The following is a 46,395-nucleotide window of genomic DNA, read 5'->3' as shown; positions in this document are numbered from 1 at the left end:
AAGACCGAGATTCAGAAGTGTGTGATTCATCAAATCCGAAATTCCATCAAATATGTATCCTACAAAGACTTGAAGAAGGTTACTGCCGCGTTACGTCCCATTTATACCGCTCCAACGGAAGAGGCGGCTCTGCAAGAATTAGAGCAATTTGAAGCGGTTTGGGGCAAGCAGTATCCACTGATTGTACGCTCTTGGCGGAACAATTGGGATGAACTCGCCACTTTCTTTAAATACTCCCCAGAATTGCGAAAATTAATCTATACAACGAATATGATCGAAAGCTACCACCGTCAGCTTCGCAAGGTCACAAAAGGAAAAAGCATTTTCCCGAACGATGAGGCATGGCTTAAGATGCTTTATCTAGCGACAATGGACGTATCCGCAAGTGGACGGGACGCGTTCAAAATTGGGGACAAATCCTGTTGCAGCTCACTGTGCACTTCCCTGAACGTGTACAGGTCCGCTAAAGGACTTTACATGGAGAGGGCGGGCATGATAGGCTGGTTAGCCTCGCGATGCCTACTTTCCAGCATCGCCCAATCGCGAGAGGCCATGCCCGCTAGAGGCTCCATGTCAAGCCCGGCTCCAAACTTTGGGTATAACTGAGTTTACACAAAATTCTTGACAGACTCGCCACTTATAAAAAAGAAAAGTGGCAGCGGAATGCCCAGTTTGAATTAGAAATTTCCCCACTCTTCCCAACAAGAAACCCTTTATCTTTTTACGGATAAAGGGTTAGTGTTATCTCATTTCCCTCCTTGTCTGTACCGATGAGGTCATGAAGCGACACGTCCTTCTTCGTCTTTTTCAGCGACCATAGATGCATCAGGATCTCGGTTCTAATGTCATTAGTGATCATTAGCTTTTTAGCAATTTTCTCAACTATACGCTCTTGAATTAGATCTGATCTAGGTGCTTCTCAACTTTCCTCGCCCACTCAGGCAGCACAGCAGCTCGATAAATAATACGTTTTTGGTCAGCTTCCATGACGATCTTGCCATCTGACTCACTATTGTCGATCAGAACTAAATAATCGATGAGATCAAGATGAGCAAGTAAATTCTCTACGGAGGTATGGTGCCGCCTTATGATATCTTCGGATGGAATATGATGACCCCCGTTTTTCACCCGGGCGGCAACCCTTTCGATATTCAATCGATAATCACCTAATCCAACATAGAACATGACAACCTCAAAGCCTTTACTCTTCGCTTCACGCATTTGACGAATGACGTTACCGCCTGCCAAAGTCGTCTCAATTGAAAAATCCCGTTTGTTACGAATACAATCTCTTACAATCTTAATGGCTTTTTTTCCGGCACTTACTTTGTAACGCTCGGGTTGTTCCGCATCAATCGCGCGAGCCAGTGCATCTGCATCAATATTTACACTAACACCAATGCGATCCACAATAAGATTTCGAATTGTGCTTTTACCACTACCATTGTTTCCAGCGAACACAAACATCGTAGCAATCGGGCTATTCATTGGAGAGCTCCGAATCCTCGATACGTTCTATTTTCCCATTGCTGTACTCTCTAACCATATGACCCTCACTTGTCTTATACACAATGTATGTGCCATTCGCTTTTGCATCCAATTTCGCTCGATCGCCTGTAAGTTTAATGTATTTATTTATGTCCTGCATCCGGTTCATATTAATCACCGCCTGATTTTAATTGTACTATTCAGGAACTAGCCCCAACTATCTATGCCTAAAATTATATCATAATACCTTTACACAAACAGCTTAGCCCATGATCGACCACTTGATGATGCTGAATCGCGGCAGCAATAGCTTCAGTACCATAGAGCAATTTAATAAGTTCATTCCGTGATATCCCATTACTGTGTAACCCCACTTATTAAGAAAAACGACCATAGACATTTATCTGTCAAAGGTCGCATCATTGTCTAAAACCCCAGTTGGGGGTTTTCTTAGACAAGAAGAGCCTGCCATTGCCGGCAGGCTCTTTCAACAACGTTTTTACCGCTTCGCCTTATAAAACTCATGATACAGCTTCATCAGCGCACGCTTTTCAATCCGCGATACGTATGAGCGGCTGATCCCGAGCTCCTTGGCAATCTCCCGCTGGGTTCGTTCCTCCCCGCCATGCTCGAGTCCGAAGCGGCCGACGACGACTTCCTTCTCGCGATCATCCAAAATATCCAAATTTTTATATATTTTGCTTTTTTCGATTTTCAGCTGCACTTTATCTACGACATCGTCGGCTTCCGTACCGAGAATATCGATGAGCGTAATCTCATTTCCCTCCTTGTCCGTTCCGATCGGGTCATGCAGCGAGACGTCTTTGCGCGTTTTCTTCAGGGAACGCAAGTGCATCAAAATTTCATTTTCTATACATCGGGCCGCGAACGTAGCCAGCTTGGTGCCTTTGTCCGGGCTGAACGATTCAATCGCTTTGATCAAACCGATGGTTCCTATGGAGATCAAGTCCTCCAAATCTTCGCCCGTATTATCGAATTTTTTAACGATATGGGCGACGAGCCGCAGGTTATGCTCGATAAGCAGGTTGCGGGAATGCTGATTGCCTTGCGCCATTTGCCGCAAATGTTTATCTTCTTCCGCTTCGGACAGCGGCTGGGGAAAAGCGTTGTTTTTGACGTATGAAACCAGTAGCATTAACTCTTTGATGAACAGGGCTATCGCTGAAAAGAAGCCGGGCATAGCTGCCACCCCCTACAAGTTTTGCGGAGCAAAACTGCTTCGGAAGCCTCCGCTTATGAGATCAGTATCATTTTATGTAGGCGATGGCCTATAAGTGCCTGTACGCAGCAAATAAACGCGCCGCCAACGAATCGGGCGATGCGTCGAGTTAATGGGCCGCGACATAATCTCAGATTCGAGACTGCAGTGCTTTTCTGGATATGGTATTTAAGTTCTTAATCTCAACGAGGAAGCGACGACCCTCGCATCGCCATTAAATGAGGCTTTTCATATACCCTAAAAAGCTGTCATATTGCTCCTTTTCGAGCACGGGCAATTCCCCCTGGTCACACCCAAGCTTGCGTAAAACGGAACGTCTCATACTAACACTGCCTTTCTGCATTTCAGTTGCCGACACAACTATTCCTTGACTTAACTTACCTGCAAGCTCAGCATCTGCAACAACGGTCACATGCTCCTCCGGGATCACCTTGAAATTTGTTGCAACATCCAAAAAAGCGCACTTCCGCTCAAGCTTGTTTATCTCGTCTGGCGATGTCCCCATCATTTTACATTCCAAGTCAAAGGTTTGGGTTACCGCTTCCGTAACCGACGTGGTAGGCAGCGTTCCTGAAGCAATCTGCTTGCGAAAAACGTTCTTCGAAATATCAAATGACGGATTATAACCAAAACGATCCTCTGTTATGGAAAAGGCATGCAGTGAACTATTCTCATATTCGCCATTTCTGCTAACTCTTCCGCTCAATTGAATGTAGCTCGATAGTGAGCGCAGTTCACAGAATCCATACTGGAAGGAAAAATCCATGCCACATTCAATACAGCTTGTTGCAACCAGTGTCCAATTGCGATCATCGCTGATTGGAGAACTTAATCTCCGCTTAATTTCTTCGATCACGGTTTCCCTATCGTTCGGGGTCAATGCTGTTGATAGATGAAGCACATCATGTCCACGATTTCTTAGCGCGCTTGCCAGATAGGCTGCTGAGCGAATGGTGTTGAGGACAACCAGCTTTGATCCGTGATATTGCTCCATAGCATCTATAAGCTCTTCTGCATTTTTGAAATGTGGTACTTGCTGTTGCCACACGTTTAGAGTAATTCTATTGTTCTCAAAGTTATTCAATTTTTCAGTAATGTCTCGGGTCAGTAATGGAATAACCTTAACGGGAGAAATCTTTCTGAACATCGGGAGTTCCCAATATTTGAAGGAAGTCGCAGAACAAAAGCAAACTCTGCAACCCCAACGTGAAGCTAGTTCAGCGATCCATCTCCACGCAGGAAGCATTAATGACGAAGGCAGTAAAGCATGGCTTTCATCAAGAATAATACCGCTGCCCGGTAGTTGATGAAGCTTGCGGATCTTCGAGGGAATATTGCTTGCAAGGGTCTCGAAAAATTGAACCGCCGTTGTAACAATAATCGGCGCCGTCCACGTTGCAGCCAAGTGACGCAATTCATAGGTTTCAAAATCAGCCTGATGATGGTGCTCCGCAATAATAGTCTCCGGTGCTTCTCCGTCAAGCACCAGCGCCTCACGAAGAGTTTTTACCGTCTGGGAGATCAGACTGGTGTACGGCAAAACCACAAAGATATGTCTCAAGTCATTGATTGCAGCAGATTTTAGCATATGGGCCATAATTGCTGTTGTTTTTCCCGTGCCCACAGGACTGTCACAATATTCTAATGTCTCATCAACAGCAGCATGATGACAATGCAGGTATAGTTGTTTGCGCAGCTGGTTTCGTTCTGAATTTGGCTCTTCTGCAAATTCTTCGAGAGATCGAACATATTGGCTAAGCCGATTTAGTCTTTCAGACCAGCGCCTTTCAGGAATTGAGGGTTGTTCTCCTGCTGAATCAGAATAATCTGCATCCACAAGGGAACTTAACAGCATCCTGTACTCCAACGCGGACATCTTATATCCAGAGACAGTCCGCTCATTATTGAAAAGATCTCCTACAGCCTCATTATGCAGCGTTAAATATGTGCCCAAGTGCTTCTCCGTGTTTTCCATTGCAGTTATAAATCGAAAAGGGTGCGGTTTCGTTTTCTCTTCGATCAGGTTAGGCAATCCTGGCCGGTGATGTGCATAAATCAACGTAGCTGACGGACATTCATGATGAGCAGCAGCTAAGTGAGAAACACCAGCATCCCTATGCTCTACGGGCAACCGTTTCGCTTTCTTCTGTCCGCTCAGCACTTCCTGATTCTCCCGGTCCAGCTTGCCTAAATCATGATAGGTAGCCGCATGTCCAACAACAGCTTTATAAAACTCCCTCTTGCCGTTATCAACAAACGGGGAAAATTTTTCAACATTTCTACAAGCGGCAGCTACTACCCCAGTTATATGATCACGATATGTCTGTGACAGTTTGCCGCCGCGAGCGCTATGTGCTATAAGCATCATAGCCTGTCCATCAAATTAATAACCGGAGATGTCTTCCCTTCGAGCTGTGTGTTGAGCGCAGCTATATTCTCCAACAGAGCTGCTTCATTATAATCATTCCATGAAGTTGCTGCACCTGTTGTGTTGTTAATTTTCGCTGGAGTAAGCGCCTCGATAATCTTGAAATCATTGAAGGTTCCACGAGCACGATTGTGCTCCACATAAAATGCATAGCGAATATCTACCTGAGAGCGAATATATGAGGCTGTTTCCTTATAGGCATGGGGAATAAGACGCAGCAGCAGCTCTATATCTTTTTTGGTGCACCGTGTTTTTTGTGCTGCTGTAGCGTTGATAAAAAACGGCATCGCATACACAGCATAGGAGACGATTCGAAAGGCCAGCGGAGCCATCCCCTTGCTCTTGTCATCCTCAACCGGAAGAACTTTTGTCGTTGTCATACGCTCAATTTTAACCGGATCCAGCGAAACCCCCAGACCAAATTGAACAACGCCGGTGGAGATGAATGAACCAGTGTCCCCTGACTTCTCTTCAAGGAAAGTTGTGCCAAATACGCGAACATCCCAATATTTGTCCAACAATTCCTCGGAGGATAAACTGCGTACATCGGCGCGTTTAGTATCCTTGCTCTCTAGAATATCAAACCCTTCAGCAGAAAGCTCCAACTCCTGGGCAAGCTCCACCCAGATTGGGGAATCTTTGGCAGCAACCAAATCGCGCAGCTTGCGCTTAAAGGAGACGGGAGATATTTCACCGCGACCATCATGACGTGTACGCGGGTCACTCTCGCGGTCTGGATCACCATTTGGATTTGAATTTTTAACATCAATTAACAATAGCCCAGTTCCTCTATTAATGAATTCACTCATTCTTCTCATCCTCCACATTATTCTTTTTTTCGTAGGGAATTGCAGCAAGGTAACCCAGTAGCACCTGTGCTTGCTGAACGGGTGTAAATTGCTCCGGCAACTCACTTGCGGCGAGCTTGGCACTAACTTCGCCATAGCGGGCCAGTATCCATTTGGCAAGCCCTGCGCCTTCTCCGGTAGCCGTGTTTGCCCATGCCTGGTACACCTTCATACGCTCGCGCAACCGATTCAAGCCCTCAACAGGAAATTCAGAGGCAATAGCCAGCATTTCATTGCCCATCAATTGTGTAGGCAATGCTTTCTTCTCATCGCCTCCATTGCGAACTTGTACACAATATAATTTGTGCAGCATATCGGACAATTGAAGAAACTGTCCAATATTATAAGATGCTTCATGCATATAATTCTCCTTTCTAACGTTCAGCCGCCATAATACAATCGAAATTAATGAGATTAGCAGCGCTGCACGTTTTGCTTTGATTTGCCATTCTTTCGTTGCCGGCAGTGCATAATCCACCATCATAAGATGTTTAATATCTGCAAGCATTCTGAATGATTTTTCGGTTATTACTTGCAAACACTTACTAAAAAAATCATGATCCTGAGCGGATGCTTCATGCTGGGGCATGTACAAACGATAAATATCTTGCAAAGACAAAGCACTTTGTTTAGTGGGCTTGGCGGATCCTGATCGCGTATAATGAACTTTTAACAACTGACAGATTTCATTGGGGCCAGGACATAGGGGGACATATTGATCAACTATTTTCTTGTTGCGAACTCTTATTTTAATATCCGGATGATTTTTAGCCGCCTCCATCCACGAGAGGAGATTTTTTTGAAACCGTTCGAAGGACCAGACGTTTTCATAGACGATCTGTTTACGTCCCGGGTCAAGCGCTTCCAGAACTACGAGATTAATCCGGGAGTGCGGATTCTTTTGGGATAAGGTTTCTAATTCATCAAGCACCTGCCGACATAATGCGTCAAAAACTTCCTCCGCGCTTTCCCTATACTCCATTTCCGTCTCATAATCGGAAGGATCCCCCAGTATTTGAGCAAGAAGAGCATCATTATGCGGGTTATCAGTGACATAGGCAAGCAATAGATTAGGATTCTCACGATTACTATCGCTTATTACCTTCCACGACTTGTTTTTTCGTTCCTCCGCTGTCAGAAAAGCAATTGCATCATGAATAGCTCTAACTTCATCTTTTCCCGCTTGAAAAGCTTCTGCACCGTTTAATGAATATCTTGTTAAGCATGGAGTATCTGACTTTTTGGAGTATAAATAAGTTTGCCCGATCACCGGGAGATTCGGATTCGGGTATTTATCACCAACGCCTACAGTATGACTTCCTGTAAACGGTGACACACAGTTCTCCGCAGCCTCGGCGATAAATGCGTTGTCTTGATTATTCAGCAAGGCAACCAGTGTCTGCCTCGTCTCGGATGATGCCGTCACACTATCAAAATTTGCTGTCTCATGTACATCGTAATAGGTCATACAACCTGCAGTATACTTTCTGCTTTTGTTATCCCAGCTCCCAACCAATAACTCCTTTATGCAATCCAGTTCCTCTACGCTATCGCATACAGCGATTTTTCCGCGCAAATAACCGGACAATTCAGCAGTAAATACCAATGACTGTTCTGTTCGTGGAAATACTGAAATCAACTGCTTTAAAGCAGCTAGCTTCGCATCTTGGGACTCCAGCACTGGAGCCAGTTCATTCAAGGACCATTCGGATATTTTGATGTCTGATCCATCGGAATTAAGGGAATCAAAGTTCAGCTTCTCCAGCAACTTTACCTTTTCCGTGATCTTCGCTTTTTTCCATGCGACCATATCTATTTTTACACTTTCTTCAATGGCTAGCAGTGGTTTCTGTACCCGAATAGCTGGAAAATTGTTATGATTTCCTTTGCTATGCTTCCACAATTGTGCTGTCTCCTGAGCGTAGAGAAGTCTTGTAGCTTGAGGGTGACCCGTTCTATCCACTTCAATCAGAAGACAAAGCCCTTTTCCAACATTACGTACATTCGGATTGGTAGTCGCTTGAAGTAATCCATGATGCTCCAATGCTTTGCTAAGCTCATATAACTCATTCAGCATAGAACATCACTCCGTGTTCAATTTTTACATCCTGCATAAAGCGTGGGGAAACTGCTCCATCCGTAGGCCGAGAATACATGGTAGCCAGCATAGAGGGGATAACAAGATGGATGCTTTGATCAATCACAGTCGTATCGCGAATCGGACCAAAATAAGTAGGTACAAATTCCTTCCAGCCCAGGAATGGAGTTGAGTGAAACTGCCCCATAGACAGACGACGAAGTAAAACCTCCTGAAGCTGATGCTGCGGATTTCTGAAGCTTTGAGGCGGTGTATACGACAATATCATGCCATGCACTTTATAACAGACATTTTCTAGAATAGTGGCGAAAAGCTGGAAATTCACTGTCCCGCTTTTTCTCAGTGGGCCTCCATAATTGGTCGAATATTTGCGAAATACGATCGGAGAACAAATCTCAACACGCTGTGGTTCAAAATAAGCAGTTTTTGATAAAGCAACGCACTCGGTCATACTTTTCAAAGCAGATTTTGTTGGCGCAGGATAAGAGATTGGTGAAGAACCGGTATCGGGCCTTGCAAACATCGCTGCCGGGCCTGCAATTTCAAAGGATACAGGGTAGAGCTTTTCAATCATGTAACCACCCTTTCTTGTTACTGAAAACATCAATTCCTTTCATTATTTTAGGTAATAGCTCCGGCATTTCCACCCGCTTCCCCATTGTATTTTCTTTCCATAATAATAACACATGGTGACTCTATGTTGTCAGCAAAATATCTTAGATTAAGATCGCAGTGCCTATATTTGTTGGAGCACAAATATTCCCATTATGACTGTATCTGCCACGGCGTACAAGATGTCGTGATCATCGGGACTATTCGGCCATTCCCGTCCATACACAGATGATCGTCAGAAATCGCCACTTGAAAAATCCCGCTTTGATAGAACCGGAACCAAATCCTCTATTAATCTAGGGACACCCGCGATGCGCTAACACGCGGTTTTCGTCCGTGCGCTATTCGGACCGGGAATTGTCTTTTTTCGACTTCATCCAGGTATTCCAAAGCTTTCATTAAGTTATAAACTTCCTGCTCTTCATTATCACTGCTGTTTTTTTTCGCTTCTTTCTTAAGCAAATCCAGAATAGTTGCGGGCATGGCGTCCGTTATTGACGTGCCACTTTATTGGTTACTGTTTTTTTGTCTAAGGATTAAATCGATCCATTCTTTATGTTCACGCCAACCATTCAAAACACGGATGCCTTGGTATGCAAGCTTTTTTACCCATTTGGTTTCTGAACGCAGGGAATCTGCTTTTGTTGGCTGTATTTGGAATTCCGGTTCGAGGCCATCCTTCCGGATACTTGCAATCCACTTTTTATAGGCTCTATGTTTGTAAGAAACACGTAAATGGCTGATTTTCCGATGTTCCATATCCTGGGTTTGTCCAACATAAAAGGGCATCTGTGTTCGAGGATCAATAATTAGATAGGTGTAATAAGGACCTGGTTCTTCCTCTGCCCCGGTAGACTCAAATTCCACGGAAATCTCTAATTGATCAAAATGATAGTTGGGAGACTGTGCTTCTGGAGCAATCTGCCTCCACCAAATTTCTGCCAGTTCTAACGTTGAGAACGATTTATAGACAGCTCCTTTATATCCTTCAACGTTTTGTTTGGCTCCTCCATCCCATTTGTTATATATTCCCGGATTTTTACCCTTTGCTACAACGTAGAATTTATTATTCATGTAGTTTTCTCCCCGCTGCTCGTTGTTCCAGATCTCCCGTTCCCCGTTTCAACAGGTTTTATTTAATAGAGTCATTCGCCCCCCCGGCGTTTGCCGGAGGCCTCCTATGTTCATTTAAACTTTGAACTTCTTGACAAGCTGCTGCAGTTCTTCGGCCATATTCGCCAAGGATGTAGTGGTTGCCGATACTTCCTCCATCGTAGCGAGTTGTTCCTCTGTGGCCGAAGAGACATTCTGTGCGGTTGCCGCCGCTGTATGGGTTGTTTCCTTAATCGTTTGGACGACGCGGATTATTTGCTCGGTGCCGGCCGACATTTGCTGCGCTGCAGCCGATACCTCCTGAATTTGGTTAACGACATCGTCGGTAGACCTTGTGATCGTTTCAAATGAGCTGCCGGCGGTCGTCACAACCTTCAGCCCCGCGGCTACCTCTGTTTTGGCCGTTTTCATGGACCCGGCTATGCTTAACGTTTCTTCTTGAATTTTGGAGATCAGCTCCTCGATTTGCTGCGCCGATTGAGCCGATTGTTCGGCCAGCTTGCGGATTTCACCGGCGACCACGGCGAAGCCGCGCCCGTGTTCTCCCGCTCTCGCCGCCTCGATACCCGCATTGAGCGACAAGAGATTCGTCTGTGTCGCTATGGCCGTCATCACATTAATTATGTGGCCGATTTCATCGGAGCGGCTGCTGAGAACCTGTACCGTATCCGATAATGTGCCGACAATGCGATCGATAGAGCTCATCTGCCGTAAAGCGCCTTGAATGGCTTCGTTGCCCTCGTTAGCCATATGCGATGTCGCAATGGAAGTCTGCGAAGCCGCTTGGGCGCTTTCAGCAATTTGCTGGATGCCGGAAGACATATCGCTGACGGTTGCGTACATCTCTTCCGCGCTGTCCATTTGCTTATCCGCATCGGCTGCCAGCGTCTCGATGTTCCGGGAGATATGCTCGGTTGCTTTTGTCGTTTGCTCGGCGCTGGCGTCCATTTCTTCGGATGCTGCAGCCAGCAGCTCGGAGTTTTCCCTGATTCGGCTAATGACATCCCGCAAGCCGTGCATCATCGAATTGAAGGAATGGCTGAGCTGCCCCATCTCATCTTTGGACATATAGCGGCTGGAGACGGACAAATCGCCGTTCTCGGCCTCCCGCATCAATCGTTGAAGCTCCTTGACCGGCGAGACGATCAAACGGTAAATGAAAAATCCGATACCGGCGCAAATGACGACGCATAATGCAATGGCTCCCGATATAATGATGATTGCCGATCGCAGGTTGCTCGCATTGGCATGATTCAGGTCGCCCGCTTGCTGATCGTTATAGGCGGTGAGCTGATCTACGATTGCGCTCAAATCGGTTCGCATTGGCTTGACGGTATTCGTGAACTGCTCGTAAGCCTGATCATTTTTATTGGCAAGAGCCAGATCGACCGTCTTTTGCAGCTCCGCTGTATATTTCGCATTGAGTTCGCGGTACTTTTTTAACAAATCCTTCACATAATCGCTTCCGCGTTCTTCGTAGTCGCTGATGATCGCCTCATTGCTGCTTTGGTTGGTTTGAATGTTCTCGACCAGCTTTTGAGCACGCAACGGGTCTTCGGTTACCAGCATCTCCATGATTGAAGTATCGTTTTTACGGTTATTGATTTGAATCGTCTGAATCTGTTTGATCGGAATTAATCGGTCGTTGTACATCATATCCGTATTTTCCGCCATTACACATAGCCTGTCGCTCCGACGATAACGATAAATAAAACGGCAACGACATTCAGAATCCGCAGCTTGTTTCCGATACTCATATTTTTAAACATCATACAGCCTGCCCCTCATCACAATTTTACTTCTAAGCCCGGACCGGCGATGCACATCCGGACGTCCTCTTGCTACAATGCTTTATTCCTCCACCCCCAATCTATTTAGAGGCGGAATTTTGCAAACATCGGGAAGCTCAAGCATCATTTCAATTAATTGCCGGATAGGAATCGGCCTGGAAAATAAATATCCCTGCGCCTCGTCGCACTCGTTTTTCGCTAAAAAATGAAAATGCTCGATCGTTTCAATGCCCTCGGCCACCACATTCGTTTCAAGCGACTTTAATAAGGAGACGATGCTTGAGAAAATTTTGGCGTTTCGATCGTTGGCCGTAAGGGTATTCACAAACGTTTTATCCAGCTTTACCGTATCTATGGCGTATTTTTGAATAAAGCTGAGCGACGAGTAGCCGGCCCCGAAATCGTCCAGCGAAACTTGAATCTGCAAATCTTTCAGCTCGTCCAAAAAATATTTCATCTTCTCCTCGGAGTTATACAGCGCCGATTCGGTGATTTCCAGCTCCAGCCTGCGGGGATCGAATTGCTCCGAATCCAATATTTGCTTGATGGTCGCAACGAACTCCTGATTCATAATTTGCACGACGGATACGTTCACCGATAAATTAAAATTCAAAGCGTCGGCGAGCGGCTTGATTTCCCGGCAAGCGGTTTGCAGCGCCCACTTCCCCAGCTCGACGATCAAGCCCGATTCCTCCGCAATGGGGATAAATTCACCTGGCGGAACAATCCCCCAAGAAGGATGCCTCCAGCGCAATAAGGCTTCGACGCAGGTGACTCTTTGGTTTTTGATATCGTACCGCGGCTGATATTCCAAATAAAATTGCCTGCCTGCAATGGCCTGCTGAATATCGCGGACCAGCGTAAAGCGCTTTAATGTTACCTCATCATTCAAATGAGAATAGATGGAAATTTTTCGTTTGCCGGTTGCCTTGGCGTTGTACAAAGCGATGTCCGCATGCTTGAATAACTGCATGGGAGCGGTTTCTTGACCGCTAGAGCTGCATATCCCGATACTGGCTGCAATGTACAGTTCAAACTCATGGACGTGCAGCGGTTTGAGTAGCCGCTCCAGCAGCTCTTCCGCAACCCGGAGAATGCTTGGATATCCGGCGTCGTCAGGAGCTATTACGGCGAACTCGTCGCCCCCTATTCTCGAAACGAATAAATCCGTAGACGAGCAGACCCGCAGCAAAAGACGGGAGAACTCCTTCAGCAGTTCATCGCCGATATCGTGTCCAAGCGTATCGTTAATCGTTTTGAAGCCGTCCAGATCGATCAGCGCTAAGGTTGCCGGCTGCCGCTCATTGTAATATTCGGCGTTCTTTTGCTCGAAATACCGCCTGTTGGGCAATCCGGTCAGGTAGTCGTAGTTCGCCAGCCGCTCAATTTGTTCGATGTAGTTTTTCAATTCGGTAATATCTCGGGCGATTCCGTAGACGCCGGTTATTTGACGGTCGATATAAATAGGGATATTAATGATATGCGTATGTCTGATTTGACCTGATTTATGTATAATTCTTGCCTCATAAGAACGGTGATGTCCGTATGTTTTCGCTTCGTTAAAATTTTGCAAAGTCATTGCCAAATCGTCCGGATGGATAAATTTCTCAAAATTCATATAGATCAATTCGTCAAAGCTGTAGCCGAGCGTTTCCGTAACGGCCGGGTTCATACTGTCGAAATGTCCGTCCAAATCAAAAGAGTAAATTAAGTTGGTATTGTATTCGAAGAGCGAGCGGTATTTTTGTTCGCTCATATAAAGCTCTTGCTGCATGTGGATGGAATCGGATACATCAATCATCGTTCCATAAATGGTCACCTCCTGATCCTGACGGTTCATCTTTGCAAACACTTCGACATAGATCGAATGCCCGTTGCGATGGTAGCACTCGATCACGTATCGGTTGTGAGCTTGTTTCTCGCCGGAACCAACCTGTTTCTTCTGCTGGAATAAGGTAAGATACGATTCCAACGGCATCAAATCCTGTAAAGTCCGGTGATTATCATAAAAATCCTCTACAGAAGCGTAACCGAATATGGAAATGAAGGCATTATTGACAAACGTCAATGCTTCATTATGGATAAAAAACATTCCGGCAATGGAATCTTCCACTAAATGTTTATAATCAACCATCTTTGCTCCTTTAGAAGAAATAGGTTTTTCAGTTAAAAAATAAAACACCACCCGAACGGATGATGTCCAAAGAACATCCATTTCGGCGGCTTGGCGACCATAGAACGGATGCTCCTTAGGCCCATAGCTTTGCGTCCCTTTCTTTCAAAAGGTTTGCCTTTATCGTTAGATAATTATGATAATTTGGGTATATAGAACTATTTCAATAATCAAAAATACCTAATTGCATAGTGTTGTAAAACCATTATATTCACAATATATAAATTTTTCAACAGGTTGTTACATAATAGCCGGAAATTTACTCGGATTTTGTCGAAAAAAAACCTCCCAACCTCTTAAAAGAGGCGGGAGTTTCGATAAAACCGATTCATCTAATCTGCCGCAACGCCGGCGCGCGCAAACGCTTCGGGAGGCGCTTGCAGTTCGGACAAGGCGGAGCGCAGCAGCTCCTTCATACGGTCATGCAGCTCAGTCGAGCTGTCGAGGAGATTATGTTCCTGCCAAGGATCCCGCTCCGTATCATAGAGCTCGGTAGCGTAGCCGGTCTGCCTGAAGCTGGCAAATTCGGGCGGGAGCTTGACCTCGTATTTCCATACGGTAGCGTCGGTATAGGGCAGGAACCGCCCGGCTTCCACCTGCTCCGGCACATAGCCGGGAAGGAAGAATGCCGCCGGATTAATGTACATCGTAGAGTAATTGTATAAGAGCACGTTCTCGTCCGGAGCGACATGATACGTATGCCTGCCGTCGGTGATGTTAAGCGCGCCGCCGAAATAACCGTACAGCGCCCAATCTCTTACCTTATCCGTCTCTCCCCTCAGCAGCGGAAGCAGACTGCGCCCGTGTCCGAGACGCTGCGGCTCTCCGATCGCTTCCATGATCGTCGCGTATATATCGACGGTCGAGGTCAAGGCCGGAATCCGGCTGCCCTGATGCGCCGCCTGCGGATGCCAGATCATCAACGGAATATGGGCCAGCACGTTATAGTTATTGTAAGCCGGCTTGCCGATCAGATTGCGCTCGCCTAGATAGTGGCCGTGATCCGATGTGACGATGACCATCGTCGAATCCCACAGCCCGTGCTCGTCGAGCTTATCCAGCACCTTGCCGAGGTATTTGTCGGTCAGCGACAGCTTAGCCGCATACTGCGACCGGACAAAAGCAAGCTGCCGCTCGCTCAATTGCCCGTGCCCCTTGTCGGTGCGTCCCGAGTGAGCCCATACCGGCAGATCGGGATCATGGATGTCCTCATCCGTATACATCCCGGCAACGCTGTCGGGATTATGGAACGGCTCATGCACATCGAAGCTGTCGATGACGAGCATAAACCGGTCATGCATGTGGTTATCCTCCAGCCACTGCTCGGCGCATGTAAACACTCTCGGAGCGAAGAAATCCTCCTCCCGGCGGAAGCTTCTGACGTTCTTCGCATAAATCGCCCGATTGAACGGCTTCGGCGACCCCTCTCGATAGCTGATCTGCTTCAGGAAGGGCTCGTCCTCCGCTTGCAGAGGAGCCGTTTTCCAAGGGTCCAGCTCATGTCCGCGCACCAGCTCGAACCCATGATAGTCGTCATAATAGCCATGGCTGTAGCCGAGAAAAAAGTGAAACTGGTCGCTGATAAACTGAGAGACGTACCCGTTGCGGTTCGCAGCGCGCGCAACCGGCAGGTCGAAGGGCTCCACAGGTCCCCATGACCGCCACAGAAACTCCTGCGTGCCGGTATACAGCTCCCTCCTGGCCGGCATGCACGGCAAGCTGCCTGAATAGTGCCGGTCAAACACGGCCGAACGGGCCGCCAATCGGTCCAAATTCGGCGTCAAAACATCCAGTCCGGCCGGTTGGCCGTAAGCTTTCAAATAATGCCTGTTCAAGCTGTCTAGCGTAATCAAGATCACATTCATGAACGATCGTTCCTCCCATGGCCGTTCAGCGGTCCGTAAGGCCGCCGAACGGCATTCATTCAACCTGCTTGCAATGCCGAAGTTCTGGTCTTACTTCGCCGAGCTCTTCCAGCGGTCGAGCTGCGCCTGCTTCTCGGAGATAATCTTTTCCATTCCCGCCGCTTTCAGTCGGGAGATGAACGTAGGCAGCGTCTTTTCCGGATCCAGCGTTCCCGTCTCCAAGCCCGCTTTGAACTGCTGCAGCACATTGTTTACGGCACCGACCTCGGTTTTCACCGGCGTCGCGTCGAACGTAAAGCCGAGAGCGACCGACTTTTTAGCTTTTTTATTGAACTCGTCCGTTTTTTGCCAAATATCCGGCATCTGATTCGGCCAAGTGTAGTTCAGGAACTGGTTGCCGAACATAAAGCTGATATTGCCCGTGTTATAGCTCACCGATTTGACGTCGACACCCGGCGGATAATCAATGACATTATCCGACTTCTTCACATAATGGGTGCCCTCGATGCCCCAGTTCAGCAAATTCACCAGTTCTTTGTCCGAATAGAGCAGATTGATCAGCATCATTGCTTTCTCCGGATTTTGCGAGCCTCTCGGTATGGCGTGCATGAAGTTCGTTACATGCGAGGTCGTCGATACCGCATCGGTCAGCGGTACGGTCACCATCGGCATGCCCGTTCTAAGACTTTGCGATTCGGCGGAGCCGACCTTCATTACGTTGAAGAACGAGAATGCCTTGTTCGCCTTAACTACGTCGTAAGGCTGCTCTGTCGAGGTGGCCGCATCGCGGGAGAAATACCCGGCCTCGTACCATTTTCTCATCGTCTTCAGCAAATCGGCGTATTCGGCGCTTTCGTACAGGTTCTCCACCTTGAAGCCGTTGTCGTAGTTAGGCAGCACGCCCAGCTTGTCGACCAGCACGTCGTCTTTGAGCAAGTTGTCTACCGGCGTCGAAGCGGTCGATGTCACGATAGGGATGAGCTGAGGCTCGTTCTTTTTGATCGTGGCGAATACCGCGTCCAAGTCTTGGATCGTCTTAATCGCGCCGAGATCGATCTTGTACTTATCGATCATATCTTTGCGCATCACGATGCCGCCCTGCGTAGCCAAATCCTTGTTGGTCGGTATCGCATATTGCTTGCCGGACACTTTGCCCGCATTCAGGTAAGCCGGGTCCATCAGCTTCGTAATATCTTTACCGTACTTGGCCAGCAAGTCGTCCAGCGGCAGGAAATGTCCCGCGGATACTTGGGCGGAGAAATTGTAGATGGAGGAGGCCATAAAGACGTCGATTTTCTCCTGGCTTGTCAGCGCCAAATTCGTCTGCTGCGCCCAAGCCCCTGCGCTGATCGGCTGCAGCTTCACCGTGGCGTTAATTTTTTTCTTCGTAATTTCGCTCATCGCTTCAGATACTTTTTTCGTATCGGCGGATTCATTGCCCATGTACACCAGCGTCACTTCGTAAGGCTTTCCGCCGTTGTCGGAGGCTGCGGCGCCGCTCGCGCCTTGCTTCGCTCCATCGGATGCGGAGCCTCCGCCGCCCGAACATCCCGCCGCCATGACCGATAAAGCCAAGGGAAGCGCCAGCAATACCCGCAATTTTTTATTCATGTAAAACCCTCCTCATAGTTATCTCTGTATATGCTTTAACCGATAAATATCGGGCCAAGCCTTACCCTTTGACGGCTCCGACCGTCAAACCCTTTACGAAGAAGCCTTGGAAAAACGGATAAATCAGCAGGATCGGCACGATCCCGACCACCGCGATGGCGAAGCGGATCGACTGGGTAGGAATCGCTGCGGTCATTTCCCCTTGCGCCGAGCCGAGATCCATCTGAGACAAATACTGGGCGTCCAGCAAAATCCGGTTGAGCAAGTTCTGAATACTGAAGAGCCGGCTGTCCGTCAGGAAGATCAGACCGTTGAACCAATCGTTCCAATAATGGATCGTCTGGAACAAGCCGACGGTCGCCAAGATGGGCAAGGACAACGGAAGTACGATCTGGCCGAAAATTCGCAGCTCGCCCGCGCCGTCGATTTTCCCGGATTCGATAACCTCGTTCGGAATCGTCGTCTGGAAAAACGTCCGGGTAATCATCACGAAGAACGCATTGGTCAGGCCGATGGGGATAATGAGCGACCAAATCGTGTTTTTCAGCTCGAACAGCTTCGTATAGACGAGATACAGAGGGACCAGTCCGCCGTTAAACAGCATGGTGAAGAAGATGAAGAAGGCGAAGAACTGGCGCAGGGGCAGCTCCTTGCGCGATAGCGGGTAAGCGAGCAGCGTCGTAATAGCAAGACTGGCCGCCGTTCCGATGATCGTGACGATGATGGTTACGCCGTAAGCCCGCGCCAGCTTAGCGGCGTCATTCCACAAATAATGATACGCTTCGGTGCTGAACTCGGACGGAATAAACGTATATCCGTTCCGAATGATCGCATCCTGCGAGGTGAACGAAGCCGAGAACAGCAGGATGAAGGGCAGAATGCACAGGCAGGCCAGAACGATCATGAACAAGTTAATCAGCCATTGGTACACGTTTTCTTTCGTTTTCATGCGATCTCCTCCTGGCCGCCGTTAAAACAAGGCGTTGTCCTTATTGATTTTGCGGGTAATAAAATTAGCCGTTATGACCAGCACGAATCCTACCAACGATTGGTATACGCCCGCAGCCGAGGACATCGCCACATCGCCGAGATTGATCAGGGCGCGGAACACATAAGTGTCGATCACGTTCGTCGTATCGAGCAGCGCGCCCGAGTTGAGCGGCACCTGATAAAACAAGCCGAAGTCGGAATAAAAAATGCGGCCGATCTGCAGCAGCGTCATGATCATAATGACCGGCGTGATGAGCGGAATGGTAATGCTGCGAATTTGCTGCCATTTCGTAGCTCCGTCGATCGTAGCCGCCTCGTAATATTCTTTGTCGATCCCGATGATCGAGGCCAAATAAACGACGCACAGATAGCCTGCCTGCTTCCATATGCTGACCAGCGGTAAAATGTACGGCCAATACTTCGGCTCGCTATACCAGGAAATACCCTCAAGACCTAGCCAAGGCAATATCGTTTTATTGACGAAGCCGGTTTCCATATTCAGGAAGGCGTAAACCAAGTAGCCGATCATCACGGATGAAATCAGATGCGGCAGCAGTACAAAACTTTGATAGCTGCGTTTAAGCACCTTGTTTTTGACTTCGTTCAGAATAATGGCCGTCGCCAGAGCAGCCACGAGATTGAGCACAATAAACGCGCTATTGTACAAAATCGTATTTCTCGTAATGATCCAGGCATCTTCGGTCAGAAACAAATATTCGAAGTTTTTGAATCCGACCCATTCGCCCGCAAACAGCCCTTTTGCAAAATTGACCTCCTTGAAGGCGATCACAATGCCGAACATCGGCAAGTAATTGTTGATAATGAAATAGATCAGACCGGGCACCATCATAAGATAGAGAACCTGGTATTTGGAACAAGCTTTGAGCATCGACGCCAGCCCGGCCTTGCTGTCCGTGCGGCTTTCTTTTCTGCGCTGCTTTAACGCCTCAGCTGTATTCACTTGGGTTGCTCCTTCCTTCGTTTGGGATGTCTCTATTGTATAATGCCCGGCCGCCGCCATCTAACGCAATGCAGACCTGTCGTTGTAAAAATCCAGATATGATATGCTGCAAAACGACAAGCAGAAAGGCAGCCTGTCCTGCGGCTTGTCTTAACAGCCCCTATGCGAACGTAAAAACCCCCGGCAGTGCCGGGGGCGCGTGTTATACGGCTCAATGCTGTTTGCGGTAGCGGGCGACTCGTTCATCGCGAATCGTTCCGCTCCAGTTCAGTCCGTAAGCAAAATCATAGGCATGGCCGGCCGAATCGATATATACCTCCATATCATGCGGCACGTCCTCGCATTGCTCTTCCACCGTTTTCATATGAGCAGGCATTTGGAACGGCAGCAGTCCGCTCGGCTCGGCTCCTCCGGTCAATAGCTCCATAAGAGCCTCGTCCTGAATGCCGAAGTTCGCGATGATCGCGCTGGCTGCCGCCTCGAATTCTTCCAGGACGGCGGGATTAGACAGCGTGATTGAGACGACGACCGGCTTCTCCTGCATCAACTGCTTCGTCCGCAGCACCATGTCCAGGTCGCCTTCATTGGCTACGGTAATACGCTTCCCTCTGTAATTGCGGTCCGCCGTATCCCGAGGATCGCCGGCGATGCTCGATTCACGGGCATGCTCCGCAGTGTACGGGCCGTACTGCAGGCTGATCGGCACGTAGCCCGTTCCTCCGGCTTCCGCGTCTGACCTGCTGTACCCCATCGAAGAGTGAGGATTTTCGATGCAGACAAGGGCGAAATCCGCTTCCTCCGCATGTTCCGTCACTTCAAAATACCGGCTGACCGTCTCCAGGTTAAGCGGATAGGCGTCCACGGCAGGCGTGGCCGTGCCGAACCAGTCTGTGCCGGCGGGAAGGCTCCGCTTCGGGATATATACTTTCCGGCGCTTAGGCAGCGGAAGCGTCTGCCGTTCATTCTTCAGCAATACGCATGATTTCAGCTGCGCTTCGAAGCCGGCGCGGACAAACTCCTCGCAGCCCGCTTGAGCGATCGTGTCCGCAACCTGCACGTACGGGTTCTCGAACAGTCCCAGCCGGAACAGGTTACGCAGCAGACGGACCGCGGATTGCTCGAACCGGCTGCGCATGAAGGCTTCTCCATGCTCCGCTACCCCGATGCGATATGCCTCTACGATCGGTCCGGCCTGGTCGTTTCCGCCGAATTGGTCCACGCCGGCCATTAGCAGCTTATAATGCCTTTGAGCCACCGTATGCGACTCTTCCACTCCCCAGCAGCGTCCGCCCGGGAACAAGCGGTCGATCTCCGGCTCGTCGGCCGTAATGCCCCAATCGGTGCAGACGACGCCGTCGTAGCCGGCCTCCCCGCGCAGTAAATCTTGGATCATATAAGAGCTGTAGCTATTTCCCACGTTTTCCCCGTTTTTCTTATCTTGGTCAAAAGAAATCGTATAATACGGCATGACCGCGGATGCTTGTTCCGTCTTGCCGCTTAACCGGAACGCTCCTTCCGTAAACGGGATCAGATGCTCGTTGAAGTTATTTCCGGGATATACGGCGTATTTGCCGTAGCCGAAATGCGCGTCGCGTCCGCCTTCACCCGATCCTCCGCCGGGCCAATGCTTCACCATTGCGTTAACGCTGTGATACCCCCAGCCGCCGGCAATTTCCGCTTCCCCTTCCGAAGTTTGGAAGCCGTCGATATAAGCTCGGCCCATGTCGGCCGAAAGCTGCGGATCTTCGCCGAACGTCATGCCGAAGCGGAACCAGCGCGGATCGGTCGCGATGTCCACCTGCGGAGACAGCGTCGTCGCCAGTCCGAGCAGGCGGTATTCCCGCGAAGCCACCTCGCCGAACCGTTTGGCAACCTCCGGATCGAACGTCGCCGCAAGCCCCATGGACTCGGGCCATACCGAGAGACCTCCGTTTCCGCCGCTGTTGAATTCGGCCGAGGAATCGCGTCCATGGCGCGGGTCCGAGCTGTTGTTGGCCGGAATGCCGAGAGGCTGCCCTTCGGCAAAGGCTTGCAGGCGATTGTTCCACCTTGCTGCCGTTTCCGGACTTTCCACCTTAGTGACCAGAACATGGCGGATATGATCCTTGGATAAGAAGGCCCGCTGCTGATCCGTCAGCTCCCAGGACGGCACCCCGCTTTCCCTGAACCCGGCGCCCCCGTAAGTGGCCGGATTCCAACCCATGGCGCCGGGAATAGCCTGATGGGAGCTGTACAGCATCAAGCCGGCGATTTGTTCGATCGTCATCTTCGATGCCAAATCTTTGGCCCTTTCATCGGGCGACAGCCGCCAATCCTCATAGTCGTCCAGGTCGCCGTCCTTGCTATGATCTTTGAAGGCAAGGCCGTCCCGGTATAGGATGCGTACCCCGGAGGCTTCGCTATAGGCGAGCAAAGGCCCCCCTTCGTTTTGCACATAACGGATAGCTTCGTCGTTCTGGTTAGAACTCATCGTAATCCCCCTTCTGAACTCATCGGTCACAGGCTTCGCATCTTATGCTCGCCTAATCCCGTGAGGAATGTCCCTTCCTATTGTAGCGGGAACGCGCCCGCCGTTTCTAACGGAAAACAGACTCGTTATTGTCATTATTCGGACATTGTCGTTTCCGCAGGCTGTCCGCGTTTATCGGGGAAGCTCCGCCCGGAACTCCTGGGGCGTCATCCCGAACTTGTTTTTAAACGTTTTGGAGAAATACGAGAAGCTGGAATAGCCAACGGAGGCGGCTACGATCCCGATAGAAGCTCCGGTATGCTCCAGCATCGATTTGGCTTCCTTCATACGCTCGCTCACGACATAATCCGAAAGCGCAACGCCGGTCTGTTTTTTGAACAATTTGGCCAAGTAGTCCGGATTCAGATACACGTGATTGGCAATATCTTTACGCGTCAAGGGCTGGTCCAGATTCGCGGCGATGAAGACCTGCACCTTATCCACGATGCTCTCGCTTTCTTCCCGCTCATGCAGATTAGCCATAGCAATTTCGATGACATGCCCCGCCCATTCGTTCAGCTCGACGAAGGAACGCGTTACGACGAGCGCCTGCTCGGGCGACAAGAGGTCGGAGAATATGTCATGAGCCTTCAACCCTTTGGCATGAAGCACATAGTAGATCATTTGAATAAAGTCGTGATAAAAATAATGAAGAATGCGCGCGCTTCCCTTCTCCCTCGCTTTAATCCGGTTCAGATACGATTGTACCTCGCTCAGCAGCCGCTCCCGCTCCCCCTGCTTCAGCAGCTCGGTCCACTCGCTCACAAGCGGGTTATCCGTCGGCTTCGCGTCGCGCTCCGTTTCCTCCTGCGCAGGCTGCTCCTCCATAAAATAGGCTTGATTTACGTGAATGACGTTATTTTTATGAAATCCGCCCAAGCTTTCGACAAGCTCGCTTATTTGATGAAGATAGGCAGGTCTGCCGATATAGCAGGACAATTCGCAGTACATGCTCTGGTTGCAAAATTGAATGAACGCCCGGCACTTATCTCTCCAGTCGAGCTTCTCCCGCTCCTCCTCTCCGTCATCCAGGCAAGGCAGAAGCGCGATCATCGAACCGGCATGCCACGGAATGACTTGGCCCATGTCCTGATTCGGAATCAGACTATGGGCCGCGGCATTGCGCAGCGCATACTCCATAATTTTCTCGTCGCGCGGAGCGAGCTTTCTTCTCCATCGCTGCACGCTGATCAGAATCGGCGCGAATCGCGTCTGCCCGGTGTACGGAATGTTGCGCAATGCCAACGCTTTATCGATCTCCTGCGGATCGGAAGACAGCGTCCGGTTGAGCAGATCGAGCCAGAACCTTTCGATAATGAGCGGCTGATGCTGCTGCCATAAAGTGAAGTAGTGGGCGTAGCTTCGTTTGAATTCCGCTTCCTGCCGCCGTTTTTCCACCTTATCCAGCACTTTGCCGATAACTTCCTCCAGCTCGCTGTAGCGTACGGGCTTCAGCAAGTAATCGTGACTGCCAAGCTGAATGGCCTGCTTGGCATACGCGAAATCCCCATGGCAGGTCAGGAAGATGCACTCTTTCTCCGGATAATGCTCCCTGACCCACATCAGCAGCTCAAGTCCGCTGCCTTCGGGCATCTCGATATCGCAGATCAGAAAATCGACCGGGTAGCTGCTTATCAGCTCCTTGGCTTGACGTATATTGGAAGCGAGATGGACATGCCCGACCCGCAGGCCGTTCCAATCCACCCCCGACTGCAGCCCGTCTAGAGCGTAACGCTCATCGTCCACCAGCAGCGCTTGATACATCGTATTCCTCCTCCCTTGCCTTTCTATAAGTTATCGGCAGCCGAATTTGCACAATCGCCCCGCAATCGATCCCGTTCGAGAAATAGACGCCGGCGTCGTCTTCCTCGTACAGCAGGCGCACTCTGCGCTGAATGTTCCAAATGCCGATATGGTTCCCCAGCTCGTCGCCGATGTCGATGCCTTCGGACAGCTTGTCCAGCACATCCTCGTCGAAGCCTTTGCCCGTATCGCGAATATCGATCCACATCCAGAGCGGATCTTCCCAGTCGACATACGCCTTAACCGATATATGCAGCGGATTGTCCATTGAAACGGCATGCTTGATGGCATTCTCGACAAAGGTCTGGCAGACGAGCGGCGGTACCAGAACATCCATGCAAGGATCTTCGACCGTGATCGACGCCGTGAGCTTGTCGGGGAAGCGCAGCTCCTGGATTCGGACGTAATTGCGCGTATGCCCTATCTCGTCCTGCAGCGGCACCAAAGACATATTGCTGCGGAACATATACCGGAAATGCTGCACCAGACTGAGCGACATATCTTGAATGAGCTGGAAATTTTTTACCTGAGCCAGATGATAGACGATATTTAGCGAATTGAGAAAAAAATGCGGATTGATTTGCAGCTGAAGATGCTTAAGCTCCGTCTTCTGATTGTTTAACTGCTCCTCGTAAACGTTAATTTTTAATTCCTTAATTTGCGTCGCCATCGCATTGAACGTTTCATTGATGATCGCAAATTCGTCCGAAGAAGCTTTCGGATCGATCCGCACTTCCCAGTCGCCGGATTTAATTTTGCGCATGGCCGAAACGAGCCGCTTCATCGGAACGAGCACCGCCCGCCGCAAAAAGAAATAGACGATCGGCAGCACAATGAAGGTCGCCACAACGATCATGATCACAATCCGGCGCAGCGGCGGAATGTTCTCCATTATTTGCTTGTCGTGGATCAGGGCGACCACGCGAAAGGCCCCTTTGTTCGAGCTCTTGCTGACGACCATATAGGAGCTTCCTCTCCCCTCCATCCGATAAGAACCGGCAGGAGCGTAAAGCTTGATCCCCTCCCGGTCCAGCAGCGGATCGTCAGCAACAGGCTCGTCCTGTTCGTTGACGAGAACGAACCGGCCTCCCGTCCCCAAATCGGCCGATCCGAACGGCGCCATCATTTGATCCGTGCTCATCACCGCGCCGAGCAGCACGTTGCCGTACCGGATGATCCGGTACAAGGAGGGGGGCTGATCGCCCTCCTGACGGAGAAACCAGAGATTGCGGTCGGTATACCCGTCGAAATCTTCCGTAAACAGAAGGGACAGCGCGTTCTTCAGCCGTTCCTGCTCCGGATAGGTCATCGTTTGGCTCTGCGCGGCGATCAGATCCTCGTTCGTCTGCGAATAAACGAAGAACATCTCGATCTTGTCGTAATACACGGCGTCATTCCCCAGCTTGTTGTGAACGCGGATTCGCGCCAGATTGTATGCCTCGGCATCATTGGCCTCCGGCACGTCCAGCGCCAGCAGGTCGGATTCCTTGGCGATCAAGTTATACAAATATTTGTCGATATCCTCCAGCTCCCGATCCAGCGTCCCCATATACATGCTCAGGACGTTCTCGTTGGAATGGGCGACCTGATTGCGAATCACCTCCGTGGCGTAAAAGTTGTAATAAATCAGCATCAAGCTTAATGGGAGAATAAGCAGCAGAAAGACAAATAAAATCTTGTTGCGCAGCGATTGGAACAGCTTCTGCCTCCATTCCGTCATGTACCGCCTCATGCACCCCCGCTCCTTTCGGCGCCAATCGGCTTATCAACGGACAAGCACGCTGAATTTTTTTCTATCTTATCACGATGAAGCGCTTTCAACAATTGTCTTTCCCAAATCTTCGATAAAGCCGGGTGCGAAAGGACGGTGAAAAGTAATTGATTAGGCTTAAATTAAAGGACTTGTACGGAAAAACTGGAAAGACGCAAAAAGAAATCGCGGAAGATATGAACATAAGGGAAGCGATGTTAAGCGGCTTATCCAATAATCTTCGGACGTCAATTGACATAGAGATTTTAGACGAACAAACGACATACAAAACCCGTTGATAAGTAACTACTCCTTGCAAAATATCCCCATAAAAATAAAACGGGCGCCGACCCCAACGAAAACGAAGGGGGAGACGCTCTTATTTCGCTTGTCTGATAGACACAACTTGCAACCGCCAAGTTTACTGCAAAGGCATCCAAGCTACTTTCCAAATGCCTTCACGGTTCTGAATGAGTTGAAACGCTTTCTCCTCCTTCGGATTTCCGATGCCGTCAGTCATCCATATTACAGCGCTCTTCTCGTCGATTTCTTCTACCAACTCATGAGTTTGCTTCAGCTCAGTCCACATTTTTCGGGAACGCTCTATCGTGACCTTATCGTTTGAAATATCATTTATATATGATTGGTAACTCGGTATATCGTAATCAGGGTCTTTGATAAAAAGCGCGTAGCTCACTTCGTAGTCGCCCGCTTCCGATGCCTTTACATAAAACTTGAATACGTCAAGCGGTGAAAGCTTCCGAAGCAATTCCTCGTCTTTTTTCTCAGCAAATTGTTCATATCGTTTCTCCATCTCACTTGAGAGCGTCCATTGCGCGGTTTCGTTCGGCCTTACTTGGTCTGTTTGTTGTAGAATCATGATCCCCTCCGAATCCGCTTCCCATACCGCTTCATAATCGCCATACCAGCGCAGGTCTGTTTCCTGTCCGTAACAACTTGGCGACCCCAATGGAGATACAGTTGCTTTTGTTGCAGGCCGGACTAACAACCGTCCTTCCTTTTGCATTCCAACTGCCCGGATTGAATTGTCTGCAGTTCCTTGAGTTTCCAAGTTTTCAGCACTTGCGTTCACTAATTGTTTTTGCTGATTGGATGATTCTATAGCCTTTTCCTGTGGGTTTACCGAATTACATGAGGACAAAATAAAAATAGCCGATATGAAGCATAGAAATGCAACATTGTTTCGCATAAGCTCCTCCCTCAAATTTTCACTTTATGATTATGACGACACCAATAAAACGAAAGTTGCGCAACACCCAGCTTTCACTTGTTCCAGCCGGGTATAATCCGCCACGCTTATGACGCGTTCCCCACGTGGCTGTACGTGTGGAACCGCCTCGACAGCGCGAAATATTGAAGAAGGCGGGTTAATCGATAGAAGCAATTAAAATAATTGGCATTTGCTTGCTGCATGAAACTGCGAATTTTGGATTGACGTTTTTACCCCAATTAATGACAAACGGCGCCTTTTGGCGCCGCCGCTATTTTCCCATGTCGCCGGGAACCCGCGTCATTACTGGTTTTTCCGAACCGCGATTATGTTACATAACAGACTCGCGTTCGGTATTCCGGCTTCTGCCGTTTACGCTTCGTCAGAGGAATCGCCCTCGTCTAACGGCTCCATGCCGAGCCCGTCCCATTCGGAATAAAATTGCTCCAGGAATGCCTCCATATACTTATGCCGTGCGACAGCCATCCGCTTGCCCGTCTCCGTGTTCATCAAGCCGGACAGCTTCAGCAGCTTCTCGTAGAAATGATTGATTGCGGGAGATGAACCCTTGCGGTATTCCTCATGCGTCATGGTTTCCCGGTATGGCTGCATGGGGTCGTAGATGACGCTCCCTTTCCAGCCTGCATAGGCAAACGTACGGGCGATCCCGATCGCCCCGAGCGCATCGATCCGGTCCGCATCCTGGACGACCTGCGCTTCCTTCGTCCGAACCGGAGGATTATGGCCTCCTTTATAAGACATCGTTCCAATAATTTCCACAACATGGGCCGCATCGGACTCATTTACCTCATACTCGGCCAGCCTCTCCCGCACCTTGGCCATACCTGCTTCGGCGGTAGGATTCAGCTTCTCGTCGGCAATATCGTGCAGCAGCGCGGCCAGCTCGCAGACGAACGCGTCGGCTTGCTCCTGCCGGGCGATATACCGGGCTATCCGCGTCACGCGGACGATATGCCACCAGTCGTGTCCGCTCGAATCGGACTCCAGCTCGCGCCGCACATCCTCGGCGGCCTTCAGCAATATTCGTTCCTTGGTCATAACAGTCGATTCCTCCTTCGTTCCCGGCTACTATCCGAACCCGAGTATACCTGCTTCCGCCTGCCGCTTCAACCTAAAACGGGAGCTTTTCGGTACAGCCATACAAGCAAACGGTTGGCCGCATTCATATTCTACAAAACATGCGTACCGCAAACAATAAGCCGGTAACAGGGTAATGAAAGGAGTGAGGAACAATGGCTACAGGCGTCGTGGACGTATACGTATCGGAAGACTTAAAAGACAATCAGATCGTTCTGGTCGCTTGCGGGGCCGGTCTGTCGAGCGAACTGAGGACCATCCCGAACGGGGCCGGATTGACGTTGAAAAAAGCGGCCATTGAAAGCAAAATCGTCGTCCGGCATGAGAGCGGCAGCGAGTGCCCGTTTAGCTATATGGAGATCGGCCCGGCTCTGGCCAAAACCTTCGGCCTGAAGAACGGCCAGCGCGTCAGTCTGGACTTCTCCCCCGGAACCGGAGCGCTCCTGCTGTATCCGCAAACCGTCAGCAGCTCCTCCGGCCTGCTGCTTTCCGAGCTGCGTAAGGGCAGAGAAGGCGCCATCGTCATCGGCTATGCGCTGCTCAGCTGGCTGGGGATTCCGGAGAAGGCGGCCGGCACGGCCATCACGTTAACCAGAGGCGCCGCAAGCAAGAAATTGCGCCTGATCATACCGGCTAACGAATTGGACGAAACGTTCCGCTTAACGCCCGCAACGATGCGCAGCTTCGGCCTTGCGCCGCGGAGAAAGTGGCGGCTTTCATATAACCGGACGACCAGAACGCTGCACCTTGCAGCTGCAGCGGATCTCCCCAAGCGCGTGAAGAAGGTAAAGAAAATTTAATATCCATATTTTCCTATAACTGTATCTCAAATCGCTGATAACCATGTATAGTTAAACTGGGTTTATTTTTCATGCGTAGGAGGTATGGTTGTTGAACTGGCTTGTCTTGCTGCATGTATTATCCGCTATTATCGGCATCGGACCGACTTACTTCAGCCATGTGCTGTACCGCCGCAGACAGTCGGTTGCAGAGCTGAAGCAGTCGATCCGGCTGAATAAAATGCTGGATTTTTTTCCGGTTGCCGGAGGAAGCGTCGCGATCGTCACCGGCATTGCGCTCGTAGCACTGTCGAAGCTGCATTTTCTTGATCTTTGGATCGCCGGTTCGCTAGTTATTTATATCCTTATTCAATATATTATCGTCGCCCAAGTCATTCCCGAGCGAACGAGGCTGCGGGAAGCTCTTGAAGATCCCGCCTTAAGCGATCGGGATATGCTGTCCGCCGAGCTGCAGCAGCAGGTCGCTTCCATTAATAAGCGGTTGTATGCGGCGACGCTGCTCGGCATTCTGCTGTTCGCCGCGATGGTCGTCAAACCGCAGCTCCCTTGACCCGCTTGATTCCGGAAAAAGAAATAACAGCCTGCCTTCCGCCGAGACGGAACACGCAGGCTGTTTGTTTATATGCGGGCCAGCAAAAGCGTCAGCAGCGCGGTGCGCAGCGGAATCTCCGCCACGTTCACATATTCCCCGGGCGCATGAGCGAAATCGCCGCTCGCCCCGAGTCCGTCGAGCGTCGGCACGCCGCAGGCGGCGGTAAAATTGCCGTCGCTGACGCCGCCGGTCGCGGCCTCGCCGAGCTCGAAGCCGAGCTCCTCGCGGGCAATCGCTCGGGCAAGCTCGAACAGGCGGCCGCTCTCGGCGGTGCGCTCCATCGGCGGCCGCATCATCCGGCCGCTCACCGCCACCTGCGCGAGCGGGTGATGCGGCTTCAGCCCGAGCAGCGCCGTATGCACGCGCTCGGCCTCGGCCGTCGTCGGCACGCGAACGTCGATTTCGGCCTCGGCGAAATCGGCGACGACGTTCGTGCCGATCCCCCCGCGGACGATGCCGACGTTCACGTTCGTGCCGACGGAGGCGTCGGACATTGCATGCAGGCGCTGAATCTGCAGCGCCAGCTCATGGATCGCGGATACGCCGCGATCCGGCGCAACCCCGGCGTGCGCGGATACCCCGCGCACTTCCAGCCTGTACCGCCCGCTCCCTTTGCGGGCGGTCTTGAGCGCGCCCATCGGAGCCATGGGCGGCTCCAATACGAGCGCCGCGTCGGCTCCGCGCGAGAGGTCTTCGATCAGCCCGCGCGAAGCCGGGCTGCCGATCTCCTCGTCGCTGTTGAGGAACAACAGCGCGCGGGTATCCGCAGGCCACGCTCCGCTGTCCTGCAGCGCCTTCATGGCGTACAAGGCCTGCAGCACGCCGGCCTTCATATCGTACACCCCGGGGCCGTACGCCCGCCCGTCGCGGATGGCGAACGGCCGCCGGGCGGCCTCGCCTTCCGGCCATACCGTATCGTAATGGCCGACCAGCAAAATGCGGCGCGATCCCGTTCCCGCTTCGATCAGAAGCCGGTCGCCCGCCTCCGGATGGGGCAGCCGGGTCGCCTTCGCCGGGAGCAGCCGCTCCGCCGTCGCGGCGAACCATTCGGCCATCCGGTCGTTATGGGCTTTGCTCTTCGAGGGCGAGTCCATGTTGACGCATGCTTCGAGCAGCGCGAGCAGCTCCGGCATATGGCTTTCTATTCTGGCAAGTAATGACATCGCTCTCCTTAACCTTTCCTGACAATGGTTCTGAGAGGACACCTGACGGTATCCCGGTTATAAGTACAATTTATAGTTTGTTCCGCGTTCGCCGTGCCGGGGACTCAAACCGCCTTAATGGGCTTGAGAGTTCGAGCCGAACAGCCGGTCCAGACCGTAGACGAATTCGAGAATCAGAATAAAGACGAGACTGAGCAAAATGACCACCGAGGAGATCGAAGCGACCAGCGGATCGAGCGTCTCCTGCATATAGCTGAAGATGGCCAGCGGCAGCGTCGTCGTCTGCGGCGACACCAGAAATAACGAAACCGTCACGTTATCGAACGAGGTCAGAAACGAGAAAATAAATCCGGAGATCAGCGCCGGCTTCAGCAGCGGCAGCGTAATATCCCGGAACACCTGCCCCGGCTTCGCCCCGAGAATATAAGCCGCCCGCTCCAGCGTATAATCGTAGGAGCTGAGCCCGGTCAGCGTCAGCCTGACGACGAACGGCACCGAGATCAGAATATGCGTGGCGAGCAGCCCCCAGAACGTCCCGGCAATGGCGATGCGGGTGAAAAACAGCAGCGCCGCAATCCCGATAATAAGCGACGGAATCGTTAGAGGCGAAAGCATCAGCGCATGAATCAGCTTTTTGCCGCGAAAGGAATATTTGTGCAGCGCCAGCGCCCCCAAAGTGCCGGCCAGCGTAGCGAGCACCGCCGTGATCGCCGCCAGCTCCAGACTGAAGATGAAGGCGTCGATGAATTCAGGCCGGTCGGCGATTTTGGCGTACCATTTGAACGAGAACCCTTCGGGCGGAAAGGTCAGCACATTTTTCGAAGTCAACGAAACCGGAATAACGACCAGAAGCGGCGAGATGACGAATATAATAACAATCGCAGTAATGAAGCCTAATAGAGGAAATCGCCGCATCATGATGAAAACACCTCTTTATACCGTTTCGTTTCGATGATTCTCGTAAACAGGGCAACCAGCGCGTAAGTCGAGGCCAGCAGCAGGAACGACAAGGCTGCCCCTAACGGCCAATTGAGCGTCGCCATAATTTTCTCGTACGCGATCACCGGCAGCACTTTGACCGAGGTTCCCCCCATCAATGCCGGCGTGACGAAGGCGCTCATCGACAAGCTGAACACAAGCGTAATGCCAGCGATCATCCCCGGCAGGCTGAGCGGCAGCGTGATGGTCAGGAACGACTTCAGCCGGGACGCCCCGAGAATGCCGGCCGCCTTATAGAGCGAGGCGTCGATGGCGTACAGGCTGGTGGCGATCGACAACACCATGTAGACGACGAACGAGTCGGTCAAGCCGATGACGACGCCAAGCTCGTTGTAGAGCAGCCGCAGCGGCTTATCGATCAGCCCCAGCTTGATGAGCGTCGCATTGATCCAGCCCTTCTCGCCGAGGATCACGACCCAGCCGAAGTTGCGGATAACGACGCTGATCAGATGCGGGGAAATGATCAGGAACGTCACGATACCCCGCAGCTTTCCGGTCGTTTTGGCCATGAACATCGCCACCGGATAAGCCAGAACCAAGGTCACGATAACCGTATACACGCTGAGCCGGATCGTCCGCCACAGCACTTGAAGATAGTAAGGGTCCTGCACGAACAGCGCATAATTATGCAGCGTCAACCGCTGCTGCTCATCCTGCACGCTCTGCAGGAAAATATACAGCATCGGGATCAGGAACGCGCCGAGCAGCACGATAAGACCGGGGGCGAGCAGCAGGAGCGCCGTGCGCAGCGATCCTTGAGATTTTGCCGTGGATGACGCCATCGTTTATCGCTCCTTCCCGGGGAAGACGAATACATCGTCCGGATTCCAGCACACCGTCACGGCTTGCCCCGTTTCAAGCCTTCCTTGCTGAGCCGCCGATTGCACGCGCACCGTTAAGGATTCGCTGCCGACCGCCACCTCGCATTCGACGAAGGCTCCGAGGAAGGACAGCTGCCTGATCCGCCCCTGCGCGCAGGCGTAACGGCTGCCGCTTGCCGACTCGCCGTCCGGCGCCAGCATCAGCTTCTCCGGCCGGATATAGATCGAGACGCGCTGGCCGGCGGCGAAGCTTCTTCCGCGCGGATTTGCCTCCAGCTCGAATGCGCCTCCCGCATCCCCTGCGGACAGCGCAAGCCTGGCCCCCTGTATCCCTGTCACTTTACCTTGCATCCGGTTCGACTTGCCGATGAACGTGTGAACGAACTCGCTCGCCGGTTCGTTATAAATGTCCCAAGGCGTGCCGATCTGCTCGACTTTGCCGTGATCCAGCACGACGATGCGGTCGGACAAATACAAAGCTTCCTCCTGATCGTGAGTGACGAAGATCGTCGTAACGCCCGTCTCCTGATGCAGACGCTTCAATTCATCTCTCAGCTCTTCGCGCAGCTTAGCGTCGAGATTGCTGAGCGGTTCGTCCAGCAGCAAGAGCGACGGTTCGGTGACGAGCGCCCTCGCGATAGCGATCCGCTGGCGCTGGCCGCCGGACAGCTGCTTCGGATAGCGGTCCGCCACATGCGGCAGCTTCACCAGCTCCAGCACGCGCCGCACCCTGCTCTCGATCTCCGCCTTCGGCACCTTGCGCAGCTTCAGGCCGTATGCGACATTGTTTGCCACCGTCATATGGGGAAACAGCGAGTACGTCTGAAACACCATGCCCAAATCCCGCTTATTGGCCGCAACGCCGTTCATTCGTTTTCCTTTGATGATCAGCTCCCCCTGATCGGGATCGAGAAAGCCTGCGATCATATTCAGCGTCGTTGTCTTGCCGCAGCCTGAAGGGCCGAGGAAGGAGATGCACTCTCCCTGCTCGATTTGCAAATCAAAGTTGTCCACCACCACGTTCGAACCGAACGTTTTTCGTATGCTATGCAGCTCTACATCGTATGTTTTGGCCACGTTCTCTCACCTATTTTCCTACACTGGGTGCAATCTCTTTGTTGAACCGGTCAATCCACTCCGGCGTTTTCGCGCCTACGGTCTCCAGATCGAATTTCACAACCTTGCTGCGATCGAACTCCAGCTGCTTCGCCGTATCGTCCGGCAGCTTCACATCTGTCGCAGGGTTATAATACAGCTTGCCGGCATACAGCTTTTGCACTTCGTCCGATAGCAGGAATTCGACGAACAGCTTGGCGGCATTCGGATTTTTGGCTCCCTTGACGATCGTCGCTACGTTAGGCACCAGATTGGCTCCCTCTTTCGGCACGACGAATTTCAGCTCCAGCCCGGCATCCTTCTGCACCAGACTGCGGGCCATCGTCCAGGTCGTATAAACGGCGCTCTTGTTTTGCAGGTTTTGCTGGAGCTGTGCAGCGCTCTTCGCAAATGTAGGCATGTAGCCTGCGATCGTTTTCATTTTGGCGAAGCCTTGATCCATATTACTCTCGCTGCCGCCGTTGGCGTAGGCCAGCATGATCAACGTCGAGCGGCCGAAATTGCTGGAAATTTCGGACAAGGTCAGGTTGCCCTTCATCTCCGGTTTGGTCAGATCGTTCCATGAAGCCGGCACCGGGAGATTCTTCTCCTTCACGAGCGCTTCGTTATACGAAATGCCCATCGGCGTAAAATTGACCGCTACTCCGCTGTTGTCCTTCATCTTCAAGTCGCCGGACACCCTCTTCATACTAGGAATATCCGCCTCGCTCAGCGATTCCCACAATCCTTCCACGCGGCCCGCTTCCTGCTCCCCGCCTTCCACGATCGTTACGTCCATTTGCGGCGACGCCTTTTGCGCCTTCGCTTTGGCGACGATTTCAGTGGAAACGCCGGAGACGTAAGTCAATTTGACGTCGGGGTATTTCTCATTGAACTTTTTGAAAATTTCATCCTTCATCAGCTGCTCGACGGTTGCGCCGTTGCCTGCCACTACCAACTGCTTCTCCGGCTTCAAACCGTCCGCCGTTTTACCTTCAGCCGCCGGAGCCGGATCGGCCGGTTTGCCGGGCGACGAACCACAGCCCGCCAGAATGCTTCCAAACAGTAGTACGGCAGATAATGCGGAGATAGTCTTTTTCTTCATGATGATCCTCCCTTATAATTGCTGTTTATATGGTGTAGGAATTCGCAGGAGCGGCAGCCGGACAGCCCGGCTTATCGCTTGCCGCAAACGCCTTGCCAAATACGTAAGAAACGGCCGTAAAAATCCGAAGAGATGAATGCCGCCACTCGGCCGGGATAAGCCGCCCTGGCCCTGTGAATGTGAAGAAAGCGGATTCAAAGACGGGAACGAGCGTTGCCGGTTCGTTTGCCGCCGGCTTCGTTACTGGGTTAAACAAGGATAAGTAAAAGTTTTTGCAATTTCATCTTGTTCACTATGCGCGAACAATGTATACTATATGTGAACCATAAAACGATATTAGCATGAAATATCCGTTTTATCAATTGGAAATGTTCAAAATTTTATTGCTAATTGCCTTCGCTTCTTCATCGTTCCGGGCCATTGCCGGCCTCTCAGAATGAATAGGCTTCCACTAGGAAAAATGAAAGCATTGTGATAAAATACCAATATTTTCGTACTTGTCTAAGGGAGAAGGAAACCAATGGAAACGTATTTGTCCTCCGTTAAAAATAGCTGTCATCTGTTGAAGCTGTTCCTCGACTCGCCCAAAGAGCTGGGCGTTACCGATCTGAGCAAACGGTTAGGCTTGTCCAAAGGCGCCGTCCACAAGCTCCTTATTACGTTGGAGAGCGAAGGGCTTATTCGTCAAAACCCGAACAATAAGCAGTACTCGCTGGGCTATACGCTGCTTGAGCTCGGCAACAAAGTGCTCAAGGATCATAACATGGTCGAATTTGCCCGTCCCTATCTGCTCAATCTGGCTTCCGCTACGAAGGAGCTCGTCTGCCTGTGCGTTATCGACGGCAAGGATGCCATCTATGTCGACAAGATCGACTCTCAGTATCCGATCCGCTTCGATATCGAGGTGTACCGCCGCTTTCCGCTGTACGCAACGAGCGCATCGCGGTCGATTCTCGCCTTTCAGGACGAGGCATTTATCGACGCCGTCCTCGGCGAGGAGCTTCGGACTTTTACGCCGCATTCCCTTAAGGACCCGGAGGACGTCAAACTGCGATTGGCCGCTATCCGCGAACGCGGCTATGAGATGAGCTCCAATCTGCGCAACGTCGGCGTTACCGGAATCGCAGCCCCGATCTTTGACGCAGCGGGTCAGGTTATCGCATCGATCAGTACGATCGGCCCTACCGATCGGATGGTCCCGGCCCAAGAGCAGTGGACGGCGGCGGTTTTGACCGCGACCCGCACGATTTCCTCCGGCCTCGGCTATAAGGGCTGAAGCCTGCGCGATGGTTTCACATAAAAAAGCAGCTGCCCTAGGATAAGGCGGCTGCTTACTTTTTTTATCATATCAAATTTGAACCTTGGCTTAGCCAAGCTGAAAGCGTACGAACCTTACGGTCGTCGTCGACGCCGGAGCCGCCATCTTCGTATCGAGACGATCTTCAGAACGAACTGGCGTTCCTGCATTTCCGCAGGCATGATATACGAGCAGCTGATCACATAGGGCGTATTCGTCATGATCTCCTGCGTTGTCGTGGTTTGGCGGTTGCCCGCATACGTCAATCCGTTCTCCGTTAGAGGCCGCACCCTATCATTTCCTGAATTTCCCTCGAATGATTTTAGGTGGCTGCCTTTTCGTAACCATGTCGCTCAAGATTTATATACAAGGAGTAGATTAGTGAAAAAGATACGATGGTTGAAACGCAGCAGACGCACAGGCAAAATCATACTAAGTTGTATCGTCGCATTTCAGGCGCTCGCCTTCTTGCCCTCTCCGCTGCCATCCAAGCTGCAGCTGATGGGAGTAGTGCAGGCTGCAGAACCTATGGTCGTCAGTACCTGGATGTGGAATCCGTATGCCATCGACGAAGGCAATACACTGGAGATGCTGACGGAGCGCCGGGTGAACCGGGTCTATTTGTTTATCGATACGGACTATCCCGAATCTTACTACAGCCGCTTTATCCGTGAAGCCAAGGCCAGAGGCATCGCCGTCCATGCTCTGAGCGGAGCGCCGAATTGGGTGCTTCCGGAGCATAATAAGAAGATGTACGATTTCATCTATTGGGTGAAGCAGTACAATAGCCGGGTTCAACCCGATGAGCGGTTCGCGGGCATTCATCTGGACGTCGAGCCGTATGTTCTGCCTGAATGGAGGAATGATCCCGATGCCGTGATGGGCTTATGGATGGATACGGTGAGCGGGTTCCGCGAAGAGGTCAAATCCGATTCGGATTTGACGGTCGGGATGGATATGCCGGTCTGGCTTGAGCATTTTCAAGTGAGGGACGGCTACGGCGGCCGGACGACACTGTCCGACTGGTTCCTTCGCCGTATGGACCAGGTGACCCTGATGGCTTATGTCGACAATGCCGACGGGATTGAAGAGTCGGTGAGGACAGAGCTTATCGAGGCGGATCAAGCCGGCGTTCCCGTGCTTGTGGCCATCGATACGGTCGACAGCGGCGAAGCCGGCGGCAGCTTTTACGGTAAAGGACAGGCCGCCATGTCCGGTGAGCTGGGTTCCATGATTAGCAAAGTCAGCGGCCATGCTTCCTTCCGGGGCTACAGCATCCACGATTGGGACAGCTGGCTGAAGCTCGGCGAGTAATGCGGCCACGGCAGAAGCATGGGCTGGCGTGAGGGTCCGAAGCCTTGATCGGAAAAAATAATACTGGTAACTTGTCAGAACGCTTGATCTGGATAACAGAGCGGCTGTAACGGACGAGATAGCAGCTCTAGCTTGAGCGAATAGGTTCAACGTCAAGGCAGCTGCAGCAGGAGGGAGAGCCTCGTAGTAGCAAGGGGCTCTCTTTTTGGATTTTGGTGGTTTTTTATGAAAGTATCAGTCCCAAGATGGTTGGTATTGGATCTGAGCGATATTAACTTTCCTACAGAGTTTCAGCAAACAGCTCCTTTAACGCTGACTGCACGTCGTCCATGGTTTTCAGTACCCGGGTACGCTGAAAGCGGCGGCTTTACGTGGAGGGGGCGCATGATAGGCGCCGATTACTATGCCCACAGAGGCTCCATGTCAAGCCGCGGCACTATAAGTTTCATAGATCGATGTTGAGAGTTTACACAAAATACTGGCCTTCGTACTCGATCGTAAGCTCCGAGATATCTGCCGGGTCGAACACCACATCCACCGTGCAGCCGATGAAGGGCAGACCGACTTCGTATTTGCGATCCATGAAGCTGATACAGCCGGACGTGTACCTTGCGCGTCTCACAGTGCAGAAAGGCGTTCGCTAGCACGTCCGGATCCAGGAACCGAAACGCTTTCTTGTCGCTGCGGTAGGCGGTTTCCGGGCTTAACTTTTTCTCTAACGCAGAATGCGGCTTGTTCTGGTAGCACTCCGACAACCAGACTTGAAACAGTTCGTTCAGCCGCTCGAGCGTCTTCGGCTTCTCGAGCGCGGCCTCGCTTAGGAAAGAGTCGACGACTCGGTTAGATCGCTCGACCTTACCGGTTGATTCTGGAGAGTAGGGTTCCGCAAACCTTTTTACGTTTATTCCATTTAAACCCAATCACATCTTGATCGATCCTCTTCCTTGCTCGAAACAATTCTGGCTTTTTAGAGGAATGGTGCTACTTCTCAATAGGTTCTCAATGAATAAATTATTCATATCGGGATATTTCTCCATCAATACAGCACTAAGACCTGAAACTATTGCAGTCGAAAATGAGGTTCCAGAAAGTGTTTCATAAGACCCTTTGTCTTTATAACTTAAACTAAATATGTCCGCGCCAAAAGTAACAATATCAGGTTTGCATAGGTAGCTTCTAGCCCCACTAGAATCCCCTCTACTGGAAGTATACATGATTGTATCATCTTCGTAATCGTAGGTCATCTTATTGTTTACGGATCCTACGGTGATAACGTCGCTGCTTTCAGCGGGGTAAACAATAGTATTTTTTTCGGGACCACTATTTCCTGCAGAGCATATTACCAAGACCCCCATTTGTTTCATTTTATAAAACAACTTGTACAAAGAATCATTGTTATTTGGATGGAAGTTATCGATACCTAGTGATAAATTTACTATTTTGATACCATATTTAATTTGGTTATTTATTATCCATTCGAGACTTTCCTCTAGTCTTTCATAAGTTGTTTTTCCTTCCCGATCTAAGGCTTTTAATACAACAAATTTTGAATTCGGTGCAATACCGACTAATTTGCCATTTGCCCCGATGATGCCCGCGATGAAAGTACCATGGCCGTTATCATCATACGATTCAATTTTTTTGTTTACAAAATCTACGAATTTAATTATTCTGCTTCCAGACAAGTCATTATGCTGCTGCACTCCCGAATCAATAATGGCAATTGTGACACCATTTCCTGAAAGGTTTCTGTATTCCATGTCATATAGACCTAAGTATTTCTTTATATCCAATCCTTGGGCTGTTACATGCAATTTATCGATATCATATGTTTTTCCTTCTTGGATTACTAACAATGCCAATAAACATATTAATAGAGACAATAGTGCAAACTTTTTTACACATAGGATAACTTTGGATATTAACATCCCATTACAAAACCTCTCAATCAAAATGGCTATGATTTATAAAGTGTACTTAATAAACAGCCATAATATAAAGACCTTAAATCTAGACTCTTAGATTTATTACTATAACCTAGAATCAGATCCTTGGTAATTTCGGAGGTTAAAAAATTCTTGTATCCATTGATCTCACCTACATCCAATGTATTTATGCTTTTCTTTAAAAGTGCTGCTTCGTAGGTAAAAACTATAGAAGGTAATACTTCCTCCGAAACTTTCGATTTGTAGCCACCCTGAGTATAAAGTGAATTCAAAGTTTCGCTTATTTTAGTTGTTATATTAGATCGCTGCATTTTATTGTTGTAATTTATTAAACTCATTGTGTTATATAGTTTCACAACACTAATCGATTTATAAATCTCTCCATCTTGATCCAATTGATTGATTAGGAGCGTCCCATTTTTTTTTATCGTGTCTGGAACCTTAACATTTAATAAATCAAAAATCTTCAAACCTACTTCATAACTGTTAAGCGTCTTTCCTGTAAGATTCAACCTATCGTTAAGATCTAATCCAGACAAATAATTAATTACGCTTTTCGAAATAAGATTCGCATTGATTTCTGAAACATTCAGCAACTTATTACTTAGTAATAAAAAATAAATTTGCCTTAATTTCGCATAATCTGTAATGTTGGAATTTTCTTCGACATTACGTATGTACCAAAGATTTAAATTTTGATGAATACGCTCCTCATCAAATTTGTATTGAAAATCTTTGGATAGAACAAGTCCATAATAATTATCCTCAACATTCTCAGTAACAACATGTCCTTTATTAAATCCACTTAACATAGACTGTTCTATATACGCTTTATATTCAGCCAAATAAGGATAATCAGAACTGCCAACCGCATCATAGATTTCAATAACAAAATTATACAATTGAGGCTCGATTTGTTGAATCGGTGCATTCGAAACCAGATCTAAGTTCTCTTTAGAAATAGTAAGTGGTAATCCAAAGAAATCGTTAACCGACTTTATATTCCTTAAATATAAAAATGAACCCAGTTCTCCCTTTTTTAAAAGGGTTGTCAAATTATTATTTATATATGATACCCACTCCATTCTGTCCTTCATTTTATTATTTAAATCCTCTGAATGGTATCCCAACTTTTTAATAATTGAAATAATGACAGCCCCGGAGCTTAGAGAATCATATACGTTAGTTGATTCAAAATACTTATCGTCGTTTAAGAGCATTAGATTCTTTTCTAACATTTCTTCCCTGTAAGGATTGTTTTGATCTAGACTTTCAAAAACGTCCAGTGCCTCCATTGTTGCTCCTAGTTTACTACCTAATGGGTCATCTTTTTTATCAAAATAGAATAAACCCATATCAACATCATAGTGTTTCATTAAAATTTTTAAATAATGTTGTTTGTCATAATCGTTGAAATCAAGGGCTTTGTAAATCCCTGTAATATAATTAATTTTAAGCAACTCTGGATATGCTGTGCTTTTTTCAGAATCTGGTAAATATTTTATATATTTCGCTAATTCTTTTTTATCTAACCCCATCTTTTGAATATTATTAATACTCCAATATAAATTATAAAGATCGGGATTAGGATTCAATAACCCTACAGAACTAAATTGTATTGGCTCTTGATTGGAGTAATAAGACTTTTTTAAAGATTGATGGATAAGAGGAATCGTAAATATTCCTTTATCGATCTTATTAATATCCAAATGTGTCCTCGAATTACCAACTGAAGTTTGAGTACTTTTTTCGCTGATTTTAGGCAGTACTACTAATAAACAAATTAACGATAAAATCAAAAGTGAAACAATAACATATGCTTTCATTTCCGGAAACACTCCTAATAAAGGTTATAACTTATTGCTATTACTAGCAATAAGTTATAACGAAATAAAAGTTTTATTTAATTATTTACCAAATGCTTGTGTAATCACTCGCCATGCTAGCGATATTGCTTCCCGCGACAGTTGCTACATTTGTAGATTCATGAGTATACTTTGTTATATTGGGAGCACTTACCTGAATGGTGCCATACGATTTATCATAATAATGGTATGGTCCTTTGCTAGGCCAATCAATCGTAATAGTTGCAGTCGTAGTGGATACAGTACTACCCGCAGTAACACTGCCGTTCCCACTTGTGGTCGTACCTACACTGCCACCAACTGTAATACTAGAAGTTGATTGAACTGAATCATAATCAATTTTAAAAACATCTTTAATTGAAGCAAGTGCATCCCAATCACTAACCCCAGATGTTTGAGCGAACCATTGAATGGTTCCTCCTCCATCAGCAGTAAGCTTTTCAGGGCTTCCAAAGTCAGTATCACTTACCGTATCGCTAAAGTATGTTTCAATATATCCATTAGAGCTGTTAAATCTATACTTCTTAGTAATCGCATCGACTGTTTGGGATTGACCTTTAAATGATTTAACCTTTTTAAAGAAACGGTCCTTATCCTCTGCGGTCTTCACGCTTTTAGAATATGTATACGCGAAAAGGCCGTTCCCGTTATCCGCAATAATTTCGAAATCAGGATCATTTTTGATCTTTGCATACTTGTCCAGAATTTTGTCATGACGTTGTTTTGTTTCCAAAACAAATTGTTTAGCTTGCGCATCTTTCAAGTCTTCATCATTAAAATTTAACATTTTACCAAACTTAACATCTTCAGATGTAAGTTCAACAGATTCACCACTTGGAGAAGCAGCAAATACGGAGGAGCCAGAAGCGACGAGGGCTAATGCAGCGATCACTGGTAAGATTTTTTTACTCAACTAATTTTACCACCTTTTCCTTTTATTTACTGGGCGCCTCAGTAATACTATATTTATCACATTTTTTTTATTTTGTACATACTTTTTTGGAAAAAAATTGAATATTCCTAATAAATGGTGTAAACTAAAATACACACTTATTACTTTGTTAAAATGCTTTTTATTTTTCAGCAGCTATTAGTGTGCAAGCTAAAATCGAAAAAAATTGCAGAAAAGAGGTTGATAAGGATGATTAAAATATATGTACTGTTAATGACTATAGTTTTAATTATCACAAGTTGTAATAGTAACCACGTATCTTCTTCCACCAACATAGAAACCGAGATTAAAAAAGAAGAAATAACTTTTAAGGAACTAATTTCCACTCAAAATTCTTCAAAAGGAGTTATAGCCTTTTATGAAACTGAAAAAGGGTTAAACTCAGCATTTTTCAGCAAAAAAGAAGAAAAATTATCGTTAGAGTTAAAGGATGGTACACTTGAACGTCCTAATGAAGCGAACATAAATGTATCGTATATCGAATCGAATCGTGGCAGTGAAGATCATTTTAAAATGTTTTATGGAACTACCAATAGAAAGAATATTGAGCGTGTTACTGTGAAATATAGCGATGGAGGAAATATTCAAATAAATGATGCGAATATAATAAAAACCAACAAAGATTATATTATTTGGTATGTTATACCTGATAAGTTAAGTAAGTATCATCTTGAAAAAATTGAAATTAAGGGGTATTTAAGTGACGGCAAGGAAATCACATTTTAAAGGTCCTAATTAACCAGCTATACCGTATAAAAAATAAAATACAAGCACGTTTGCTCACATCGCCCAGAGTCTGTAAAGGCTTGGGTATTAGACGGGAGTTTACCACGAGCTACATCCCTATCAAATGTCTTTTCACCGGATGCTGATCGAGGTTTAAAATCTCCATAATCGTTATCTGCTTCCCAAGTTGAAAACCGGGTACTCGGAAGGGTATTTACCGCCTGTTACCCTTACATCAGCCCCTTTTGCCCCCCTCGGTGTAAACTCAAACTCAGTTTTGGGGAATTGCCTTTGTAAAGCGCTCGGAAGTTCTTGCCCCTTTGCCTCATTAGCTCATCATAATGAACTTTGTTACCAAGTTCATGGACTGAGACCCTTCCAAACCAATCACTGTTCCATCTACTTGTTGGAATCGATGATCGATAACTGAACCTTATCGCATCAGCTTCGCTAGAAGCGTTACTTTTACGGTTGCATCGCCATGATCCAAAGCATCGGTCAGTTCAATTATTCTCTGTACATCCGCCGCCCTTGTAACATACTGATCCAAAATTTCATCATAGTGTCCCCTCGGATCAACACATCCAAGAGGTGACTTGTGGCAGTACGTATACAAATTCAAACTCAGCGGATTGTTTATATCCCCTTCATACGGATCCTCACTAATAAACCGTCCCATACTTGGATCATACCATCTGGCCCGAAGATATTCCTGTAGTAACGCTCTGTCAGGCCGTTTTCCATACGCTCGTATAACAGCCCGTCTCCATTATACTTGTAAGTTACCGTTCTGCCGTCTTTAGTAGCGGATATTAATTGATCCCATACATCATATGTGTAATCCATGGCGTTAACTTCAGGAAGCCTGTTGCTATTCCACTGTGTATGATCCCCGCGGCTATTGTACTCATAGTATTCACTATATTAGCTATTGAAACGGATACATTGAGCGGGCTACTACACCGAGTCCAAATCTGGATGAAACAGTATGAGTTCCTTCCAAATTTCCAGCTCCCCCGTCCATCTCCAACCCCCATTCGGAAATCCCCGACCTCCAACATGACAAAATTGAAAGATTGGCGTAAGGGAAATCAATGGTTTCTTTTTTCACGAACGGTTACTGTGTGGATAAAGATTCTTTAAAGGAGTGTTTGCTGATTATGCTGGAAGTTCGCAATGTTTCCAAGGTTTATGAAGGCAAGGTAAATTACCGGGCGTTGTCCGATCTTAACTTTACGGTGAAGAAGGGCGAATTCGTCGGAGTTATGGGCCCCTCGGGCAGCGGGAAGACGACTCTGCTCAATGTCATCTCGACGATCGACAAGCCCTCGGCCGGCGAGGTGTATATCGACGGGAAGCCCGCGTTCGGGTTGAATAAGCGGCAGCTCGCGCTGTTTCGGCGCCGGGAGCTCGGGTTCGTCTTCCAGGATTTCAACCTGCTGAGTACGCTCACCGTCAAAGAAAATATTATTTTTCCCCTTACATTGGAAAATATTAGCGTCGCCGAACAGGACGGGCGGGTGAACCGGATCGCGGACAAGCTCGGCATCTCTCATATATTGAATAAACGCACGTATGAAATATCCGGGGGACAATCCCAGCGCACGGCAATCGCCCGGGCCCTCGTCCATGATCCCAAATTGATTTTGGCCGACGAGCCTACGGGCAATCTCGATTCCAAAGCGGCCAAGGACGTGCTGGAAACGCTCCAAAAGCTGAACAAGGACGACGGCGCAACGATGATGATGGTTACGCATGACGCCCAGGCGGCCAGCTACTGCGACCGGATTATTTTTATCAAAGACGGTATGCTTTACCGGGAGCTGCAGCGGATGGACAGCCGCAAGGAATTTTTCGAGGATATTATGAATGTACTTACGTCTTTAGGGGGGGCATCCGATGAACTTTCGTCAGTTCGCCTTTAAGAACGTCATCCGCAACAAGCGGCTGTACGCCGGCTACTTTTTCAGCTGCGCGTTTTCGGTCATGATTTTCTTCGTTTACTCGATGCTCGCGTTCCACCCCGACCTCAACTTTTCCGATAAAGGCTCTTATGGCCAGGGCGCCAAGACGAGCATGGACGTATCGCAATACATTATTTATGTATTTACGTTCTTCTTTATTTTATATTCGATGAGCGCCTTCCTGAAATCGCGCAAAAAGGAATTCGGCATCGGCATGATGCTGGGGATGTCGGGTCTGCAGCTGAGACGGCTGGTGTTTCTTGAAAATGTCATGATCGGTCTGGCCTCGACTGCAGCAGGGATTGCCGCAGGATTGCTGCTGTCCAAAGGCATTCTTATGCTGGGCACCTCCCTGCTGACGCTGGAGCAGCCGCTCGCTTTCTATTGGCCGATAAGAGCGGCTTTGCTGACTTTTGCCGCCTTCACTTTGCTGTTTCTGTTCATTTCGCTATTCACCGCGATGATCCTGCGCAGCAGCTCGCTCATCGATCTGCTGAAAGGAACGGCCAAGCCGAAACCGGAGCCGAAAGCTTCCGCGCCGCTTGCCGTACTTGCCGCTGTACTCCTTGCCGTCGGCTATGCCGCGGCCTTTATCGTCAAAGGCGTACTCGTGCTGTTTGCGCTGCTTCCTGTGGCCGTTATCGTCAGCATAGGCACCTACTTCCTGTTTACGCAGCTGAGTGTTTATGTCATCCGCAAGCTAAAGGGAAATCAGGAGTTGTACCGCAGCCGCACGAACCTGGTTACGCTGTCGGATCTTGCTTACCGCATGAAGGACAACGCGCGGATGTTTTTCCTGGTGGCCATGATATCGACAGTGTCCTTTTGCGCTATCGGCACGCTGGTCGGAATGAAGTCCATGTTTACGGGCCAGCTGTCCGAGGCGCTCCCCGTCATGAAATACGAATCTTACTCCGGCAACGGCCTCGAGGCGGAGCAGACGGCGCTTATCGAGCAGTCGTTGGCGAATGCGGGGATCGATTATAAGCCGTATGTTATCCATAAAAAATCATCTGCAAATACCGCGACGAATAAAACGTATAAATTTGTATCCGTGACGGAATATAACTTTTTGATGAATGACAACGCGGTGGTCGGGGATAAGGACGCCCTGTTGTTTTATCCCGACGATATGGGATTCGGCGGGCGAGCCCGCGAACAAACCGGGAAGATCGCATCGCAGGACGGCAGCGTATTCGCTGTGACGCAAAGCGGCGTCATGCCGATTCGGCTGCAGCAGCTCGGCTATGCGGACGTAGCGGTCATATCGGACGCCGCCTTTCAAGCAATGCCCGCATCGCAGGAGGATTCCGCTTCTTTCGTGTACGATGTGACGGATTGGCGGAGCACCTTGGCCGTATCGAAGGAACTGAACCTGCTGCTGGAGGGCGGCGAAAAGCAATACGAGTTTATTTCCAGAGCCTATGCGGTGCATGAAAATAATCAGTCGTTCGGACAAATTTTGTTAACCGGTCTGTTCATTGGAGCCGTATTCTTCGTCGCCGCGGGCAGCTTCCTGTACTTCCGGCTGTATGCCGATCTGCCTCAGGACTGCGTGCAGTACCGCGCCATTACGAAGCTGGGGCTAACGGAGGGCGAGTTGTCGAGGATCGTATCGGTACAGATCGGGCTGCTGTTCTTCGTGCCGATTGTTGTTGCCGTTGTCCATGGCGCCGTGGCGCTGAATACGCTGCAAAATACGTTCGGCGTCAATCTGTTCAAGGAGTCGGCGCTCGTGCTGGGCGCATTCACGGTGATTCAAATCGTTTATTTCTTGTTCATTCGCGCCGGTTATGTCAAAAAATTGAAGGAAGCCGTTCAGTAGACTGGCGGGAAGGAAACGAATGTGACGCTCTGATCAAGGCGGTTCACGAAGACAAATACAAAGGCAGGCTGGAACATAATGATTCCGGCCTGCCTTTTTTCGGAAGGCGGCGAGTTCGTCGCGTCCTGCGATTTTTCACCGGACATTTAGGAGTCTGTCCGACGAAACAGGAAAAGCATAGTTTCGTCGCGAAACTTAACTGTAATCTGTTTATCTGGTAAAAAAGGGTGTGTGGTTTATGGCAAAATTTAAATCTTACTCCACGGAACAAGGTGAATTGTTTCCGATGTATTTGAGCGATTGGATCCCTGAAGATCATTTAG

35 protein-coding genes, 3 pseudogenes and 1 riboswitch are annotated in these 46,395 nt (G+C 49.2%); of the genes and pseudogenes, 8 read left to right on the top strand and 30 right to left on the bottom strand.

From position 1 onward, the window contains the following. Nucleotides 1-467: pseudogene (locus N0M98_RS29170) on the top strand (IS256 family transposase); the annotation flags it as partial. A 269-nt stretch (nt 468-736) separates the two neighbouring features. Here N0M98_RS29170 and N0M98_RS29165 read toward each other — a convergent pair. From N0M98_RS29165 to N0M98_RS29075, 19 genes and pseudogenes are all read right to left on the bottom strand, one after another. Continuing rightward, nucleotides 737-844 (bottom strand): annotated as a pseudogene (locus N0M98_RS29165) (RNA polymerase subunit sigma); the annotation flags it as partial. 53 nt (nt 845-897) lie between these two features. Continuing rightward, the gene (locus N0M98_RS29160; RefSeq protein ID WP_259619966.1) at nt 898-1,488 is read right to left on the bottom strand and encodes an ATPase; all 591 of its coding nucleotides are present in this window, start codon (nt 1,486-1,488) and stop codon (nt 898-900) included. Nucleotides 1,489-1,987: 499 nt separating this feature from the next. Then, complete coding sequence (gene sigK / locus N0M98_RS29155) at nt 1,988-2,689, bottom strand: RNA polymerase sporulation sigma factor SigK (protein WP_249864623.1); 702 nt, start codon at nt 2,687-2,689, stop codon at nt 1,988-1,990. 253 nt (nt 2,690-2,942) lie between these two features. After that, nucleotides 2,943-5,096, bottom strand: coding sequence for a CRISPR-associated helicase/endonuclease Cas3 (locus N0M98_RS29150; protein ID WP_259619965.1), 2,154 nt, complete (start codon nt 5,094-5,096; stop codon nt 2,943-2,945). After that, nucleotides 5,093-5,965, bottom strand: coding sequence for a type I CRISPR-associated protein Cas7 (locus tag N0M98_RS29145; protein WP_259619964.1), 873 nt, complete (start codon nt 5,963-5,965; stop codon nt 5,093-5,095). The genes N0M98_RS29150 and N0M98_RS29145 overlap by 4 nt, the downstream gene beginning before the upstream one ends. Beyond that, nucleotides 5,958-8,081, bottom strand: coding sequence for a hypothetical protein (locus tag N0M98_RS29140; RefSeq protein ID WP_259619963.1), 2,124 nt, complete (start codon nt 8,079-8,081; stop codon nt 5,958-5,960). The genes N0M98_RS29145 and N0M98_RS29140 overlap by 8 nt, the downstream gene beginning before the upstream one ends. Continuing rightward, entirely contained in the window at nt 8,071-8,676 is a 606-nt protein-coding gene (cas5, locus tag N0M98_RS29135) for a CRISPR-associated protein Cas5 (protein WP_259619962.1), read from the bottom strand. Before cas5 ends, N0M98_RS29140 begins: the two co-directional genes overlap by 11 nt. Nucleotides 8,677-9,221: 545 nt before the next feature. Further along, a complete protein-coding gene (locus N0M98_RS29130; RefSeq protein ID WP_259619961.1) occupies nt 9,222-9,788 on the bottom strand; it encodes a ribonuclease H1 domain-containing protein in 567 nt (188 codons plus the stop codon). 114 nt (nt 9,789-9,902) lie between these two features. Continuing rightward, nucleotides 9,903-11,501 carry a methyl-accepting chemotaxis protein gene (locus tag N0M98_RS29125; RefSeq protein WP_259619960.1) on the bottom strand — a complete coding sequence of 533 codons (1,599 nt, stop codon included), beginning with the start codon at nt 11,499-11,501 and terminating at the stop codon, nt 9,903-9,905. A 177-nt stretch (nt 11,502-11,678) separates the two neighbouring features. After that, nucleotides 11,679-13,751 (bottom strand): sensor domain-containing protein, encoded by a 2,073-nt coding sequence (locus N0M98_RS29120; protein WP_259619959.1) that lies wholly within the window; start codon nt 13,749-13,751, stop codon nt 11,679-11,681. Between the two features lie 81 nt (nt 13,752-13,832). Next, nucleotides 13,833-13,919, bottom strand: a riboswitch (cyclic di-GMP riboswitch). Nucleotides 13,920-14,122: 203 nt separating this feature from the next. Then, nucleotides 14,123-15,655 (bottom strand): sulfatase family protein, encoded by a 1,533-nt coding sequence (locus tag N0M98_RS29115; protein ID WP_259619958.1) that lies wholly within the window; start codon nt 15,653-15,655, stop codon nt 14,123-14,125. 90 nt (nt 15,656-15,745) lie between these two features. Next, the gene (locus N0M98_RS29110) at nt 15,746-17,266 is read right to left on the bottom strand and encodes an ABC transporter substrate-binding protein (protein WP_259619957.1); all 1,521 of its coding nucleotides are present in this window, start codon (nt 17,264-17,266) and stop codon (nt 15,746-15,748) included. 61 nt (nt 17,267-17,327) lie between these two features. Further along, complete coding sequence (locus N0M98_RS29105; protein WP_249864628.1) at nt 17,328-18,215, bottom strand: carbohydrate ABC transporter permease; 888 nt, start codon at nt 18,213-18,215, stop codon at nt 17,328-17,330. A 21-nt stretch (nt 18,216-18,236) separates the two neighbouring features. Beyond that, nucleotides 18,237-19,145: an ABC transporter permease gene (locus N0M98_RS29100; RefSeq protein WP_249866225.1), complete on the bottom strand. Its 909-nt coding sequence runs from the start codon at nt 19,143-19,145 to the stop codon at nt 18,237-18,239. Nucleotides 19,146-19,428: 283 nt separating this feature from the next. Then, nucleotides 19,429-21,687, bottom strand: a complete 2,259-nt coding sequence (locus N0M98_RS29095; protein ID WP_259619956.1) for a glycoside hydrolase family 3 protein — start codon at nt 21,685-21,687, stop codon at nt 19,429-19,431. A gap of 171 nt (nt 21,688-21,858) precedes the next feature. Continuing rightward, a complete protein-coding gene (locus tag N0M98_RS29090) occupies nt 21,859-23,490 on the bottom strand; it encodes a response regulator (RefSeq protein WP_259619955.1) in 1,632 nt (543 codons plus the stop codon). Next, entirely contained in the window at nt 23,462-25,261 is a 1,800-nt protein-coding gene (locus N0M98_RS29085) for a sensor histidine kinase (RefSeq protein WP_249864630.1), read from the bottom strand. Before N0M98_RS29085 ends, N0M98_RS29090 begins: the two co-directional genes overlap by 29 nt. Before the next feature lie 439 nt (nt 25,262-25,700). Further along, nucleotides 25,701-26,489, bottom strand: coding sequence for a hypothetical protein (locus tag N0M98_RS29080; protein WP_259619954.1), 789 nt, complete (start codon nt 26,487-26,489; stop codon nt 25,701-25,703). Between the two features lie 393 nt (nt 26,490-26,882). After that, nucleotides 26,883-27,569, bottom strand: a complete 687-nt coding sequence (locus N0M98_RS29075; RefSeq protein ID WP_259619953.1) for an HD domain-containing protein — start codon at nt 27,567-27,569, stop codon at nt 26,883-26,885. Nucleotides 27,570-27,763: 194 nt separating this feature from the next. Here N0M98_RS29075 and N0M98_RS29070 point away from each other — a divergent pair, with 194 nt between their 5' ends. After that, nucleotides 27,764-28,408: a hypothetical protein gene (locus N0M98_RS29070; RefSeq protein WP_259619952.1), complete on the top strand. Its 645-nt coding sequence runs from the start codon at nt 27,764-27,766 to the stop codon at nt 28,406-28,408. Between the two features lie 91 nt (nt 28,409-28,499). Further along, nucleotides 28,500-28,958 carry a DUF2269 family protein gene (locus tag N0M98_RS29065; protein ID WP_259619951.1) on the top strand — a complete coding sequence of 153 codons (459 nt, stop codon included), beginning with the start codon at nt 28,500-28,502 and terminating at the stop codon, nt 28,956-28,958. 68 nt (nt 28,959-29,026) lie between these two features. Here the strand turns inward: N0M98_RS29065 and N0M98_RS29060 are convergent, their stop codons facing one another. The 5 genes from N0M98_RS29060 to N0M98_RS29040 form a co-directional block, all read right to left on the bottom strand. Then, nucleotides 29,027-30,163, bottom strand: coding sequence for a M20 family metallopeptidase (locus N0M98_RS29060; protein ID WP_259619950.1), 1,137 nt, complete (start codon nt 30,161-30,163; stop codon nt 29,027-29,029). A 114-nt stretch (nt 30,164-30,277) separates the two neighbouring features. Next, nucleotides 30,278-31,081 (bottom strand): ABC transporter permease, encoded by an 804-nt coding sequence (locus tag N0M98_RS29055; protein WP_375295562.1) that lies wholly within the window; start codon nt 31,079-31,081, stop codon nt 30,278-30,280. Continuing rightward, nucleotides 31,078-31,944 carry an ABC transporter permease gene (locus N0M98_RS29050; protein WP_249864635.1) on the bottom strand — a complete coding sequence of 289 codons (867 nt, stop codon included), beginning with the start codon at nt 31,942-31,944 and terminating at the stop codon, nt 31,078-31,080. The genes N0M98_RS29055 and N0M98_RS29050 overlap by 4 nt, the downstream gene beginning before the upstream one ends. Before the next feature lie 3 nt (nt 31,945-31,947). Then, nucleotides 31,948-33,060 carry an ABC transporter ATP-binding protein gene (locus tag N0M98_RS29045; RefSeq protein WP_259619949.1) on the bottom strand — a complete coding sequence of 371 codons (1,113 nt, stop codon included), beginning with the start codon at nt 33,058-33,060 and terminating at the stop codon, nt 31,948-31,950. A gap of 10 nt (nt 33,061-33,070) precedes the next feature. Beyond that, complete coding sequence (locus tag N0M98_RS29040) at nt 33,071-34,183, bottom strand: ABC transporter substrate-binding protein (RefSeq protein ID WP_249864637.1); 1,113 nt, start codon at nt 34,181-34,183, stop codon at nt 33,071-33,073. A 520-nt stretch (nt 34,184-34,703) separates the two neighbouring features. Here N0M98_RS29040 and N0M98_RS29035 point away from each other — a divergent pair. Further along, a complete protein-coding gene (locus N0M98_RS29035) occupies nt 34,704-35,459 on the top strand; it encodes an IclR family transcriptional regulator (RefSeq protein WP_259619948.1) in 756 nt (251 codons plus the stop codon). 116 nt (nt 35,460-35,575) lie between these two features. Here the strand turns inward: N0M98_RS29035 and N0M98_RS29030 are convergent, their stop codons facing one another. Further along, nucleotides 35,576-35,770: a hypothetical protein gene (locus tag N0M98_RS29030; protein WP_259619947.1), complete on the bottom strand. Its 195-nt coding sequence runs from the start codon at nt 35,768-35,770 to the stop codon at nt 35,576-35,578. A gap of 91 nt (nt 35,771-35,861) precedes the next feature. Between N0M98_RS29030 and N0M98_RS29025 the strand changes: the two genes are divergently transcribed. After that, the gene (locus N0M98_RS29025) at nt 35,862-36,794 is read left to right on the top strand and encodes a hypothetical protein (protein ID WP_259619946.1); all 933 of its coding nucleotides are present in this window, start codon (nt 35,862-35,864) and stop codon (nt 36,792-36,794) included. A 481-nt stretch (nt 36,795-37,275) separates the two neighbouring features. Here N0M98_RS29025 and N0M98_RS33995 read toward each other — a convergent pair. The 4 genes and pseudogenes from N0M98_RS33995 to N0M98_RS29010 form a co-directional block, all read right to left on the bottom strand. Continuing rightward, a pseudogene (locus N0M98_RS33995) lies at nt 37,276-37,684 on the bottom strand (Mu transposase C-terminal domain-containing protein); the annotation flags it as partial. Between the two features lie 30 nt (nt 37,685-37,714). After that, entirely contained in the window at nt 37,715-38,722 is a 1,008-nt protein-coding gene (locus tag N0M98_RS29020) for a S8 family serine peptidase (protein WP_259619945.1), read from the bottom strand. 29 nt (nt 38,723-38,751) lie between these two features. Then, on the bottom strand, nt 38,752-40,566 hold the full coding sequence (locus N0M98_RS29015; protein ID WP_259619944.1) for a hypothetical protein: 1,815 nt from the start codon (nt 40,564-40,566) through the stop codon (nt 38,752-38,754). 85 nt (nt 40,567-40,651) lie between these two features. Next, nucleotides 40,652-41,518 (bottom strand): hypothetical protein, encoded by an 867-nt coding sequence (locus tag N0M98_RS29010; RefSeq protein ID WP_259619943.1) that lies wholly within the window; start codon nt 41,516-41,518, stop codon nt 40,652-40,654. A 228-nt stretch (nt 41,519-41,746) separates the two neighbouring features. Between N0M98_RS29010 and N0M98_RS29005 the strand changes: the two genes are divergently transcribed. Next, nucleotides 41,747-42,283 carry a hypothetical protein gene (locus N0M98_RS29005; RefSeq protein ID WP_259619942.1) on the top strand — a complete coding sequence of 179 codons (537 nt, stop codon included), beginning with the start codon at nt 41,747-41,749 and terminating at the stop codon, nt 42,281-42,283. A 433-nt stretch (nt 42,284-42,716) separates the two neighbouring features. Here N0M98_RS29005 and N0M98_RS29000 read toward each other — a convergent pair whose 3' ends face one another. After that, nucleotides 42,717-43,037 (bottom strand): RHS repeat-associated core domain-containing protein, encoded by a 321-nt coding sequence (locus N0M98_RS29000; RefSeq protein WP_259619967.1) that lies wholly within the window; start codon nt 43,035-43,037, stop codon nt 42,717-42,719. A gap of 406 nt (nt 43,038-43,443) precedes the next feature. Here N0M98_RS29000 and N0M98_RS28995 point away from each other — a divergent pair, with 406 nt between their 5' ends. After that, on the top strand, nt 43,444-44,208 hold the full coding sequence (locus N0M98_RS28995; RefSeq protein WP_249866228.1) for an ABC transporter ATP-binding protein: 765 nt from the start codon (nt 43,444-43,446) through the stop codon (nt 44,206-44,208). Next, nucleotides 44,183-46,072: an FtsX-like permease family protein gene (locus tag N0M98_RS28990; RefSeq protein ID WP_259619941.1), complete on the top strand. Its 1,890-nt coding sequence runs from the start codon at nt 44,183-44,185 to the stop codon at nt 46,070-46,072. The genes N0M98_RS28995 and N0M98_RS28990 overlap by 26 nt, the downstream gene beginning before the upstream one ends. The last annotated feature ends 323 nt before the right edge of the window (nt 46,073-46,395 follow it).

It is taken from the genome of Paenibacillus doosanensis, from assembly GCF_025060755.1.
In the GTDB taxonomy this organism is placed as follows: domain Bacteria; phylum Bacillota; class Bacilli; order Paenibacillales; family NBRC-103111; genus Paenibacillus_S; species Paenibacillus_S doosanensis.
Note: the sequence above shows the minus strand (reverse complement) of the source record. Positions and strands in the feature narration are given on the sequence as shown.

What these genes read in the sequence shown, in the direction of transcription:
- N0M98_RS29160 (WP_259619966.1), bottom strand. Translation starts at nt 1,488, where the DNA reads ATGAATAGCCCGATTGCTACGATGTTTGTGTTCGCTGGAAACAATGGT.
- sigK (WP_249864623.1), bottom strand. Translation starts at nt 2,689, where the DNA reads ATGCCCGGCTTCTTTTCAGCGATAGCCCTGTTCATCAAAGAGTTAATG.
- N0M98_RS29150 (WP_259619965.1), bottom strand. Translation starts at nt 5,096, where the DNA reads ATGATGCTTATAGCACATAGCGCTCGCGGCGGCAAACTGTCACAGACA.
- N0M98_RS29145 (WP_259619964.1), bottom strand. Translation starts at nt 5,965, where the DNA reads ATGAGTGAATTCATTAATAGAGGAACTGGGCTATTGTTAATTGATGTT.
- N0M98_RS29140 (WP_259619963.1), bottom strand. Translation starts at nt 8,081, where the DNA reads ATGCTGAATGAGTTATATGAGCTTAGCAAAGCATTGGAGCATCATGGA.
- cas5 (WP_259619962.1), bottom strand. Translation starts at nt 8,676, where the DNA reads ATGATTGAAAAGCTCTACCCTGTATCCTTTGAAATTGCAGGCCCGGCA.
- N0M98_RS29130 (WP_259619961.1), bottom strand. Translation starts at nt 9,788, where the DNA reads ATGAATAATAAATTCTACGTTGTAGCAAAGGGTAAAAATCCGGGAATA.
- N0M98_RS29125 (WP_259619960.1), bottom strand. Translation starts at nt 11,501, where the DNA reads ATGGCGGAAAATACGGATATGATGTACAACGACCGATTAATTCCGATC.
- N0M98_RS29120 (WP_259619959.1), bottom strand. Translation starts at nt 13,751, where the DNA reads ATGGTTGATTATAAACATTTAGTGGAAGATTCCATTGCCGGAATGTTT.
- N0M98_RS29115 (WP_259619958.1), bottom strand. Translation starts at nt 15,655, where the DNA reads ATGAATGTGATCTTGATTACGCTAGACAGCTTGAACAGGCATTATTTG.
- N0M98_RS29110 (WP_259619957.1), bottom strand. Translation starts at nt 17,266, where the DNA reads ATGAATAAAAAATTGCGGGTATTGCTGGCGCTTCCCTTGGCTTTATCG.
- N0M98_RS29105 (WP_249864628.1), bottom strand. Translation starts at nt 18,215, where the DNA reads ATGAAAACGAAAGAAAACGTGTACCAATGGCTGATTAACTTGTTCATG.
- N0M98_RS29100 (WP_249866225.1), bottom strand. Translation starts at nt 19,145, where the DNA reads ATGCTCAAAGCTTGTTCCAAATACCAGGTTCTCTATCTTATGATGGTG.
- N0M98_RS29095 (WP_259619956.1), bottom strand. Translation starts at nt 21,687, where the DNA reads ATGAGTTCTAACCAGAACGACGAAGCTATCCGTTATGTGCAAAACGAA.
- N0M98_RS29090 (WP_259619955.1), bottom strand. Translation starts at nt 23,490, where the DNA reads ATGTATCAAGCGCTGCTGGTGGACGATGAGCGTTACGCTCTAGACGGG.
- N0M98_RS29085 (WP_249864630.1), bottom strand. Translation starts at nt 25,261, where the DNA reads ATGAGGCGGTACATGACGGAATGGAGGCAGAAGCTGTTCCAATCGCTG.
- N0M98_RS29080 (WP_259619954.1), bottom strand. Translation starts at nt 26,489, where the DNA reads ATGCGAAACAATGTTGCATTTCTATGCTTCATATCGGCTATTTTTATT.
- N0M98_RS29075 (WP_259619953.1), bottom strand. Translation starts at nt 27,569, where the DNA reads ATGACCAAGGAACGAATATTGCTGAAGGCCGCCGAGGATGTGCGGCGC.
- N0M98_RS29070 (WP_259619952.1), top strand. Translation starts at nt 27,764, where the DNA reads ATGGCTACAGGCGTCGTGGACGTATACGTATCGGAAGACTTAAAAGAC.
- N0M98_RS29060 (WP_259619950.1), bottom strand. Translation starts at nt 30,163, where the DNA reads ATGTCATTACTTGCCAGAATAGAAAGCCATATGCCGGAGCTGCTCGCG.
- N0M98_RS29055 (WP_375295562.1), bottom strand. Translation starts at nt 31,081, where the DNA reads ATGATGCGGCGATTTCCTCTATTAGGCTTCATTACTGCGATTGTTATT.
- N0M98_RS29050 (WP_249864635.1), bottom strand. Translation starts at nt 31,944, where the DNA reads ATGGCGTCATCCACGGCAAAATCTCAAGGATCGCTGCGCACGGCGCTC.
- N0M98_RS29040 (WP_249864637.1), bottom strand. Translation starts at nt 34,183, where the DNA reads ATGAAGAAAAAGACTATCTCCGCATTATCTGCCGTACTACTGTTTGGA.
- N0M98_RS29035 (WP_259619948.1), top strand. Translation starts at nt 34,704, where the DNA reads ATGGAAACGTATTTGTCCTCCGTTAAAAATAGCTGTCATCTGTTGAAG.
- N0M98_RS29020 (WP_259619945.1), bottom strand. Translation starts at nt 38,722, where the DNA reads ATGTTAATATCCAAAGTTATCCTATGTGTAAAAAAGTTTGCACTATTG.
- N0M98_RS29015 (WP_259619944.1), bottom strand. Translation starts at nt 40,566, where the DNA reads ATGAAAGCATATGTTATTGTTTCACTTTTGATTTTATCGTTAATTTGT.
- N0M98_RS29005 (WP_259619942.1), top strand. Translation starts at nt 41,747, where the DNA reads ATGATTAAAATATATGTACTGTTAATGACTATAGTTTTAATTATCACA.
- N0M98_RS28995 (WP_249866228.1), top strand. Translation starts at nt 43,444, where the DNA reads ATGCTGGAAGTTCGCAATGTTTCCAAGGTTTATGAAGGCAAGGTAAAT.
- N0M98_RS28990 (WP_259619941.1), top strand. Translation starts at nt 44,183, where the DNA reads ATGAACTTTCGTCAGTTCGCCTTTAAGAACGTCATCCGCAACAAGCGG.